The following is a 57,671-nucleotide window of genomic DNA, read 5'->3' on the forward strand; positions in this document are numbered from 1 at the left end:
GTGATGGACGGAGTGCAGGCAACTAAAACCATGAAAGAAGCCCATCCTGATAGGAAAATCATTTTGCTGACCACCTTTAAAGAGGATGAATACATTAAAGAAGCCATCGGCTATGGGGCGGAGGGTTATATTTTAAAAAGTCAGTCCTCGGACAGCATTATTGAAAGCATCCGTTCGGTGTTTAAAGGAAACACGGTTTATCAAAAAGAGGTGATGACCTCTTTGACGGATTTGATGAAAAAACCCCCGGAGCCTTTACCCATGGAGGAAGACCTCACTCCTCGGGAAATGGAAATATTAAAAGGGGTGGGCGAGGGGAAATCCAACAGAGAAATTTCTCAAGCCTTGTTTTTAGGGGAAGGTACCGTTCGAAATTACATTACCAAGCTACTGGACAAACTGGAACTACGAGACCGGACCCAATTGGCGATTTACTACTTAAAGCATGGGAAAGAAGAATAAACAGGGGGAGTACTAGATGAAAAACACACTGAAAATCGTTATGACGATTTTAAGCACTTTTATGGTTTATATTGCAGCGAATGTTTTTGCGGGCATTCTGATGGGCGTTTATTACGGCGGACTTTACGGGGAGGAAGCAGACTTGGCGGGCATGGACACCTTTATCGCCGAAAATACCAATATTTTATTGATTGGGGCAAGTCTCATTGCCTTGGGTATTTTTTGGATTGCCTATAAAGTACAGAGAAAAAGCATTTCTAAGGCCCTGGGTATTAAGAAATTAAAAACCCGGGAAATCCCCGCTACTTTGTTCACCGGAGTTTTTTTCTCGCTGTTTCTCTTTGCATTGATGTCTCTGACCAATATTCACCGTCTGTTCCCCAGCCACGGGGAGGTTATGGAAGCTATTGTCCCCGTCGAAGGGAACTTTTTGTTGATTTTTTTGTCCGTAGCCATTGTGGTGCCCTTGTTTGAAGAAGTGATGCACCGGGGGATTATCTATCAGCAGTTGAAAAAAGGTTTTTCTGTGCCCATGGCCATTATTTTTCAGGCCCTGATTTTCGGGGTCTTTCATTTTAACTGGCTGCAGGGGATCTACGCTTTTATCGGGGGCATTGTTCTGGCCCTGCTTTATGAATACACCAAATCCCTGTGGGCTCCGATCTTGATGCATATGGGATGGAACGCCACCTCCCTGTTTATTCCCCCGATTTATTCAAACCTGGTGTTGGCCGGGGTACTGGTTCTTTCCTTGGGAATGCTGATATTTTTCCTGAAAAAATTAAAGGGGGAACAAAAAGTGTTTTCAAGGAACAGCGAGGCTTATGAAAATTATTAGTAGGCAGGAGGAAGTCCAATGGAAAACGTATTGACCATAAAAAATGTGACCAAAGCCTTTGGTGGAGTCGAGGTGGTGAAGAATGTATCCTTTGAGGTGGAAAAAGGAGATATTATGGGAACTCTGGGTCCGAACGGAGCGGGGAAATCCACCTTGATTCGAAATATTATGGGAATGATTTATCCCGATAAGGGGGAAGTGAGTTTTTTTCTCGGCGGAAAAAAACAGCGCCTGCCCCTGGATAAAATCGGATATCTTCCCGAAGAGCGGGGCCTTTATAAAGACGTTACCATTCAGGATATTATCTTCTATCTTGCGGGACTGAAGGGTTACCCCAAGGGAAAAGCCAAGGACCGCTTATCAAAATACCTGGAAATGTTTGATCTTGGAGGCATGGAAAAGCGGAAAATCGAGGAGCTCTCCAAAGGGATGGCCCAAAAAGTCCAATTTATCGGAGCGATTATCCATGAACCGGAGTTTTTGATACTGGATGAGCCCTTTTCCGGACTGGATCCGGTAAGCCAGGATCTTTTCCGGGAGGAGATACGCAGTCTTTCTCGGGGAGGGGTCAGCATCCTGCTGTCCTCCCATCAAATGAATTTGGTGGAGGCCCTGTGCAACCGGATTTTTTTAATCAACAAGGGGGAAAAGGTAATTTACGGAACCTTGGATGAAGTCAAGGAGCAGTTTTCCGATTTTAAATGTACCCTGTACGGAGAGAATTCCAGGGAGATCTTTGAACAGCTTCCAGGGGTTGAAAGAGTCCAGTGGGAAGAGGGAAAATCCGTAATCTACCTGATGAAGGATACCACCCCTCAGAAGTTTTTGCGTCAACTTCCCCAGGACCTTCATATCAAGGAACTGCATATGGACCGGATTTCTCTTCATGACATTTTCGTAAACATTGCCAGGGGAGGTGTAAGCCATGGGGCAAACCTTTAAAGTAGCTCTATGGGAGCTGAAGAAGAACTTAACCAACAAAACTTTTTTAATCTCCATGGCCCTAACCCCTCTAATTATGATTGTTTTCGGGGCACTGCCCACGGTGCTGGAATCTTTGGAGAGAAACCAAATGGATTATATTTACGTGGTGGACGAAATAGGGGTTTATGAAGCCCTGGAAGGCAAGGTAGACCAAGAACAGTATCAATTGGAAAACTTTGAAGGGGACGTGGATGCCTTGGAGGAAAAGGCCATTGAGGAGGACCGAACCTCTTATATTATCATCGATGAGGAAGGTTTTCAGTCCCATCAGTTTACCCTGCATTCGGGAGATGATTCAATGATTCCCTTAAGTGGTTTTCAGTCAGCCCTAACCGAGACATTACAGGAACGAAAAATCGATGAAGCAGGGATTGACCGGGAAGTGGCAACGTATATCACCACGGATTTTTCCATCCAACAGACTTCTTTGCTGGAAGAGGACCTGGATTTTCTCAATCGACTGATTCCTGGAGTATTCGCAGGAATGATTCTGATTTCCGTTTTTATTTCCGGAACCATGACCTTCCAGAGCGCCACCCAGGAAAAACGGGATAAAATGACGGAGGTGTTGCTCTCTTCCGTAAGTGCCCGGGATCTAATGCAGGGGAAAATTATCGGATATTTTTTTCTGGGATTAATTCAGGTGGGGGTTTGGGCAGGGGTAGGGCTGCTGGTGGCCACCTACTACTTTGATGTGCCGGTACTGGAGTATTTATTTGTATCGGAACTGCCCTTAATGCTTCTGTATGCCCTGATCGGTTATTTGATGTTCTCTGCTCTGTTTGTCAGTATGGGGGCCACGATCAACGATATTTATTCTGCGGGAAACTTTCAAGGAGTGCTGTTTATTATTCCCATGCTCCCCATATTTTTCATCGGGGCCATTATACAAAATCCCCATGGGATTGTGGCTCAAGTGGGTTCCTACTTCCCACTGTCCACCCCGGGGGTAATGCTTTTTCGACTGGTGATTGCCTCTAGGGTACCGCCGGGGGAAATTATTCTGAGCCTGGGAATTTTAGTGATTACCACAATTTTCATAATGCGTTTGGCCGGTAAAATATTTAAAACCGCGCTGCTGATGTACGGAAAAAATGCCACACCGGCGGAAATTTTCCGATGGGCTCGGCAAAAATAAGGAGGACCGATTATGGATCGAAAATGGTTAGGACTGTTGTTGATAATTATCGGGGGAATTTTTTCCCTCAGCAATTTAGGGTATTATCCCGGAGAGTTTACCTTGATGATTGTAGGGATATTGTTAGTTGTGACCTATTATCGGTCGGGAGATTCGGTATACCGACGGAAACAGGGATTGTTGATTACCGGGGCCATTGTTACCATGGTGGGACTCTTTGCCGTTATTGAGCAAAACCTCCCTGTGGGAAATCGGGACGGTTATCTGTTCTTTGTTTTTCTTGGGATTGCTTTTCTTGCGGTTTTTCTGATTCATACCCGGCATTTGAAAACTCTTCCTTTAGGGAAAAGACGGTGGCCGCTGTATCCCGCCGCCGCCCTTGGAGGATTCGCTTTGTTTGTATTTGTCGTCGAATTTATGGATCAGGATTTGATCGAACCGGTTCTAAACAATGCTTTTCCCGTGGGATTAATAGTGGTAGGGGTTATTTTGATTGTAAAAGCCTTTAGAAAAGGAAAATAAAACATTGTGAACGAAACAATTTATAAAAACTTAACAGCAAAAAATGCAAATAAACAGCAAAATAAGCAAATAAACAGCAAAAAAAAAGAATAAAAAAAGACTTCCGGTTCAGAAACAACTTGAACGGGAGGTCTTTTTTCAGTTTGTTTACTGCTCTGCAATTTCCCGGAAGATCAGCAAAGCCTCCATCATTCTAGGAAAGCCCACGCTTGGGGCGAGGAGCAGCAAGGTGTGTTGAATTTCCTCGGGGCTGCATCCCGCGGCCATGGCTTTGGTGATGTGGGTTTTCAGTGCGAAGGGATAGCCTTCCGTGGCAGAGACGGAAATTTTAATCAGCCATCGGGTTTTTTCATCCAGGGGCCCTCCCTGTTCGTGGATTTTTTTGCCGTAGGTTTCGTAAGCCTGGTAGATGTCGGGATAGTGTTTTTGGAAATAACTGAAGTGATCTTGAATTTTGTTGTCCATGGTTGTACTCCTTTCTTAAGTTTTTTACTGTACATATTTTTTATTGTACATACTTAATGTATACTCAAAAAAATGATATTTATTCAGAATCTTGGGAATCAATAGGATGTAGAGTTTTTTTAAATATGAAAGGGGCGATGGAAAAATGAAATTTGGTATTCGAAAACCCAGTATGAAAAAGCGTGTTTCTGCAAGAATCAGTCCGAAGCGGCAGATTGTTCACCGGGCGGGGATTAAAATGCCCAGAGGCAAGGGCTGGGCCAGAAATCCCAAAAAGTACGCCTACAATAAAGTCTACCGCCGAACTTCCTTTGACATTTTCAAACTGTTTAAAAAGCTGTTTAAGTAAAACCTTTAATAAAGGATTCCATGAGGTTGAAGGGAGGTTGAAGGGATGACAATCAATACTGCGAATTCCGCCGGTCTTAAGGGTTCCATGGAGCTTGGGACAAGGGTCTACATCGCCCAGGGAACCGTGATAAGAGGCGGTGAAGAACCGGGGAGTCTTAGCCTGGGAAATCACACTTGGGCTCTGGAAAATTCGGTTTTAGTGGGTTCGAAGGAAATGCCCACAACGGTAGGCAGCAAAACCGTTTTCGGCCATAAATGCGTGGTGCTGAACAGTACCATTGGCCACTTATGCGAAGTAGGCAACGGGACAATATTTATGCCCGGGTCCAAAGTGGGGAACTACTGTATTTTCGGAGAAGGAACCCTGGTCCCCGAAGGAATGGAGATTCCCGAGAAGTCTGTGGTTGTGGGACGTCCCGCTCGGGTCCTTCGAAAACTCACCGGGGAGGATGAAAAGAGAATTAAACAGATGAGAGGCGGAGACATTACACTCTCCCCCTTTGAAGGGACCCGGATCGAAGAGAAGCTAAAGGAGGAAGGGGATATGGGAAAGACCTATGAGATTCAAGGAAAGCAGCCGGTGATCGGAAAGAACAGTTATCTTGCCCCCGGGGCGGAAATAAACGGGGACGTGATCATTGGGGATAACACCGTTATCGCCGACGGGGTAAGGATTATCGGAAACTCTCACGGTCCGGTGCGGATCGGCAATCATGTGCAGATTTTAGAGAACTGCGTGCTCCATTTACTTCCGGATAATCAGCTGATTATTGAGGACCGGGTAGTGGTCGGTCCCGGATCCATTATCCACGGCACCACTCTTAAGGAGGGAACCATCGTGGAATCGGGAAGCAACGTCTGTGACTACAGTGAGCTGGGCAGCAACTGTCTGGTGAAAGCGGGAACCCTGATAAAGCAGCGGAGCAAATTTGAGGATGACTCCATTATTGAAGGATTCCCGGGAAAAACCGTGGGAAAGCTTCAAATAAAACAGCCTCACCCTCCCTGGGCCTATCCGAAGGAAGCCAGAAAATGATGGAGGGGTTATGGGACAAGGCGGCGCGAAAAGAACTGCAACAGTTACTGGGTCACACTCAAAAGCTTTATCAGGAAGTGCTGAACTGGGAAGAGAGGGAAAAGAATAAGGACTTGAAAAAAATCTTTCATATACAACAGGTGATCCGGGAGTTGGAGGAACGAAGAAAATGCTTTGAAATCAAGGGCTACGTTCCTAAGATGAAACCAGTTTGTGAGGGGCTGAAACCCCAGGGGAAAAAGGAAATCTCCGGGGCTTCAGAGGAAGGAGAGGGAATCCTTGAATTTTTGAGAAACCACCAGGGGAAACTCTGCTGGCAGTACGGTTATGAAAATCTACCCAGGGCATTGGAAAAGGATTTTGCCTTCGGAGAAGTGCTGGGGGCCGAGGCACCGATTCTTCCGAAGAAAATTACTTTGGGTTTTGTGTTGTTATCCCCGAGTACCGATTACCCCAAACACGTCCATGAAGGGGTGGACGAGCTTTATATCAATTTGGGAGGCCCCTGTGAAATAAACGGTGTAACGGTGCCTAAGGGAGAGAGTTATCATGTGATCTCCGGTAAGCCCCACGCTATTCAAGCATCGAAAGAAGCTATGGGAATTCTTCTGTACACCTGGACCTTTCCTTCCGGGACCCCGGAGAAATACGAAATGCGCTTTGTGGAATGAAAACCGTCAAAAAAAGCACCTTGGAGATATAAAAAAAACATTATGAAAAAATTAATAAATATGCATTGACAGTGGCCGGAGGATTCTATATACTATTTTCAATCAATCATTAGTTTGAAATATTATGACAAATTCATAATGCAGCTACGTTGAAGGAAAATAGTAGAGAAAAATGTTATTAAGCGAACAGGGAAACAGTGAAAGCCCTGGGAACCTCTTTTTTTCGAACCCGTTCCGAAGTAGATCCCGGCGAAAAACCGTTAACGTAACAAGGTGGGCCGAAATCGGTCAACTAGGGTGGTACCGCGAGCATACTCTCGTCCCTTTGGGGATGGGAGTTTTTTTATATTTATTTAACATTATTGATATTTATTAAACAAAAGGGCCGAAGGAAATGAATCACCGATAGCAGGAACGTTAGAAACCAATAATCGAAAGGAAGGGTTGTTATGAAAAGTTATGATCAAAATCTGGCAAGCATGGTGCAAGAGCTTAAAAAAGAGGCAAAAGTCTTAGGAAGTTTAACGGGAGAAGAAAAAAACAGAGGATTACAGCGGGTAATTGAAGCCCTGGAATCAGAAGAGGAAACCATACTCCAGGCAAACAAGGAGGATTTGGAAAAAGCTCGAAGGGCAGGAGTCCGAGAGAGCCTGGTGGACCGATTGGCTCTGGATTCGGATCGACTGACAGCAATGAAGGAAGCCCTTCGAGAAGTGATCGCCTTAAAAGATCCCGTCTGGAGCAGCGGGAAAACCTGGACCCTGGAAAACGGTCTTACGCTGTCAAAAATGACGGTTCCCTTAGGGGTGGTGGGAATAATTTATGAGTCCCGACCCAATGTCACCGTGGACGCCTTCGCCCTGGGCTTTAAAAGCGGGAACGGCGTCCTCCTTCGAGGAAGCTCCAGTGCCTTGAATTCCAATCGGGCCCTGGTGGGGGCCATTCACCGGGGGCTGAAAGCGGCGGGGATTTCCCCGAAGGTTCTGGGATTTATCGATGATGATCGCCGGGAACTGGTATTGGAAATGCTTCATATGAAAGGGAAGATCGATTTGATTATTCCCCGGGGAGGCAAAGGTCTGATCGATTTCGTAGTGGAAAACGCCAAGGTCCCCACGGTGGAAACCGGGGTGGGGAACTGCCATTTATATGTGGACGCTGAGGGAGATCTGTCCATGGCTATGGAAATACTGAAAAACGGAAAAATGCAACGGCCGGGAGTATGTAATGCCTTAGAAACCCTGTTGGTCCATGAAGCGGTGGCAGAGGCCTTTATCAAAAAACTTTCCCAAGAACTGGAGGGGGTGACCCTTCATGGCTGCGAATTGACCGAAAAGTATATTTCCGTGGAAAAAGCTACGGAGGCGGATTGGAAAGAGGAGTTCCTGGATCTGATTTTAGCGGTTCGGGTGGTGAAGGATCTCCCAGAGGCCATTGAACACATCGATCAGTACGGAACGGGACATTCGGAAGCCATCGTAACCAATAATTATCAGCATGCCCAGGCATTCCAGCGGAAAGTGGATGCAGCGGCGGTTTATGTGAATGCCTCCACCCGGTTTACCGACGGAGGGGCCTTCGGGTTTGGGGGAGAAATGGGGATCAGCACCCAAAAAGTTCATGCCCGGGGGCCTATGGGATTAGAGGAATTGGTAACGACGAAGTACATTGCCCGGGGAGAGGGACAGATTCGGTAGTTGAAACTTAGAAACAGGAAAAACAATATAACCGGCAGCTAAAAATTCGAAGATAAGTGCTTGTGTGGAATAAGAGCACTGGAAAGAAGGGAAAACCATGATTCGGCAATTAATGGAAAATAGCAGAAAAATCGTAATAAAAATCGGAAGCAACACTTTAGCGAAGGACGATGGAACCATCTCCAGAGCATTTCTGGAGAATCTGGGTGAGGACGTGCACCAGCTGATGAGGGAAGGAAAGCAGGTGGTGATCGTATCCTCGGGGGCGAGAATCGCCGGGGTATCCACCATCGGAAAATGGATGCGAAAAGAGGACATTAACTATAAACAGGCCCTCTGTGCCATTGGACAGGTGGAATTGATGGATGCCTACCGAAGGGTCTTCGAAAAACACGGAATTCATATCGGACAGATTCTTTATACCCGGGAGGACTTTTTGGAAGGGAGCCGTTCCCTGAATATTCGAAACACCCTGTTTACCCTGGCGGAGGAAGGGGTTGTTCCCATCATTAATGAAAATGACAGCGTTTGTGTGGATGAAATAAAAATCGGAGACAATGATACCTTGGCGGCCTATACCGCAAATATCTGGAACGCTGATCTTTTGATTATGCTTAGTGATATTGACGGGATTTACTCGAAAAATCCCAAAACCTGTGAGGATGCCAAACTGGTGGAGTTAGTGGAAAGCATCGATGAACTTCGAAAAAGCATTGAAATCGGTTGCGGAAACCTTTTCGGTACCGGGGGCATCGAGACGAAAATTGAAGCTGCAAGAAAGGTGGGGGACTATAAAATTCCCATGATATTAAGCAACGGAAAGGTGCCTCATATCATTGAAAAATTGAAAAAAGGTGAAGCTAAGGGAACCTTATTTGACTTAGGAGGAAAATAATATGGAAGAAAAAGTATTGAAAAAGAAAAAAATCGGTTGGGTCGGTGGAGGAAACATGGCCTATGCCATGGTCTCAGGGATTCTTCAGGTGGATCCGGGTCTTCGTAAAAACTTAATGGTCAGCGATCCCAATGAAGATAAACGATGGACCTTTGAGAAGGATTTTAACGTCCAGGCCACCCAAAGCAACAAAGCGGTAATTGAGCATTCGGATATATTGATTTTAGCGGTGAAACCCCATAAATGCGGGGAAGTGCTCAATGAAATCAAGGCCCTGGAAAAGGAAGAGCTGTTGGTGGTCTCCATTGCCGCAGGGGTATCCCTGGAGTATTTACAGGAGCATCTGGGACCCAAGGGGAAAATTGTTCGAACCATGCCGAATACGCCGGTACTGGTTCAGGCGGGGATGACGCTGATTACCCCGAATGCCAATGTGGAACCCAGGGAATTAATAGAAGTCCGGGCCATCTTTGAGAGCATCGGAAAAGTGGATGAGATAGAAGAAAAGTTTTTAGACGCAGTGGCCGCCATCAGTGCCAGTGGTCCCGCCTATGTGTATATGTTTATTGAAGCCCTGGGAGATGGCGGGGTACTGAAGGGTTTGCCGAGGAAGCAGTCCTATGAGATTGCGGCCCAGGCGGTGTTGGGCGCGGCAAAAATGATACTGGAAACCGGAAAACACCCCGGAGATTTAAAGGATATGGTGTGTTCTCCCGGAGGCATGACCATCGAGGCGGTTTATGCCTTGGAAAGAAATCACTTTCGGGCATCGATTATTGAAGCGGTGGAAATTTGCACGGATAAATCGAAAAAACTGGTGGAGGGCTAGATCCTAGGGGTTATATGCATAAGAAGAAATATTTCTTGAGAAATTTGCGAAAAAGTATTGTTATAATAAGAAATATATGGTATTCTTAACAAGAAGTTGTTAATAACGATAAAGTATTAACAAACAATACTTTTCAATTCACAAAAACACTTAAGGAGGAAGATTAATGAAAAAGATTTTAATTTTACTAATGGTATTAGCCATGTCTTTATTCGTGTTCATCGGTTGCGGAGAAGATGCAGCGGGAGATGAAGGTGAAAGCGGAGAAGCAGTTGAAAATGGTGAAGAAGTAGATGAAGAGGAAGAAGCGGACGAAGAGGAAGCTTCAGACAATATGTACCAAGACGGTACCTATACCGCTTATAGTGATACCGACGAAAGAGGTTTCGGTAAAGTGACCATCACCATTGAAAGCGATGAGATCGTTGATGTGGAGTTAGCGGAATTTCGAGGAACCGGCGTTGAGAAGGATGAAGATTACGGATATGATGATTTCCATGACGCTTTAGCGGAAATGCCCGGTCGATTCCTAGAGGCCAACAGTGCTGACGTTGAAGTGTTCACCGGAGCAACCAGCTCTAGCGAACAGTGGATGCAAGGGGTTGAAAGAGCCTTAGAAATGGCTCTAGTAGACGCTGAAGATGACAGCATGTACTTTGACGGAACTTTCTTCGGAGCCAGTGATTTAGGTGAAAGAGGACGATCGGTTGCCTTTGTAACCATCGAAAATGATGAAATCGTTGATGTAGTGCTTCATGACACTCAATTAGATGAAGAAGACGGAGAAGATTTCAAAGATGAAGATTATGGATACGAAGAGTACCATGAAGCTCGAGAAGAACTAGCAGAAGAGTTTGTAGCAGCCAATAGTGCCGATGTGGACGTGTTCACGGGAGCAACCGGCTCAAGCGAAAACTGGATGACGGCTGTAGAACGAGCTTTAGAAAACGCAGAGCGATAATTTAAGCGAAGAATCCTCGCGAAAATTACTCATAAAAAAAGATGTCCCAATGGGGGGCATCTTTTTTTGTTTAAAGGATTGCCAAGTATCGGATTTAATTGACAGTAAGGGGCTAAAAGAGTAGAATTAGAGCATATATATAACCTTCAAAGAAAACACATTGGAGCAAAAAAATGTTAAAATATATGCAAAGGGGTGTTGATAATGGAATATATTATTCTTATCGGTGTCATCGCAGTGATCATTTTGCTTTTTGCGGGGAAATACAATCGGCTGGTCACCTTACGGAATCGAGTCAAAAATGCCTGGTCCCAAATTGATGTACGGCTCCAGCAACGAAACGACCTGATTCCCAATCTGGTCAATACGGTGAAGGGCTATGCGAAGCATGAATCCGAAACCCTGGAACGGGTTATTCAGGCAAGGAATCAACTGATGGCGGCCCAAAGCGAGGAAAATGTAAAAGAAGCGGCGAAAGCGGAAAATCAACTGCAGTCCACATTGAAATCCTTATTTGCCCTTCGGGAAAGTTATCCGGATCTTAAAGCCAATACCAATTTTTTAGACCTCCAGGAAAAACTGAAGGGCATGGAAGATAAACTGGCCTCGGTCCGCCAGTATTATTCCGACAGTGTTACCCGGTACAATACGGAAATTGAAAAATTTCCCGCAAACCTGATTGCCTCCATGTTCGGCTTTAAAGCCATGGAACTCTTCGAGGTGGAAAACGAAGAAGTGCGAAAAGCCCCGAAGGTGAAGTTTGACTAAAACCATCGCCTTTTCCCATGGAAAGAGTTGGGAGAGGCTCACGGGAAGGATTTGTGAATAACGAAATTAAAGGAGAAAAACCATGGATATAAATCAAAAACTGGATATGTTTGATGCAGTGGATTCCAACAAACGAAAAACCTGGCTGTTGCTGTTTCTTTTTTCCGCCTTTGTTTTTGTGGTGGGCTATGCCGCAGGATTTCTCCTGGGAAGCGGCACGGCGGGTCTGATGATTGCCGGGTTCATTCTTACGGTACAGTTAATCATCCTGTTTACCAAAGGGGAGGAACTGATTTTACGAATGAACAACGCCAAGGAACTTCCAAAGGATGATACGAACTATATCTACAATCTTGTGGAATCTGTCAGCCTGGCCGCGGGGATGAGTAAACCTCCGAAAGTCTACATTATTGAGGATGAGTCCTTAAATGCCTTCGCCACGGGGCGAAAACCGGAAAAATCCGCCATCGCTCTTACCCGGGGGCTGGTCAACAAACTGGACCGGGAAGAACTGGAAGGGGTGATTGCCCATGAAATCAGCCATGTGGTCAATTATGATATTTTAATATCCACCACCGCCATTATGCTGGTGGGGGTGATTTCTCTATTGGCAGGTTTCTTACAGAGAAGACTTTTTTGGTCCTCCATGAGAGGGGGAAGAAGACACAGTCGGCAAAGTCAGGGACGGGGAGGCGGTCGGTCCCAGGCCCTGATCCTGTTGGGCTCAATTGTGGTGATTATTTTAGCCCCTCTGTTTGCCCAGATTTTAAACTTTGCGATTTCCAGAAAAAGAGAGTATCTTGCGGATGCCAACGGCGCCATTCTTACCAGGAACCCTAAAGCCCTGGCGGGAGCCCTTCGAAAAATCTCCGGAGATACGGAGGTGTTCCGATCCGCCAATGAGGCCACGGAAAATCTATACATTTCAAAACCATTAAAGAAGGATTCACAGGTTTCAAAGAAAGGGCGGCAAAATCAGAAGAGCAATCTGTTCTCTACCCATCCTCCTATTACGGACCGCATTAAGAGACTGGAGTCAATGTAAAACCTATCCCCGGAGGATGGATTTTATTAGCTGGGGAAAAGAGGGGAGGGATGAAACTTTAGGTTGGATTAAAACCATTGAATGAGAAAACATAGGATTGGAAACCCTTGGTTTTATCGTAGAATGAATGGGGTGGTGAAGCTTATGAAGCGCTGTAATTGGTGTTGGGGAAATGAAATTTATGAAAAATATCACGATGAGGAGTGGGGAGTTCCCGTGTACGATGACGGGATTCACTTCGAATTTTTAGTATTGGAGTCGGCCCAGGCGGGACTGAACTGGTTGACGATCCTGAAAAAAAGAGGGAATTACCGAAGGGCCTATGAAAATTTTGATGTGGAAAAAGTAGCGGATTTTTCCGAGGAAAAAATAGAAGAATTATTACAGGATCCGGGGATTATTCGAAATTGTAAAAAAGTAGAAGCTTCCGTGAATAATGCCAACCGATTTAGGGAGGTGCAAAGGGAGTTCGGCTCCTTCAGCAGATATATCTGGAGTTTTGTGGACCATACCCCGGTGGTAAACCGCTGGGAAACAGAAGAGGAGGTTCCGGCGAAGACCCCGGTATCCGATGCCTTGGCTAAGGATATGAAAAAACGGGGATTTAAATTTGTGGGCTCCACCATTCTTTATGCCCATATGCAGGCCACGGGCCTTGTCAACGATCATATAACCGGTTGTTTTCGTCATGGGGAGGTGCAAGGGGAAAGAATGGAAGCTTTTGCTCCCATACTGGAAAAGGATACCCGGGTTTTGGTTCTGGGTTCCATGCCGGGAGTAAAATCCCTGGGAAAGCAGGAGTATTATGGAAATCCCCGCAATCAATTCTGGATGTTGCTCGGGGAAATTTTCAAAGAGGAAGTGCCCGAGGATTACACCGGAAAAATTCGAATGATCAAAAGAAACCGGGTAGGATTATGGGACGTAATCAAACACTGTCGCCGGAAGGGCAGTCTGGATGCGGACATCAAAGAAGAAGGGGTAAATGATTTAAAGGACTTGCTGGAAAACCACGAATCCATTGAAAAAGTCTGTTTTAACGGGGGAAAGGCCTACGAGCTTTTTAAAAAGCATATCGGTTTTGAAGGTTTTTCCCAGGAGTTTATTAAGCTGCCTTCCACCAGCCCTGCCAATACCCAGGCCTTTGAGAAGAAACTCAGAGAATGGGAAAAAATTAGAAATGGAGAAGATTAATCGGGATTTGGACTGTGGGAAAGGGAAAATTGTGATATAATATTTTAAAATCTTTTTTACAGTCTTTTAAAGACTTAACCTACATAAAATTAGAGCCTAGGAGGAATGAAAATGACAGAAAGACAATACGTAATCTTTACATTGGAACAGGAACAGTACGGGGTGGATATTATGCATGTAAAAGAAATCAGCGAATTTAAAAAATGCAATAAAATCCCCCACACCCCAAGCTTTATTGAAGGAATCATCAACTACCGGGGGGCGGTTACTCCGATTATCAACCTGAGAAAGAAGTTTGAGCTGTCCGAGGGAGACATTGACAGTCAAACCCGAATTATCATCATCAATTTAAACAATAAGCAAGTGGGCTTTTTAGTGGATGAAGCTTCCCAAGTACTAACCATAGACCAGGAAATGGTGGACCCTGCTCCGAAAATCGTAACGGATATTCAGGAGGAGTTTATTGAGGGAATTGCGAAACTGGAAGACCGAATGGTCATTTTATTGGACCTTGAAAACGTCCTAAGTGAAAGGGAAAAGGAAACCGTATTGGAAATCCAATAAGGGTTGGCAAGCGGCCTTCGAGGCCCCGATTTTGGCGGGGCCGATGGAGGCTTTTTTATACACCGAAACCATAGTCTAGGAGGGGAAAATATGGAAATTAAACGGCTGTCTCAATGCCGGGAGTACGAAGACCAAGTGGTCCGTTGGCTTTGGAAGGAATTTGGAAATGAGGAGAACTACAAACGCTACGAAATGATTATTCATCATAGCATGGACCCCGATAATCTGCCCCAAACCTTTGTAGCCTTCGAGGAGGGCAAAGCCGTGGCCACCGTGGGACTGTGGCGGTGTGACTTGATGAGCCGACAGGATTTATTTCCCTGGTTGGCCTCTCTTTACGTGGACCCGGCCTACCGCCGTCGTGGCATCGGGAAAAAGCTCCAGGGGTTTATTTTGGATTATTGCAGAAAACAGGATTATTCCAAGGTTTATCTCTATACGGACCTGGTGAATTACTATGAAAAAACCGGCTGGGAACAGATGGGCTACGGATGGACGGAAGACATGGAAAAAGTTCGGATCTACCAATACAAATTATAAGCAGGGAGAGGGAAAATGGAAGACGTTTATATTACCCAAAGCATATTACACATTTTAGACAGCCAGGTGGGAATGCCTGTATTATCGGAGAAGGAGCACCCTAAAAGTGCGGAGACGGAGTTATTTTTAGGAGAGCACTTAAAGCGTTTACTAGAGGATCCGGAAATCAAGGAATGTGAGTTTTTAGAGGATCGGGAAAATCCGGTTAAAGGGATTTTACAAGGGTATCAGCAGGATACCGGCACCTTTGTCTCCATGAGCAAGGCACTGGCCAAAAGTTTATATGAGTTTATGATGAAAAACCCGGAGGTGCCTTCTTCGGATCTGGCGGTGGTAGCCTTTCGTCAAAAAGACCGGCCCTATTTAGGGGTGCTGAAGTTTAATTACAAACAAACCTTTACCCATGAGGTGGACCATCAGGAGGATGGGAACATTAATTCCATTATTCAATACCAGCGGACCATTGCCAATATCAATCAGCGGATCGAAGAAGGGTTTGTTTTGGATCTGGAGGAGGGAAACCTACTGCTGAAGGAAAAAAAAGCAAGGATCAATGATGAAAAGATTTTTTATCTGTCGGAAAAATTTCTCCTGTGCAAGGGGAAACCCTCGGATAAGGAAAAGCTCTCCATCATCAACAAGACCAATAAAGAGGTGCTTAAAAAGCACTACGACAACGACTTTAAAAAGACCACGGATTTGAAACGGGCCATGGCGGAAAATATTGCAGAATCCGAAGAGTTGGAGATAGAAGAGATCACTGAGAAGGTTTTTCGGGATAATCCCGAGGCCCAAAAAGAATATCGGGAATCCATTGAAAAGCAGGGTTTAATGGAATCCACGGTGAAGCTGGCCCCTAAAACCTCGGAGAAAGTGATGAAAAAACAAAAAATTGTAACCGAGGAGGGGATTGAACTTCATGTACCCGGAGAATACCTGGATGATCGGAAGGTGAAGTTTGTCAATAACGGAGACGGAACCATCAAAATTGAAATCAATGACATCGCCTCGATTTTAAATAAATAAAACGAATACTTAGGGACAGGATGTGATGTGTTCATGGAAGAGGAATACTATGGGAAAGCGTTTCGAGGTTTTTTCTTTAAGGGGTTGGCCCAATTTCTGGGTTTAACCTTAGTGCTGTATTTTATTATGATGGCAATTACCGGAGGAGATTTTCACTTCTCCTTTATTTCCATCGCCGTATTTTCCTATGCAATCATCTATTTAATGACCCATAAAGTGCGAAGACGAACCGTAGTGATTGACAGCAAAGAGGAGTTTATTCGGAATTTGAAAGATGCGGTGGCGTATTTACACTATGATATTATTGAAGAAAGGGAAGACTTAATTATTATTAAGCCTCAGTGGCATGAAAAAGCCTATACTGCGAAACTGTTTATCGAGGTGAAAGAAGAAGAAGTAAAATTCATCGGAGTTACCCAACATATATATAAAATTCTAGAGGCTTATGAAGAACAGCGGCAAAGAAAGGATCGTTAAGGAAAATGAGGGAGAAAATCAGTATTCGATGGGCTTTTATAATCGGCATTTTATTTATCTCCACGGTAATTACCGCCATGGTTCTGCAGCGGTCTTTGGTGTGGGGAATCTATTTGACCCTTCTTTTTTCTCTGCTGGTTCTCTACAGTGCCGGGATCTCCCCTAAAATAAGCCTGGGGTGGATTTTACAGGGGGTTTATGATGCCAAGGAAGTATACGGGTTAATTATTTTGATCGGATTGAACGTCTCTATGTGGATCGCCTCGGGGATTGTGCCAACCTTGCTGTATTTTGGTTTCGATATGATCCACGGGGTGAATTTTTTGCCCTTTGCCTTTATCATCAGCGGGGTGCTGGCTTTTTTTCTCGGCACAGGCCTGGGAACCATAAGCACCATCGGTATTGTTCTCTTTACCCTGGGGGTCAGCATCAATATACCCGGCGGGTTACTGCTGGGCACCCTGGTCTCCGGAGCCTATATTGCGGATCGGATGTCGCCGATTTCCGCCTTGGCCAATTTCACCATGAAAGTCCTGAAAATTTCTTTTCGGGTCTATTTTGTAAAAATGCTGAAGGTCATGGTGCCCACAACCCTGTTGTCCTTGGCGGTCTATTACTTCATCGGTCTGAACTATCAAGGGGAGATTCAACCGGGGGATGTTGCTTATTATCAAGGTCTTTTAGGAGAGGTGTTTATCCTGTCGCCCCTACTATTGTTGATCCCCTTAGGTGTATTGTGGTTGAGCTTTAAAAAGCTTTCCTCGAGCTATGTGCTTCTTTTCGGAATCCTTACGGGTTTTATGGCAGGGGTGGGTCTTCAGGGGATGAGCCTTTATCAGGGGCTCCGGTTTCTCATTTTAGGATTTGAATCCCCGGTGAGCAGCGAGTTCATGGGCTCTCTGGAAATTGGAGGGGCGCTGCAAATGCTGGAAGTGGTCTTGGTGGTTATGGGAGGAATTGCCATCAGCAAGATTTACGAAGGTTGCGGCTGGATTGCCCCGGTGATTGAAAGGGTAAAAAAGAAAAGCAAAACTCGAGGACAGCTTCTTCTGAACACCGGGCTTCTCTCCATCGTTCTGAATGCCCTGACCTGTGATCAGACCGTTGGCATCTTAGTCCCGGGGACGCAATTGCCGAAAATCTACCAAGAACAGGGGTTGAGTCGGGAAGACTTAGGGGTCATGGTTGCCAACAGCGGCACGGCCCTGGCTCCGTTGATGCCATGGAATGTCAATGCGATTATTATTTATACCATCACCGGAGTCTCCGCTCTATCCTATGGAAAATTTGCTGTTTTAAACTGGTTGGCTTTTCCCGCGGCCCTCTTTACAGCAAGGGAAATTTGTCGAATACTATCGAATTTTAAGCCGATTACCTATAAAAACTAATTTTTTCATGGTATACTTTTATTATTACAATGGTATTATTTTATAATATTCGTTATAATTCAGAGGGATTTTAGATCAGTTCGTAAAATCCCGGGAAAAGGAGTTTTTCTATGGAGGGAAATTGCACAATTATCGCAAAAGAAGACTATGAAAAGCATACGGTTACCCCGGAAGGGACGGCGGAAATCATCAACAAATATAAGGACCCTGTAATGGAGGTCAATGTTTATATTCTAAAAAAAGATGGGAATTTTCATCTCAGTCCTCCGAAAAACCCCCAGGGAATGAAATCCTATTTTATCGAAGAAGGTCGCCTCTATAGTATGGAGACTAAGGCTTATCATGATATGGGAAGCATGATTATTTTAAACCCCAAGGATGAGCTGTTTAATGTGACAGCAATCAAAGATACATACCTGTTGGTGCACTCCCTGCAGGATGATTCCTACGAAGCGACAGAAAAGAATTTTAAACATATTCATGATATCCTTGTGCAGATCCAAAGGAAAGATGCCTATACCCATGACCATTCCCAAAGGGTATATAAGCTTAGCCGAAGCATGGCGGAAAAGTTGGATTTTAGAGGCGCGGCCCTGCAAAATCTTCTTTGGGCGGCAAAATACCATGATATCGGGAAAGTGTTTGTTCCTGACGAGATATTGAATAAGCCCGGGGCCTTAACAAAAGAAGAGTTTGAAACCATGCAGGAGCACACCACCATGGGGCGGGATCTGATTTTACAGTACTTCAACCAAGAGACCTATGAAATCATCTGTCAGCACCATGAACGGCTGGACGGCAGCGGCTATCCCCAAAATTTACGAAATGAAGAAATCCGTAAAGAGGCGAAGATTTTAGCGATCTGTGACAGCTTTGATGCTATGACCACGGACCGGGTGTATAAAAAAGGAAAGACCAAAAGGGAAGCCATAGAGGAACTAAAGTCTTTAAAGAACAGGAAATACGATGAAGAGCTGTTGAAGCTTTTTATTGAAGTCCTTAAGCTAGAGGAAGAGGAAGAGGAAGTCTAGAAAAAGCTTTTATTCCTGGGTAATATTCAGTATAATGCTAGTAGAAGGAAAGATTAAGGAATCTATTTTAGGAGGATGCTTGATGGGAAAAGAAGAATTTGATCATATAGAAGAAAAGGAACAATCCAGTTTTTTGCAAAGAATTGTGGAAAAGGATTTGGAAGAAGGGGTGTACAGTCGGGAAGTCTGTACCCGTTTCCCTCCGGAGCCTAACGGGTATTTGCACATCGGAAGTGCCTATGCCATTAATATCAGTTATAATATCGCTAAAAAGTTTGGTGGAAAATTCAATCTGCGCTTTGACGATACTAATCCCCTGAAGGAGGATAAGGAGTACGTGGAGGCTATTATTGAAGATATGAAGTGGGCGGGATTTGATCCCGGAGACCGGATCTTTTATGGTTCCGATTATTTCCAGCAGCTGTATGATTATGCTCTACAGCTCATTGAAAAAGGAAAAGCTTACGTCTGTGATCTTACCCCGGAGGAAATTCGAAGCTACCGGGGAACCTTAACGGAGACCGGAAAGAACAGTCCTTATCGGGATCGAAGCGTGGAGGAGAACTTAGACCTCTTTAATCGAATGAAAGCTGGAGAATTTAACAACGGAGAGAAGGTTTTGCGGGCCAAGATTGATATGCAGTCCCCGAACATCAATCTTCGGGATCCGATAATTTACCGGATTTTGCATGAGGACCATTATCGTCAAGGAAATCAGTGGTGCATCTATCCCATGTATGATTATGCTCATCCCCTGCAGGATGCCATAGAAGGGGTAACCCATTCCATGTGCTCCATTGAATTTAAAGACCATCGGCCCCTCTATAACTGGACATTGGAAGAGTTGGAACTGACCGAACCCCCGAAACAGCGGGAATTTGGCCGTATGAACTTAACCGGGGTGGTGACCAGTAAGCGTTTTTTACGGGAACTGGTTGCAGAGGGATATGTGGACGGTTGGGACGATCCGAGGCTTCCCACCCTTCGGGGAATGCGAAGACGGGGGTATACCCCGGAAAGCATCAAACACTTCCTAGGCGAAATCGGAATATCCAAGGATGAGAGTACCGTGGATGTTTCCATGTTGGAACACAGTGTACGGGAAGACTTACGGGACCGGGCCCCTTCCATGATGGCGGTGATGAACCCCTTGAAAGTAGTGATTGAAAACTATCCCCAGGATGAAAATGAATTTTTGGAAGTACAGAATCATCCCAAGGACCCTTCCATGGGCACAAGGCAGATCACCTTTTCCCGGGAAGTCTATATTGAAAGAGAAGACTTTATGGAAAATCCGGTAAAGGGCTTTAAACGCTTTGCCCCGGAACATGAAGTCCGACTACGGGGAGCCTACTTTATCAAACTGGTGAAGGTGGTAAAGGATGAACAGGGGGAGATTAAAGAGCTTCGCTGCACCTATGATCCCGAGACAAAGAGCGGCTCCGGTTTTACCGGCAGAAAGCCCAAGGCAACCATCCATTGGGTGGACGGCAAAAACTGCAAAAGTGCGGAGGCCCGGCTTTATGAAAAGCTTATAGAGGACGAAGAGCTTCTAAAGGATAAAACTCTAAGCTGGGATAAGCGGATCAATACCGACTCCTTAAAGATTTTAAAGGATATCAAAATCGAAAAAGCCCTGGGGGAAGCAAAGAAAGAAGAAAAATTCCAGTTCATCCGCCAAGGGTTCTACACCGTGGACAACAAACATACCACGGAGGAAAAATTAATTTTTAACCGAATTGTCCCCTTAAAGGACTCCTGGAAAAAAGGCAAGAAATAACATTGCTTTTTATCTCCCCAGGTATTATCATAGAAGGTAAGACTAAGGATAAGAAAACTTCATAACGATTTTTTTCGGTTGTAGAACTTACATGAAAAGGGAAGCAGGTGTAATACCTGCGCGGTCCTCGCCGCCGTAATGCATGAAAAAGATATTTATAAAGCCACTGGGAAACCGGGAAGGCAAATATCGAAAATGCTAAGCCGGAAGACCTGCCGAAAAAAATACCATTACACTTCACGAGGGATTGAAGGGAGGGAGATCTGCAAATAATGCAGGAAGTCTGAAGCTGGACAAGTACGCAGCAAAGGATAAACAGTCTACCCCTTTCAACTACCGTTGGAAGGGGTTTTTTAAATTAAATAACAGGAGGTAGGGACATGAACAAAAAAGCATTATCAATTATCGGTGTTATTGCAGCAGTGATCATTTTAGGAGCCTTATACAATAATTTCTTAGCACCGGAAGGCGTAGAAGGAGAAAAGGAAGTAGGTCTTCAAGTAATCGTTGATCAGGAGGATATCAATGAGGAATTTGTGTTTGAAACCGATCATGAGTTTTTAGGAGAGCTTCTAGAGGAAGAGCAGGAGACCTTGGAGCTAACCTATGATGAGAACAGCACCATGGGCATGATGATTACCGGAATGTTAGGTTACGAAGTGGACGGCACTTCGGAGTATTTCCACATTTTAGTGAACGGTGAAGATGCGGAGTACGGCGCATCAAGCATTCCTTTAATGGACGGGGATGAATATGTCTTAGAAATAAGAGATTTTTCCGATTATGACGGGAGTGATGCTGAAGAAGCCGAGGAGGAAGAAAAGGAAGTAAGCCTTCAAGTAATCCTTGACCAGGAAGACATCGATGAGACCTTTGCTTTTCAAACCAATCATGAATTTTTAGGAGAACTGATTGAAGAGGAATCCGAAACCCTGGAAGTGGAATACGAGATGGGGGACTTTGGGTTGGACATCCTGGAAATTCTGGGCTATGAATTAGATAAGGATTCAGAATACCTTCATATCTTAGTGAATGGAGAAGACGCGGAGACCGGACTTTCCGGCATCGAAGTGATGGATGGGGATGCGTATCAACTTGAGCTTCGAAGCTTTGAACCTATGGAAGAAGAGGAAGCAGCCGCAATGGATCTACAGGAGGTAAGTCTTAAAGTTTCCATTGATACCGAGGATCTGGAAGAGACCTTCACCTTCGAAACAGAACAGGAATACCTATCAGGACTGATAGAAGATGAAGTGGAAGTCCTGGAGGTGGAATACGAGATGGGAGACTTTGGATTGGACATCCTGGAAATTCTAGGCTATGAATTGGATAAGGATTCAGAATACCTTCATATTTTAGTGAATGGAGAAGACGCGGAGACCGGGCTTTCCGGAATCGAAATAAAGGATGGAGATGAATATGAACTCCAACGTCGAGATTTCTAGCAAAATGAAAGTTCATGATTTAGTACTGATCAGTATTCTCAGCGCATCGATAACCGCAGGGAAACTGGCCCTTAGTTTCGTGCCCAACGTGGAAGTGGTCAGCCTGTTGTTTATGGTTTATGCCGTAGCCCTGGGCGTAAAGAGAACCTTGATGATCTCTGTGATATTTGCAACCACGGAAATCTTCTTATACGGCTTTTCCACTTGGGTACTGGGCTACTATTTTGTGTGGCCGATTTTAATTCTGGCCACAGGACTTTTGAAGGGGAGTGTCAAAAGCGAATACGGTTTTGCCATGATTGCAGGAATTTTTGGACTGTCCTTCGGATTTCTCTTTGCGATGTTCGAGTCGTTATTTTATGGCATTGCCTATGGAATGGCCTATTGGGTGCGGGGCATTCCCTTAGACATCGTTCACGGAGCTTCGAATTATGTTTTGGCGATTATCCTATTCAATCCTTTAGTAAAAGTCTTTAAAAAACAGCTGAATCAATATTTTTCCCCTTAAACATTTTTCTTATGACTTTTTCCGGGAAAAAAAATGGCAACAGAGGGACTCTGTTGTTTTTCTTTTTTGTAAAATACCCCCCCTTCGATTGAAAGCAAAGGAATCGGGTATAGAAATAGGAATAGGAATAGGCAAAAGATAAGGAGGGGAATTATGGAGGTAAAAGATTTTTATATTACGGGTTACGGGGATAAGGAAATTCACTGCAAGAAATGGACAAAGGGAGATCCATCCCAGGTAAAAGCCGTAATTCAAATTGCCCATGGTATGGGGGAACATATTGGCCGTTATGATGATTTTGCCCGGTTTATGGTTCAACAGGGCTACGGAGTGTTTGGGAACGATCACCGGGGACATGGGAAAACCCCCGAAAAATCCGGTATTTACGGGCATCTTTCCGATGAAGACGGATGGAGAACCACCGTGATGGACTTGAATTATTTACGGGAGGAAATTGAAAAACAGTATCCCGATAAACTGGTGATTCTAATAGGACACAGCATGGGTTCCTTTTTAGCCCGGGACTATGTCCAGGAGTTTGGGGATCACGTCCAAGGACTTATCTTAAGCGGGACCGGAGGGAGTTTAGGTCTGGAAGGGAATGCGGGTTTACTCCTTGCAAGAGTGGAAAAGTTATTGAGAGGGAAGCGGAAGAAAAGCCCTCTGTTGAATCGATTGATTTTCGGAAACTATAATAAAAAATTTGAACCGGTGAAAACCCCCTTTGACTGGTTAAGCGCCAATGAATGGGAAGTAAGAGCCTATGTGGAGGACCCCCTGTGCGGAAACATTATGACCACCGGTTTTTATGTGGATTTGTTGCAGGGCGTTAAAAGAGTCCATCAACGGGGGAATATGGAGAAGATGCCCAAGGATCTTCCGATCCTTTTATTTTCCGGTGCCAAGGACCCTGTGGGAAAAGAAGGAAAAGGAGTTCGGGAAGTGGAAAAGCTATTTAAGGATTACGGTATTGAGGATGTAACCACGAAACTTTATCCCGAGGGGAGACATGAAATGCTCCATGAAAATAATAAGGAGGAAGTCTATTCGGACGTACTCCGTTGGATTGAAGTAAAAGTGGCCGAGGAAATTGTAAAAAGAGACCCGAAATTGAAAACATAAGGGAGGTTTATATTATGAGAGGAAAAGTCGGTGCATTGATAACCATCTTAGCCTTAGCCTTGGTGCTAACGATGAACTATTTGGCGAATGCCCTGCCGATCAACGATATTACCGCCGGGGAGGTGTCGGATCGCTTCGGGGTTTATTTTACACCCGCAGGCTATGTTTTTGCCATCTGGGGGGTGATTTATTTAGGGCTGATCGCCTTCGGCATCTATCAGTTGCTGCCCGGCTCTCGAAGAAGCGGGAACATTGAAAAAATCATCCCGTGGTTTGTGGCCTCCTGTATTTTAAACAGTGCATGGATTATCGCATGGCATTATTTATACATCGGGGTAGCCCTGGGAATTATTGTTTTACTGTTGCTGAATTTAGCTGTGATTTACAAGTTATTAAACAAAAAAAGACAAGGGGTTCCTCAGGAGGAAAGAATCTTTGTCAAAACTCCCTTCTCCATTTACTTAGCCTGGATAACCGTCGCCACCATTGCAAATATTTTTATCTTCATCGATTACATGAACTGGGATTATCGGCTGTTCAGTGAAGGGGTTTGGACCGGACTGTTAATTGGTGTCGGGGCGATACTGGCCTTAACCTTTGTAAAATACTACAGGGACCTTCTTTTTGCCGGGGTGTTTGTCTGGGCCTTTATCGGGATCAGTGTTGAAAACAACAGCGAAACTTTGATCTTACAAATCATACCCCTTGGGGCTACGGCCCTGATTCTTATAGGGAGCGTTATTCTCATATTCTCGAGAAAAAAACCCGGGTATTAAGTAACGGGGATTATTTTCGAGGGGACTTAAGGAATTTTCGGGTAGCCCCTTGATTCTTTTTCTAAAAAGATTGCAAGGGAATATATAAACGTGATATAATGCGTTTTTGACAAGAGGAATTCGGAGCCTTGGTAATAATATTCGGTTTTGATCGGTACTTAAAATTACAGATAGGAGAGTGATGTTAAAAATTATGAATGAACAACGGGAAAAAGAAATTGCTTCCAAACGGGCTTTAGCCAAGAAGCTGAAGAAGGCAGAAGTGGAAGCACGGAAAAAAGCTATTAAAGAACGACCGCCTTTTAAAGGACTACAGATTCGACCCACCGCCTCACTGTTTAATGACGCGGGGAAAAAAGAACCGGGGGAAGATAACTGGACGGGCTATGGATTTGATATTCATCCCCAGGTTACCTTTATTTCCTCCTGTATTCTTATCGTTTTTATTTTTTTAACCTTAATGTTTCAAGATCGAGCGGCCTTATTATTTGATGACGCCTTGGGAGCTATTACCACCCAGGCGGGATGGTTTTTCATTCTGGTGGCAAACATCTTTATTGTAGCCGCCGTGTACTTTGCTTTCGGTAAATTTAGCAATATTCGAATCGGAGGTGCCGACGCCCAACCGGAGTTTAGTAAGTTGGGATGGTATGCCATGCTCCTGAGTGCGGGGATGGGAATCGGTTTGCTTTTCTGGAGTATTGCAGAGCCGATCTCGCACTTTGGAAGCCCCTCGCCGATGTTCGGCATTCCTGCGGGGGATCCCGGCGCTGCGGAAGCAGCAATGACCACGACCTTTTTTCATTGGGGCATCCACCCCTGGGCGATTTATTCGATTGTAGGTCTCGGCTTGGCTTTTTTTGCCTTTAATCGAGGGCTGCCTTTGACGATTCGGTCAATTTTTTATCCGATTCTCGGGAATCGAATTTACGGATTCTGGGGAAACTTGATTGATGTTTTATCGGTTCTGGCTACCTTAACCGGATTGGCTACCTCTTTGGGACTGGGTGTGCAGCAGATTAATGCAGGATTGAATTTCCTGTTCGACTTTCAGATCAACACCACCACCCAGGTGATTTTGATCGCTGTAATCACCGGATTTGCTACGATTTCTGTAATGGCAGGGCTGGATGGGGGCGTTAAACGCCTCAGTGAACTTAATATGGGCCTTGCAGGGATCTTTATGCTTTTGATATTAATCTTAGGCCCCACGGTATACATTCTTAGCGGTTTTACCCAGAATCTGGGACACTACATTACCAGCCTTCCCCAAATGAGTTTGTGGACGGAGACCTTTAAAGACAGCAACTGGCAGGGAGGATGGACTATTTTTTATTGGGCTTGGTGGATCTCCTGGTCTCCCTTTGTGGGGATGTTTATTGCCCGGATATCCAAGGGACGGACGGTTCGAGAGTTTATCCTTGGCGTAATGCTGTTTCCAACGCTGTTATCCTTTTTATGGATGGCGGTATTCGGAAATACGGCCTTGTTTATGCAAACCAACGGCATTGCGGATATTGCTTCCGCAGTAGCCATTGATGAGTCTATCGCCTTATTTGCCATGGTGGAAAATCTGCCCTTTACTGCACTGTTATCCGGTGTGGGCATTGTCCTGGTTACCGTGTTTTTTGTCACATCTTCGGACTCCGGTTCCTTGGTGGTGGATCACTTAACCTCTGGAGGAAAACTGGATTCTCCTGTGCCTCAACGGGTATTTTGGGCTATTATGGAAGGGGTTGTCGCCGCCACTTTACTGATCGGAGGGGGCTTAACCACCTTACAAACCGCCTCCATTACTACGGGACTTCCCTTTGCCGTGATTCTGCTACTTATTGTGTACTCTCTAAGGGCAGGTCTTTCCCAGGAGTATGAAGTGGAAGAAACGGTACGAAAGCAGTTGGAATCCGTAGAGGAAAGTCATCTTCTCAATGAAGCGATTACCTCCGCGGTACAGGATGAAGCCTTAGTGGATGCTCCCAGCAGCCCTAAGGATCAAAAGTAGTTTGTTAATCGGTTTATAGAATCCGTTTTTTATGCCCTTTCCTCTGGATGTACAGAGGAAGGGGTTTTATATTTTGTTAGGATTGCCTAACATTTTGGGTATATACTTGGATATAGCCTAAAAAAGAATTTTGTGTTTTCCCCGGGAACATGTTAAACTAAGGCTTATTCCTTAATCAAAGCCGAAGAATTAAATCAATCAATTCTAACATATACCTGTACAAAAACACCTCAGGAAGGGAGTCCGCTAATGAAATTTAAAAATACCTTTACAAATTACTTGATTTTTATCAATGCTCTGGTTTTTTTATTGATGTTTCTGATCGGAGGCATGAACGTTTTTGGAGACATCCGTTGGTTATTGGTTTTCGGTGCCCATTTCGGGCCCTTGATGATTGAGGAGGGACAATGGTTTCGCCTGGTTACCTCTATGTTTATCCATGGAGGATTGATGCATATTTTTTTCAATATGTATATTCTCTATATCTTTGGAAACTTAGCGGAAAAGGTTTACGGCTCCTATAAATTCTTAACCATTTACGTAAGCACCGGAATTATTGCCGGTATCACCACACTGATTGTCAATCCGGAAACCATTTCCGTAGGGGCCTCGGGAGCAATCTTCGGCTTGATCGGCCTTCTTTTCGGTACCGGTTTTCGAAAGGATACGCCCAGTTTACTGAAATCCATAACGGGCACCACCTTACTGCCGATGATACTCATTAATGTGTTTTTAGGGTTCACCGTTCCCTCCATTAATAATGCGGCCCATCTCGGCGGGCTGTTCAGCGGTTTTGCCTTCGGACTGTTAACCCCGGTCTTGAAGCATTATTCCCGATACAGCATTTGGAAGCTTTCCTATGGGGCCTCTCTTTTAGTGCTGGTGGGAAGTTTTGCCTCCCTGCTGGCCTTCATTCTCTTGTAGAATATCAGGAAATAGCTGGTCTACAACGATGAAAAAAACTGCTCTTATGGAGCAGTTTTTTTTAGATTTCCCGTACCTCCCACGAAAATGCTTTGCATTAGTTTCGGTTCCAACTCCAGCTGAAACCCTAGGGATTGTAAATGTTCTTCGGTTTTTCGGTTCAAATGGCAACCCTTGGCCAATCTTTTCCATAGGGGGGTGAGGATGTCAAAGGTCTTTCCCAGAGGCTCTGTTTCCGGCCGGATGTGTTCGATGAAGATGATTTTTCCATCTTTTTTCAGCACCCGCTTTATTTCCTTGAAGCCCTTGGTTGCATCGGCTACCGTACAGAAAACCAACGTAAATATTACGGTATCGAAGCTTGCCTCGGGATAGGGTAAAGCCGTTACGTTTTCCTCCCTTAAATCCGGGTTTAAGGCCGGATAGCCCTGGAGTTTTTTTTCTAAAACCCGACGGTTTAACTCCCGGTCCATCAGTACCAGGGAGGATATTTTTTCAGGGTCGTAATAGGGGAGGTTCAGCCCTGTCCCGGGACCGATCTCCAAAACCGACCCCCGGGCCTTGGGGATCAGCTTTTTTCTTAACCCCTTGAGGCCCTTTTCTTCGAAGGGTTTCATAAAAAGATCATACATGGCCATGTTTTTTCCTCCTTAGGGTAAGGGGGGCTGGAATTTTATTCATGGGAAGAACTTCTTTGGTTATTGAGGATCAATTTCATCCACCTTCGCCGCAAAGACAAAATCACTTTCACTGAGTCCGTCGATTTTATGGGTTAGAACCTTAAGTTCCACTTTCCCCCAGGAAAGGAAAATATCCGGATGATGGCCTTCCTCTTCGGCGATTTCTCCTACTTTGTTGGTAAAATCCAGGGCTTCCTTGAAATTTTTAAACTTTAATTTTTTTTCCAAGTGATGATCATCCACCACTTTCCAGTCATCTTTTAATTCTTTTTCATACTTTTGGATTTCCTCTCTTTCCATAGGGGGAGTCCCTACACTGCAGGGGATACATTTTTGTTCGGACAATTTACTCATAATATGGCCTCCTTTATTCATAATATTCACGGTAACAACTATACCGGGGCCCGGGTCAAATCCCGAATGGCCCTCTTATAATACCTTTTATCCTATTTTTTCACTTTTAAACATTGCCCACTGAGGGGAGTTTTGAAAGTTCTGTTTGCTTTGATTTTTTCCCCGTGCTACAATAATGTTGATAAATGATCCTTACTACTTAATTAAAGGAGGTATTTGATGAATAAATTTACCCTAAACCCCAAAGAAACATCCCTGTTGGTTATTGATTTCCAGGAAAAATTAGTACCCGCCATGTATCGATCCGAGGACACGGTGAAAAATGCCGGGATTTTAATGGAAATTGCGAAGGCTCTGGATTTACCCACCATGGTTACAGAACAGTATCCTAAGGGGATTGGCCATACGGTAAAGCCTTTATCTGATTTGTTTGGCGATCTAACGCCGGTAGAAAAGATGTCCTTCAGTGCCTGCACCACGGAAGTGGAAGGGACGCTTTCCAAAGAACCCCGACAAAAGATACTTATTGCGGGGATTGAAGCTCATGTATGCGTTTTTCAGACCGTGCGCACCCTTCTTGAAAAAGGTTACCAGGTTTATGTGGTGTCCGACGCCGTTTCTTCCCGAAGGGAAGAGAACTACTATAACGGATTATCTTTAATGCAGGAAATGGGAGCGGTAATTACCAACACGGAAACGGTACTGTTTGATCTGTTAAAAGAATCCACCCATCCGAAATTTAAAGAATTATCCAAACTGATTCGTTAGACCCTTTTACAGAGATTGACTTACATGGAGGCAAAGCATATGAATTACCAGGAAGCGTTAAATTATATTCATGGTACCTATAAATTCGGCAAGAAAATCGGACTTACCAATATTCGAGAGCTTCTTCACCGTCTGGGAAACCCGGAAAAAGAGTTGAAAATTATTCATGTTGCGGGAACCAATGGAAAAGGGTCGGTCTCCTCCTTTATTCACGGAGGGCTAAAGGCGGCGGGGTATCAAGTGGGACTTTTCACCTCCCCCTATTTGGAAACCTTTCGGGAGCGAATGCAGATCAACGGAGAAAAAATTTCCGAGGAGCACTTAGTCCGGTCTACGGAGAAGGTAAAAGAGAAAATTCAGGAAATGGTTCAAGAGGGAAAACATCATCCTTCGGAATTTGAAGTGGTCACGGCCATCGCCCTGGACTATTTTCATCGGCAATCCGTAGATTTCCTCGTTCTTGAGGTAGGTCTCGGCGGACGGTTTGATGCCACCAATGGGGTGGAGCGGCCCATCCTTTCCATTATTACAAACATCGGTTACGATCATACCGAGTACCTTGGGGATACCTTGGCAAAAATCGCCTATGAAAAGGCGGGAATCATCAAGGAAAAGATCCCGGTAATTCTTTATCCCCAGGAACAAGAGGCCATGGAACAAATCCGGGAGATTGCAAATGCCAAGGAGGCCCCCATTCTTCCCGTGGATTTTTCTTCCTTAATCCTGGAAGGGGCATCCCTGGGAGAACAGCACTTTTCCATAAAAGTCGGGAGACAGGAGTATAACGCCTTAAGTATTCGGCTATTAGGTTCCTATCAAATCTATAACAGCATTACTGCGTTAACTGCTTTGGAGTACTTAAAATCCACGGGTCAAGTTTCCTATGATCCCTCGATGATCCGGGAGGGGTTTTACCATACCCGGTGGCCGGGAAGGTTTGAAATCCTAAGAAAAAAGCCCCTTACCATTATTGACGGGGCCCATAATCCCCAGGCGGCCAAGGCCCTGACGGAAACCCTGAAACAGCATCTGCCCAAGGCGTCCATCACCTTTGTGATCGGTATGCTCTTAGATAAGGATATCCAAAGTTTCCTTGAAGAAATCGCTCCCTTGGGAGCCCGGTTTGTATTAACGAAGCCCTTCGGGCCCCGGGCGGCAGAGGCTGAAGATTTGCAGGAGATGCTTAGGGCCTATGAAAAACCCATGTATCCGGAACCCCGGGTATCCGAGGCCATCGATAAGGCCTATGCCATTACCGGAGAGGAAGAAGTCATCGTTTTGGTGGGCTCCTTATATATGATTGGAGAAGCCCGGACTTATATTCGTAAAAATTACAGTGACGTCCACAGTATTTAGGTTTGGATGGAAACCATTAGCAAACACCGGCTCCGGTTCATAAAAGGAAAGAGCGCCGGTGTTTTTTATGGTATAATAAATACCGGTGATGGAAAAATCATCGACTACAGAAATTCAGAAACGGAGAATCCCCATGAGAAAAATACTTTTTGTTATTAACCCCGCGGCGGGGAAAGGGAAAGGTTTAAAAGCCATCCCAAAGATCCGGCAGCGGTTTGAGAAATTCGACTACGAAATTATCATATCCAAGGAAGTCAACGGCATCACCGCCCTTGTGCAGGAAGAGCTTCATAAAAATTACACCGATGTAATTGCTGTGGGAGGGGACGGCACCCTGGGCGAAGTGATCAACGGAATCATAGGTAAAGATATAAAAGTAGGGGCGATTCCCCTGGGGTCGGGAAATGATTTTATTAAAACCCTGGGCCTTTCGGAAGACTTTGAAACACGACTCACAGCCATTGAAAAAGGACGAACGGAAGAGCTCTATGTCCCCTCGGTAAATGAACATTATTTTATAAATGTTTTGGGCTGGGGTGTGGATGCGGAAATTATTAAAGAAAAAAATAAAAATATTATTCGAGAAGGAAAGCTGAATTATTTATTCAGCACCTTAAAAATGCTGTGGATTTATCAGCCCAAGGAAGCAACCGTCTACATAGATGATAAAAAGTTTACAAAGGAAGTTTACCTTGTGGCCGTGGGCAACGGTCAGTTTATCGGTAACGGCATGAAGGTTTGCCCCGGAGGGAATCCCAGGGAGAAGGCCTTTGAAATATGCGTGGTAGAGAAGATGCCCCTAAGAACCCTGCTGCGCCATTTTCCCAAGATCTTTAAGGGCACCCACGGCACCGTTCAAGGGATTCATTTATTAAAGGGACACAGTATCCGGGTGCGGTTCCCTGAAAAAACCGTGATACAGGAAGACGGGACATTACGTCAAGCAACGGAAATTCTCTTGAAAAAAGAGAAGAAAATTGAAATGATTATTTAAGAGAGGTGCTGTAAATGTTAAAAATCGGTTGTCATATATCTATCGGTAAGGGATTTTATCATGCGGGGAAGGAGGCACTTTCCCTGGGAGCCAACACCTTTCAGTTTTTTACCCGGAATCCCCGGGGAGGAAAGGCCAAGGCCTTAAACCCCGAGGATCTTCAAAACCTTCACCGGTTGATGAAAGAAGAGGAGTTTGCTCCGATATTCGCCCACGGTTCCTACACCATGAATCTGGCTTCGAATAAAAAAGATACCCGGGATTTTTCCAAGGGCTTGTTAAAGGAGGATTTAGAGCGGGTGGAGGAAATCTCCAACTGTTATTATATTTTTCATCCCGGATCCCACGTTAAACAGGGGGTGGATGCCGGCATTCAACAAATTATTGAAGCACTGAACGAAGCTATAGGCGAAAGTCAATCCACGCCGATTTTGCTGGAAGGAATGTCGGGGAAGGGGACGGAAATCGGCGGAGATTTGAGAGAATTGAAAAAAATCATTGATGGGGTGGAGGATTCCCGGAGGCTGGGGATCTGTATAGATACCTGTCACTTGTATTCGGCGGGATATGATATTGTGGATCGCCTGGAAGAAGTTTTGGAAGAAATCGATCGACTGGTGGGGTTGGAACGGTTAAAAGCAGTGCATTTAAATGACAGCAAAACCGCCTTTCACTCGAAGAAAGATCGACACGAGGTTTTAGGCAAGGGCACCATTGGCGAAGAGGCCTTAGAAAGAATCATCCGTCATCCCAGCCTTCGCCATCTCCCTTTCAATCTAGAGACCCCTAATGATCTTTCTGGATATGAAAAGGAAATCAAAAGACTACGGAAGGCATGGTTGAAAGATGTTTAAGATGGAAAAGGAGAACTTGAAATTCCTTAAAAAGTGGTTGAAACATGAATATGCCCCGATGGTTGTGGCCGGAGCGGCGATCCTCGGGGTTCTAGTGGCGGTTTATTTGTTTTTTGCCCATGAGGGCGGGCCGGAGGCCTCGGTGGAAGGGCAGACTCACGGAAGTGCCTATAGCGAGAACATTAAAATTAGCAGTAGCGGTCCCGCAGGCCGCGGGCGGGTGAAGATGAGTTACTATTTAAGAAGCGAGGAAGCCTTTGAAGAGGCCATGGCCACAAAGGAGTATGTGATTCGGGACTTAACCATTGAAACCCTTCTATCATGGGACGAAGAATCTTTAAGCACCCGGGAAGGCATGGAAAACTTTAAAGAGGAGTTGCTTAATTTGATTTATGCAGAAACCGGCATTCCCGTAGATGGGATTTATTTTCATGAGTTCATACTAAACTAGAATATCATATTAAATTAGGATAAAGGGATTAAAGATTTCGCCTCTCCAATAGCCGAAAGGTTCCTACCGAAGCAAGATAACCAAGGACAAAGGTAAGGATGGTGGGGACAATTACCAGCACAGGATGACTCAAGGCTTCCCCGGAAACTCCGCCGATGGTGTAGGCGGCCATGTAAAAGGTAAGGGGAAGTTGTACTGCGGGGAAAAAAGCAGAAGAAAGAATAATGCTTCTTTTGCTTTTGTATCCTCTGAAAACCAGGAAAGAAAAAAGATCGGTTAAGATGCCTCCAAAAAAAGCGATGAAAAACATCCCGATAAAAAATCCGCTTAGAAGGACCCCGATTAATAGACCTAAGAGAGAGGGAATACCGATTTTCGGTATTTTTTTTGTTAAAAAAGTCACACCCCCTGCATAGATAGGAGAAACGATGATGGCCTTATAGGCGGGAAGAGGCATAAACTGCATGACGGGTATTAAAATGTAACCCAAAACAAAGACTGCGGACACGGTTAAGGCAATTAATACCAGATCTTTAAGTTGAAGTTCAAGTAATTTCATAGGGCACCTCTTTTTATTATTTCTGATTTCAATTAGACTATCATTATATAATGGAATTTTTGAATCATCAAGAGATTTCAAAAGTGTGAGTTTCATCACGGAACCGAAGAGAAGGGTATTATATGATGGTTTTAAGCAAGAAATAAACCATTAAAGGAGAGATCAGTTCATGAGTAATGAAATGTTTTGTCATCAATGTCAAGAAGCTGCAGGGAATGTCGGTTGTAGTGCTAAAGCAGGAGCCTGTGGAAAGCCCAGCGACGTTTCCAACCTTCAGGATTTATTAATTTATACGTTAAAAGGGGTAGCGGAGCTAAACCTTCAAGCCAGAAAAGCGGGACTGAACCGGGATAAAACCGACCGTTTAATGATGGACGGATTATTTTCCACCATCACCAATGCAAACTTTGACGGTGAAGCCATTAAAGACCGTATTGAAAAAGCCTTAGAGAAAAGAGAAGAACTAAAGGCCTTGTTAAAAGAAGAAGGAAAGCTGGAAAACAAAGATTACAAAGGATTTGTCACCTGGACAGGGGAAAGAAAGAACTTCGAAGAGAAATCCGAAGATAAAGAAGTGGGAATACTTGCAACGGAAAATGAAGACGTTCGAAGTCTTAGATCCTTAGTCATCTTTGGACTAAAGGGTATGGCGGCCTACGGAGAGCACGCCCTGAACCTGAATATGCATAAAACGGAAATTTCCGAGTTTATGGAACGAGCTCTGGTTTCAACGGAAGATGACACGCTTACCGCCGATGACCTGGTAGCCTTGGTATTGGAAACCGGTAAATACGGGGTGGACGTAATGGCCCTTCTCGATGAAGCCCATACTTCCAATTACGGAAATCCGGAAATTACAGAAGTGGAAATCGGTGTTCGAAATAATCCCGGAATTCTAGTCAGCGGACATGATTTAAAAGACTTTGAGGAACTGCTGGAACAAACCGCAGGAACCGGTGTGGATGTATACACTCACTCGGAAATGCTTCCGGCAAACTACTACCCGGCCTTTAAAAAACATGATCACTTCGTAGGAAACTATGGAAATGCCTGGTGGAAGCAAAAAGAAGAGTTTGAAAGCTTTAACGGACCCGTACTGTTTACCACAAATTGTATCGTACCTCCGAAAGCAAGCTACAGTGACCGGATTTATACCACGGGAGCTTCCGGATACCCCGGATTCAAGCATATCCCTAATCGAGCCGAGGGCGGAAAAAAAGACTTCTCTGAAGTAATTGAACATGCCAAAAACACGAAAGCCCCTACAGGAATTGAAGAAGGTAAAATTGTCGGAGGATTTGCCCATAACCAAGTTCTAGAGCTTGCGGATAAAGTAGTGGACGCCGTGAAATCCGGAGCCATTAAGCAGTTCTTTGTAATGGCCGGTTGCGACGGAAGAATGAAAGATCGAAATTACTATACGGATTTTGCTCAGGAACTGCCGAAGGATACTGTGATTTTAACCGCCGGTTGTGCAAAATACCGATACAATAAATTAGACTTAGGAGACATCGGTGGCATTCCAAGAGTATTGGATGCAGGACAGTGTAACGACTCCTACTCTCTAGCAGTGATTGCCATGAAGCTTAAAGAAGTATTCGAGTTAAACGATATCAATGAATTACCGATCTCCTATAACATTGCCTGGTATGAGCAAAAAGCGGTAATCGTTCTATTAGCGTTACTACATCTAGGAGTAAAAAATATTAAACTTGGGCCGACTTTACCGGCATTCTTATCACCGAATGTAGCCAAGGTTCTAGTAGAAACCTTTGGAATTAACGGAATCCAGACCGTAGAAGAAGACATGGAGCAATTCCTGGGATAATTTCGTCAGAATAAACATGCTACAAAAATGTACCAGGGGGTCCGACCCCCTGGTACATTTTTGTGAAAGAAACCGATAAAATTGGATGTGTAAAATAGAGGGTATAGGGTATAAGAGTCCTAGAGTAAGAATAACAATGAAGGAGAGTGGAACATGAAAATTAAAAGCATATATGTACCGAAGGAGGACCTGACCATAGTCAAAAGCACGGATAGAGTTCAGGATGTGTTGAAACGATTTGAAGAAACCGGAATTTTCTCCCTACCCGTGGTTAAGGGCAATGATTTACTGGGAACCATTTATAAAGAAAAGCTTTACCGGGTACTGGCGGATATGGACAATAAAGAGGCTTATAAAAATCAGGAAATTGAGGATTCTCTGATTATTAAAAATGAACGGTTCACCACCTTAGAAGCGCCGGTGGAATTGGCAGCGAAGGAGTTTGTGGACAATCAGTTGACCTTTATTCCTGTAAATACGGAAGAGGGAGACTTTGCAGGCATTGTCACCCATAAAGCCATTTTTAAATACCTAGTGGATCTATTCGGGATCACTGAAGATAAGATTGTGGTCTACATAGAGAATATGTCGGGACAATTAGCAAAGGTGTTGGATGTGTTTACGAAGCTTAATGTAAACATTAAAAAAATCGTGGCGGAGGATGCGAAAGTGTTGAATCTCTATCGCTTAATCATTCAGCCAGAGAAGGATCTTACTAAGGTTCGGGAAGCTCTAAAAAAAGACGGATTGAGAGTGGAGGAGTAATTTAACATTCCATGAGGGAAGCGCCGGATTTTTTCAATGATAAAACAAAAAAACAACCCAACCTTTCTGATGAAAGGAAGGGTTGTTTTTTTGTTTTCGAAAAGATCTTTAGGTAAGAAGATTCTTAGGTAAGTCCTTGAATAAACACCACGAATATTGCAATTGGTGCTACGAATTTGATTAAAAAACTCCACACTCCTGCAAGCTTAAAGCTGATGGTTCCTTGATTGGTGGCTTCTTTAATGGCATTCTCAATGCCCCAAATCCATCCGATAAAGATGCAAAGGAAAAATCCTCCGATGGGCAGCAACAGATTGCTGGCAAAGAAATCGATGGAATCCATAATGTTCATACCCCGAATCAATTCCACATGGCTTAAAGCGCCCATTCCTAGGGAAGAGGGAAGACCCACAAGGAATACCAATGCCCCCATTAAAAAAGCGGCATTCTTTCTTCTGAAATTGAACTTATCTACAACGAAGGATACAGAAGCTTCCAACAGAGAAATTGACGAGGTTAGTGCTGCAAACAGTACCAATAGGAAGAACAAACCTCCAAAAAAGATTCCCATAGGCATTTCTGCAAATACTGCAGGAAGAGTAATAAACAGCAGTCCCGCACCGGTATCCGGTTCAAAACCTAAGGCAAATACTGCAGGCAGCACCGTAAGTCCGGCAACCAGAGCGATCATGGTATCCAGTAAAGGAATAAAAAATGAGTTTTGAGGTAGGTTTTCGCCTTTTGGAAGATAACTTCCATAAGTAATAATTACCCCCATCCCAAGACTTAGAGAGAAAAAAACCTGTCCCAGAGCGGAGAGGATCACATCTCCGGTGATCGCTGAGAAGTTCGGGGCTAAGAAAAACTGCACCCCTTCCATGGCACCATCTAAGGTCAAGGAACGAACCATGATAATCAGCATCATAACAAATAGTCCCGGCATTAAAATTTTACTGTATTTTTCAATTCCGCCGCTAATACCACCCATAACAATGCTAAGGGTGATAAGGGCAAAAATACCGTGGAAAAGCGCCGGTTGAAAGGAACTTCCCACAAAGTCCATAAAAATCCCTTCATAAGCTCCAGACTCGAAACCGCTGAGTCCGCCGCTTACGGTTTGAAACAGATAGTTAATAATCCATCCTCCGATAACACTGTAAAAAGAGAGAATTAAAAAGGATGCTAAAACACCGATGCCTCCCACCCAAGCCCATTTAGACCGGATTTTTTTATAGGCTCCGATGGCATTCAGCTGGGTATGCCGACCGATTACCAATTCTGCTAACATTAAGGTAAAACCTACTAATAATAAAATTGCAAAGTACACCATTAAAAATGCTCCACCGCCGTTACGGCCGGCTTCCACGGGAAAACGCCATAAATTTCCCAGTCCTACTGCGGATCCAGCGGCGGCAAGAATAAAACCGATTTTGGAATTCCATTGTCCTCTTTCCTGCTGTTTTTCTAAAGATGCCAAGTATAAAACCTCCTTAAATTTTTGAATATTGTAGCAAATCCTTAAAATTGCCCAACGAAATCTATTCTATATTCTTCAGAATATTATTGCAAGTGTTAAAAAATAAACAAGAGAAATAACTAGTATAAGCATTGAAAATAGAAATAAGAAGGATTTTCCTGGGTAATTGGTGCTAAATAGAGAAAGGATTTTATTTTTATGTTTGAACCTATCGGAAAATATAGTATAATGTAGGGAATAAAGAGGTTAAGACTATTTAGAAGGAGTGGATAGAGATGTTGGAGTTCGATATAAATGATGACAGCCATATTGCAAAAATCAAAGTGATCGGTACCGGGGGAGGCGGCAACAACGCCCTTAATCACATGGTGAACTCAGGACTGCAGGGGGTAGAATACATAGCGGTCAACACGGATAAACAGGCCTTGTTCAACTCCGTAGCGGACCACAAACTGCAGATCGGAAACAAAATTACCAAAGGACTGGGAGCGGGGGCCAATCCGGAAATCGGTAAAAAAGCCGCCAATGAAAGCGAAGGGGAAATCGAAGGTCTCTTGCAAGGGGCGGATATGGTCTTTATCACAGCGGGCATGGGCGGTGGAACCGGCACCGGTTCCGCACCGGTCATTGCGGAGGTAGCCAAACGCTTAGGAATTCTCACTGTGGGTGTGGTAACGGAACCCTTTAAGTTTGAAGGAAAAAGAAGAGCGAAGGCGGCGAAAGCCGGCGTGATGGATTTAAAACAGCATGTGGATACCTTAGTGATGGTGCCCAATGACAAACTGTTAGAAGTTGCGGAGAGCAACACCAGTATGCTGGATGCCTTTAAATTAGCAGACAACGTACTGCGCCAAGGGGTGCAGGGTATTTCTGATTTGATTACCATCCCGGGGCTTGTAAATCTGGACTTTGCCGATGTAAGCACCGTAATGCGGGAACAAGGCGTTGCCCACATGGGTGTGGGCGTGGCCGAAGGAGAAAACAAGGCGGTAAAGGCAGTAAACAAAGCCATTGACAGTCCTCTGCTTTCCACTTCTATTAAAGGTGCGAAAGGGGTTTTACTTAATATTACCGGAAATTCGGATATGAATCTTTTTGAAATCAATGAGGCTGCAGAAATCATCACCGATAAAGCGGACCCGGAAGCCAATATCATTTTTGGATCGGTCATTGACGAAAATATCGGAGACAAAATTAAAGTTACCATTATTGCTACGGGATTTGAAGAAGGGAAGACTCCTTCGGAAACTAAAAATTCCAGGGGAGAGAACCAAGAGGAGAAAAAGGAGACGGAAGCTTCTAAGGACTTTGATATCCCCGAGTTTCTGTATCGTCGGGACTAGGATCTTTAATCATCCATAAAAGCAGAGATTTTGAAATGAGGAAAGTTAAAAAGAAATAAAAAAGCACTGCAAGGGATCGATCCCTGCAGTGTTTTTTTTCGATTATTTCGGTTTAGAAACAAACCAGTAATCCTCCCGGACCGGCATGGGTACCGATTACAGGACCCATGGTGGTCAACAGAACTTCTTTGGGGGAAAATTTTTCTACGATTTCATCCTTCAGGGCCAGAGCATCCTCTAAACAATCACAATGGGTAATGCCGATGATTCGGTCCTGAAAGTCGATGTTTTTCTTTTCCATTTCCTCGATCAGGGTGCGAAGACCCTTCTTTTTTCCCCGGAGGGTTTTAAGTATTTTTACATAGCCTTCATCCACATGAACCACGGGCTTCAGGTTGAAAAGGTTGGCCACAAACTCTTTCGGTTTGCTGACCCGTCCTCCTTTAACTGCATTTTCCAAGGTTTCTAAGTAGACCACCACATTCATCTGTTGCCGGTATTCCCTTAACTTTTCCACAATGTCGGATTTAGAGATGCCCTCCGCAGCCAATTGAGAAGCTTTTAGTACCTGAAGGCCTACGCCGATAGATCCACTTAAGGTATCGAAGGTTTCGATATCTCCCTGAACCTTTTCCTTGGCCACATTGGCTGCATCAAAGGTGGCACTGAGTTTGGAAGACAAATGGATACTTAAGACTTCCTTGTAATTTTCCACCCCGGTTTTAAAGGAATCCAAAAAAGATTGGGGAGAGGGTTGAGAAGTTTTAGGCAAAGTGGGGGAAGCTTTCATTTTCTTGAAAAACTCTTCATGGCTGAGGTCCACTCCATCGGTAAAGTCGACGCCATCAATTTCAATTTTCAGGGGAATTACATCGATGTTATACTTTTCAATGAGATTTTTCGGTAAATCACAAGAACTATCAGTTACAATCTTCATAAAACATCACCTTTCTACTTGGTTTTGATTCTATAGTACTATTATAGCATGTTTTCCTCAATATTTCATATTTCAATAAGGAATCCTGCAAGAATTCAAACAATTCAAAGAAAACCGGTCCTTTTAAGAAAGATCTTCGGTTAAATGTGTATACTTTTTATAAACTGGGTATAATGATAATACACTTGACGGAAAGTACCCCGGGGTAAAAAAGAGGAAACTGCGGATGTGTACATCGGTACCATGGGGTATATAAAAAATAAAAGAGGAGGAATCATAGTGTTTACAAGAAATCAGTTGGATAAGTTATTAGAAAATCGGAAAAACGTAAACCTGTCGATTTTTTTAGCCACGGGAGTAAAGGAAGGAAATCCCCAGCAGGGTAAAATTCGATTTAAAAACCTGATTAAAGATGGGGCAGCCCAACTGGCAAAACAGGGGTTAAAAGAACCTGAAATCAAAAAATTCACCGCCCCTATGGAAGAGCTGGTGGACTATACCAAGTTTTGGAGCACCCTGGATCGGGGATTTGCCATCTTTGCCACAGAGGATCAGATGTTTTATTACAATATGCCTGTAGAATTTGAAGATACCGCAGTGGTGAAGGACCACTTTTACATTAAGCCTTTGTTTCCCGTATTCCAACGAAACGGTCAGTTTTACATCCTGGCCATCAGTCAAAACGATGTCCGACTGCTGCATTGTACGAGAGACGAAGTATCGGAAGTTGAACTGGAGGGGGTTCCAAAGAATTTTAAAGATGCCCTGCAATATGACACCCCTGCTCCTACCCTGCAACACAGTGCAAGAACCCCCGGGGGGGCCGCGGTATTCCACGGACACGGATACGGTATGGAAGACGAAAAAGTAGACATCGGAAAATACTTTCAAGTGGTAAGCCAGAGCCTATACAAGGCTTTAGGAGATAAAGAAATTCCAATGATTTTAGCAGCGGTGGATTTCCTCCATCCTATATTTAAGGAAAATAACAAATACCCGAAACTTCTGGAAGAAGGCATCGTGGGAAATCCCGATAATAAAAAAGAATCGGAACTGCAAAATGAGGGTTGGGAAATTATTAAGCCCTATTTAGAAAAAGAGGAACAAGAAGCCTTGGATAAATATTATCAACTGATCGGATCGGGAAAAGCCTCCCATAATATTGAAGAGATCGTAAACGGCGCCTACAATCAGCGGATAGAATCCCTACTGATCAGAGAAAATACGCAGTTATGGGGAACCTATGATGCGAAAGCCCAGAAAGTGGAAATTCTTGATGATTCCCACAGCAACCGGGAGGAACTGCTGAATTTCGCCTCGGTTCATACCTTCCTGAACAGTGGAAACGTGTACATTCTCCAGGAAGACAAAATGCCGGACAGCCAACCAGTGGCGGCAGTATTCCGATATTAAACAGAAAGACAGCCATAGGGACGGGACGCCGGGGAGGTATTAATAACAGGGGATAATCAGTAAATAATAAGCCCTAAAAACTTTGGAATCTAAAAAAAGATTCCAAAGTTTTTTTATGTATTTTTCGGGCTTTTAGAAAAAAAACTCGAAAAATGCAGGGAATTTGCTGAATCATCTAGAATAGTATAAAGGACTTTAAAGAAATTCCATAAAGGAGGTAGGAAAATGTTTGGGTTACATAATAAAAAAATTCAAGCCCTGGAAGAAAAAGTGGAGCAGGTGGCGAATGGAGATTTAACCTTGCGCTTTGATCAGAGGGAAACTAAGGAGCTGGGAAAACTTCAGGCCTCCCTGGGAAAACTCCTGAGCAGTGTAAAAAAACTTGTGGGGAATATCAACGGTGCCAATGAAAAAAACATGATTTTCACCGGAGAAATCGAAAGCAACACCAAACAGATTTTTGATGCATCCCAGGAGATCTCCCAGGGGGTTATGGACATTGCTACGGAAGCCACGGAACAAAACGAAGCCCTGGGTAATATGAAAAGAATTTCCGAGACCATGTCCAAGGATATGGAAGGGGTGCTGCGTCATAGTGAAAAAACCGAAGCCATGGCAAAAAACACTCTAAAGGTTGTACATACCAGTACCCGGCTTTTGGAAAAAATCATCACCAGTTATAAGGAAAACGGACAGTGGAGCGAGGATTTAGGAAAGAAAATGAAAAGTCTGGAATCCCAGGCCAACAATATTCAAAGAATCACCGGTCTGGTGGCGGGGATCAGCGATAATACCAATTTATTGGCCTTAAATGCTTCCATTGAAGCCGCAAGGGCCGGGGAAATGGGGAAAGGGTTTTCCGTTGTGGCAGGGGAAGTAAAAAAATTAGCCACGGAATCCGCGGAGCATTCCGGGGATATAGAAAAAATCATTTCTGAGATGGTGGAAAACACGAGAAAAATCTCGGAAGAAATTGAAGGACAGAATAAAAAAATTACCGGAGAGTTAACCTTAGTCAATCAGAGCAAAGAGGAACTGGATTTGATTGTGCAATCCACGGAAGAGACTGCAAAGGCCATCGGAAACATTCGTAGCCTTGCGAAAAATCAGTTTGACTTGGTGGAAAGGGTAAAGACTTCCATCGACACCATCGCCCGGGCCATGGAAAAAACCTCGGTATACTCGCAGGAGGCCGCTTCCTCCTCCCAGGAGCAGACCGCTTCTCTGGAACTGATCTTCGAAGATATTCAAAAACTGGGGACCATGACCAAGGAAGTGGACCAATTGGTGGAAGGTTTTGTTCAGGACTATAAAATTACGGAAGAAACCCGAAGGGTTATGGAAGGGGGAAGAAAGGAAATCAACCGTATTGCACAGCATTCCGATGTAAAAAAGATGAAGCCGGGGGCCCTTCGGGGACTTCTCATGGAGGCGGTTGAAAAAAACTCCTTGTTTCAATTGATCAGTATCATGGACAAAGAGGGAGACTTACAGGGTATTGCTATTAAAGGTACCCGGGAACAGTTACAGGGGAATTTCAAACACCGGCCGTATTTTAAGGAAAGCATCCGGGGAAAGGCCTTTACTTCAAAACCCTATATTTCCGATTACAGCTATCAGTACTGTGTGACCATAGCCCTACCGATATACGATCTTGATGAAAAAATAATAGGAATTGTAATGGGAGATTTACTTTTGGAGTAATTCCTGTGGACAAACGAGCAAGAAATCTATAGAATGGTGTAGGTAACAATTAATTTGAAAAGGTTTTTTTAGGAGGAAATAGGATGTCAGGAAAACTAAACACCTATGGAAATCATAGCTTATCTACATTATCGGAAAAGAACAAGGTGCGCCTACGACCGGGAGTGATTTTCGGATCCGACGGGCTGGAAGGCTGTCAGCATACCTTAAGTGAAATTGTGGGAAATTCCAGGGATGAAGCCAATGCTGGCTATGGAGACAAAATCATGGTCAATCGTTATCGGGACCATTCCATTGAAGTTATCGATTTCGGACGAGGAATCCCCATAGAGTTTAACGAAATAGAAAGAAAATATAACTGGGAAATCGTATTTACGATTTTATACGGTGGTGGAAAGTACCATAACAATCAAGCGGGGAGCAGTTACAAGTTCAGTGTGGGCTTAAATGGCCTCGGGACTGCGGCAACCCAATTTGCTTCCGAATTCATGGATGTGGAAGTGATCCGGGACGGTTATCAGTACACCCTGAATTTCCAACAGGGAGAGAATGTCACCGGAACCCCTGAGGGATACCGGAAAGAAAAAAATCCATCGGACCCTCCGGGGACAAGAATTCGCTGGAAGCCGGACTATCAGGTTTTCAATGAAATCAAAATTCCCCTGGAATATTTTCAAAAGGTTTTAAAGCGTCAGGCCATTGTGAATAAAGGAATCACCTTTGAACTTTATGATGAATTCTCAGGGGAGACCTATACCTATCTGTATCCCCGGGGAATCGTGGATTATGTGAAGGAACACAGTGAAGAGGCGGATTTAACCGATGTGAAGTATTATGAGGCGGAAACCAAAGGTCGGGACCGTCCGGATAAACCGGAATACCATGTAAAAATGGAAGTGGCCTTTGTCTTTAATAACGAGGAACCGGTTTTGGAATATTTTCATAACTCCAGCTTTTTAGAACATGGCGGGGCCCCGGATAAAGCGGTGAAAAATGCTTTCATTGCCTCGGTGGACCAGAATTTAAAAGATCGGAACCTGTATAAAAAGGGAGAAAAAAAGATTACCTTTGCGGATATTGAAGACAGTCTGATTTTGGTAAGCAATACCTTTTCCACGGAAACCAGTTATGAGAACCAGACCAAAAAAGCCATAACCAACGGCTTTATTCAACAGGCTATGACGGCTTTTCTGAAAGAAAAGCTTGAAATTTATTTTATCGAAAATGCCAAGGATACCAAAGTGATTCTTGAGCAGGTGCTGATTAATAAACGAAGTCGGGAAAAGGCGGAAAAGACCCGGATCGACATTAAAAAAAAGCTGAACAAAAAAGTCGATAACATCACCAATAAGCCTAAGAAGTTTGTGGATTGCAGAAGCAAGGATAAGGACCTCCGGGAGCTCTTTATTGTGGAGGGAGACTCGGCTCTGGGAAGCACGAAGATGGGTAGGAACTCCGATTTTCAGGGAATTATGCCTGTACGGGGAAAAATACTGAATTGCTTAAAATCCGATTACGACAAAATTTTTAAAAATGATATTATTGTGGATCTGTTAAAGGTTTTAGAGTGCGGGGTGGAACTAAATACCAAGCAAAGAGATTTAAACACTTTTGACATAGATCGACTGAACTGGAATAAAATTATTATTTGTACCGATGCGGATGTAGACGGATTTCAAATTCGAACCCTGATTTTGACGATGCTCTATGTATTAACCCCCACCTTAATAGAAAAGGGGTTTGTTTATATTGTGGAATCTCCCTTGTATGAAATTACCGATAAGAAAAATACCTATTTTGCCTTTGATGAAGGAGAAAAACGGGAAATCGTTAAAAAAATCAAGGGAAAATACAGTCTGCAGCGATCCAAGGGTCTAGGAGAGAATGAGGCGGACATGATGTGGGAGACCACCATGAATCCCGAAACCCGTCGATTGATTCAAGTGACTCCGGCGGATATCCGTCAGACCAAGGATGCCTTTGATCTGTTTTTAGGAGACAACTTGGAGGGCCGTAAAGAATACATTGAAGCCCACGGCTCTAAGTACATTGACGAAGTTGATGTTATTTAGAGGATGAATATTGATCAGGGAAGAATTAGGAGGCGTGAATTTTGCAAGGAAATGTGAATCAGAACAATATTATTGACACCTTAAAAGTTAATTATATGCCCTATTCAATGAGCGTTATTGTATCCAGGGCTTTACCGGAAATCGACGGGTTTAAACCCTCCCATCGAAAGCTTCTATATACCATGTTTAAAATGGGTTTGATCAAAGGGGCGAAAACCAAAAGCGCCAACATAGTAGGACAAACCATGCGCTTAAACCCCCATGGGGACGGAGCCATATATGAAACCATGGTCCGTCTGACCCGGGGAAATGAAGCCCTCCTTCATCCCTTCGTGGACAGTAAGGGAAACTTCGGAAAACGCTATTCCAGGGATATGACCTACGCCGCCCACCGATATACCGAGGCAAAACTGGAGAAATTGACCGAGGAGTTTTTTAACGACATCCATAAAAATACCGTGGATTTTATCGCGAATTATGATAATACCACAAAGGAGCCCAGATTACTGCCCACCAGCTATCCGAATATTTTAACCACGCCGAATTTAGGAATTGCCGTGGGTATGGCCAGTAACATCCCCAGCTTCAATCTAAAGGAAATCTGCCAAACCACCATAGAGTATCTGAAGGATGAAAATGTGAATATAGAAGAACATCTACTGGCCCCGGATTTTCCCAGCGGCGGAGAAATTGTTTACGCCAAAGAGAAAATGAAAGAAATCTATGATAAAGGCAGGGGGAGCTTCAAGGTCCGGGGAAAATACCGTTATGACGAGAAAAACAACTGCATCGATATTTATGAAATCCCCTATACCACCACGGTGGAAGCCATTATGGAAAAAATGATTGAATTCATTAAGAGTGGAAAGATAAAGGAGATTTCCGATCTTCGGGATGAAACCGATAAGAACGGACTGAAAATCACTTTAGACTTAAAGCGAGGCGTGGATCAGGAGAAACTGATGACTAAGATCTTTCGTTTAACCGCCCTTGAGGATTCCTTCAGCTGCAATTTCAATGTGCTGATTGACAGTGCCCCCAGGGTGTTAGGCGTTCGGGAGATCCTGAGGGAATGGACAAATTTTCGAATGGACTGTATCCGAAGAAAGCTGCGCTACGATATTAATGATAAAACCAAGGAACTACATTTGCTTATGGGTATGGAAAAGATCCTGCTGGATATTGATAAAGCGGTGAAAATCGTAAAAGATACCAAGGTGGACCGTCAAGTGGTACCTAATTTAATGGAAGGATTCACCATCGATCAGGTCCAGGCGGATTTTATCGCGGAAATCAAACTGCGAAATTTCAATCAGGAATATATCTTAAAGAAAACCAAGGATATCAAGCGTTTGGAAAAAGAAATTCAAAGCCTGGAAAATACCTTGAACAGTGAGAAGAAAATGAAGCGGCTGATTAGTAAGGATCTTGAACGGGTGATGGATCAGTATGGACAGGAGCGACGCACCACTTTGATTCACCACGAAAAAGTCCGGGAATTCAAGGAGGAAATCTTCGTCAGTGAATACAATGTGAAGTTTTTCATCACCAGGGATCAGTATTTTAAAAAGATCCCCTTAACCTCTCTTAGAGTAAGCAATGATCACAAACTGAAGGATTATGACGAAGTTGTGCAAGAGGTGGAGGGCAGTAATAAAGAAGATCTGCTGTTCTTTTCCAATCAGCACAGGGTCTATAAGGTAAAGGCCTATGAATTGGAAGATGCCAAGGCCAGCGTGTTAGGAGATTACCTTCCCAATCTTCTGGGACTGGAAGAGGGAGAAGAAATCATTTATATGACTTCGACGATGGACTATTCCGGGTGGATGCTGTTTTTCTATAAAACGGGGAAAGCCGCAAGAATTCCACTTTCCAGCTATGAGACAAAAACCAATCGAAAAAAACTTGCAAAGGCCTATAATGAAGAGTTTCCCTTAGTCCATCTGGAATTTATTAAAGAGGACAAAGAACTGGTGGCCATCAGCAGCATTGAGAAAGTCCTGATTTTCAACACAAAAAAAATCAGTGAAAAGAATACCCGGCATTCCCGGGGGCTGCAGGTTTTGAAACCGAAAAAAGATAGTTTCTTAAAAGAAATCAAGCAATTGGAAGAAGTGGACTTTGAAAATCCGGATTATTACCGGGGTAGCATTGCCACCATTGGCACCTATTTAAAGAAAACCGATCGAAAGGATCTGGGAGAACAGTTGCAGCTGTTGTAAAAGGATGGGACCCCCTTAACAAAGGCTTGAAAAATTGAGTTAACTCTCCCAAAAAACCCTGTGGCGAACCCCGGGGTTTTTTGTATAGGTATTCCATGGGGAAAGCTCTTTGGAACCGGGAAGAAAAAGGAGCAAATTGTTAAGTGTAGGGAAAAAAAGGGTATATGAATCAAAAGCATAAAAAAGGAGGGTGAAAGATGAAGATTTCAGCCTTGATTATGGGGTCAATTACCAGTCTCCGACAAAGTATTAAATATGCACTAGCCTCCCTGCCGGTGGACTTTTATGAGTACCGGGGGGTTGCCGAACTTCTAGAGCATGTAGAAAATCCCGGGAAAGAGGAGTCGATTATCGTTTTAATGGATATGGACTCCCGGGAGGAAGACCGGTTTCAGCAACTGAAAAAGATCCGGCTAAAAAATCCTTATGTACCGGTATTAGCCCTGACCGGGGATACGGAAAAAGAACATATCCTGGCCCTGATTATGGGCGGTGCTTCGGAGATTGTAGCAAAACCCTTTTCTGAAGGAATTTTAATCGAGAAGACGAAAAAGCTGATCGAGAAAAAAGAGGGATTTGCCACCGAGGAAATCCATACAGATTTCCCCGCACTGCTGAGAAAAGAACTGTTCAAGGCTCAAAAGGGAAACTACCGGGTTTCCATGATGATCGCCTCCTTTTTCAAGGTAGGAGCCCGTCAAAATAAAACCATTGAAAATGAATATTACCGCTTTTCCTTTTCCTTCAAAGAGGAAATTGAAAAACTTTTATTTGAAACCGATCACTTTCTTCAATACGGCAATCAGACCTTTGTGGGGATCTTGCCATTTTGTGATCAGCAAAAGCGAGAAATCGTAGAAAAAAAGATTCGAAAGGGATTTGATGAATTAAAGGAAAAGCACCCTGAACTTAAGGATTACCAATTTGCTCTATACTTTACCACCTATCCCGAGGAGGGGGAAGAAGCAAAAACCCTTACGGAAAAACTCACCGGAGGATTGCAAAGAAGTATCGATGATCTAAAGGACACTGTTTGATAAATAAAAGAAGATATAAAGATATATCCTGTGGATTTTTTTCGAGAAAACAGTAATTTGAAAAAGCAGAAAAAAGGAGGAAGGAAAATGGTAGTGGTAATAGGCTGGGTAAATATCGCATTGATTGTAATAATGGGCAGCATCTATCCCATAAAACAGGTATACTTAAAAAAATTCAAGGAGCAGGGAAAGGAAAAAGCCCAAAATTGGGGAAGACTCTACCAGTTTGCCCGGAAAGCGCATCCCGCCACGGGTTTGATTATTCTTGCTATAGGCTTTTACCATGGATATCAGGCTTTCAGTTTAACCGTCTGGCATACCGGGACCCTGCTTTTGTATACGTTGTTGCTGATGGCGGTTGTGGCTTTGGCGGGACCCAGGATTAAAGCCTTTAAAAAGCACTGGCGAAAGGTTCATCGTAGTCTTGGGGGTGTAGTGTATGTTCTGGCAATTCTGCACATTTTTTGGCGGAATCTACTGTAACGGGAACAAATGAAAATAAGAAACATTGAATAGTAACCTGAAGAATAGGGAGGCGTAAAAGTGAAATACGGATACCGGATAGCGAAATCAAATAAGACCAAAAAGATCGCTCTGATCGCCCATGATAATCGAAAACAGGAATTGATCGCCTGGGTTAAAAAGCATAAAACCCTTCTTCAGCCCCACGAGTTGGTTGGCACAGGAACCACGGCCAAACTGTTGGAAAAGCATACATCACTTTCCGTTGAAGGATATAAAAGCGGCCCCTTAGGGGGAGATCAGCAGGTAGGCGCCGCCATTGCCGAGGAGGAAATCGATATGCTGATTTTCTTTTGGGATCCCTTAGAGGCTCAGCCCCATGACCCGGATGTCAAGGCGCTTTTGCGAATTGCCGCCCTATATGATATTCCCGTGGCACCGAATAAGGCCACGGCGGATTTTATTTTAAGTTCCCGTTTGTTCAACGAAGTTTTTGAACGAAAGATTGTCACAAAGGAAAGATCCTAGAAAGGGGGAGTCAACATGACAAAGGTGAGTATGGAAGTAATTCTGAAAAATATTGAAGAAATGCCGTCATGGCCTGTAGCACTGCAAAATGTCATTCGGCTAACGGAGGATCCCCAATCGGATATTAAGGACCTGGAAAGGGAAATCCTAAAGGATCAAAGTCTGACCACCCGGGTATTGAAGCTTTCAAATTCTTTGCACTACGGATACCCCAGCAAGATCAGCACCGTATCCCAGGCAGTGATTCTACTCGGTTTTAATACGATCAAAAACATCGTTTTGGCCAGCACCGTAAATACGATGTATATCAAGGATCTCGAGTCCTACGGCCTTAAAAAGGAGGACCTGTGGCGACAGTCCCAGTCCGGGGCTATTATTGCCCGGTACTTGGCAAAGAAAATCAAGTATAAAAAAGTGGAGGAGGCTTATATCGCCGGGCTCTTAAGGGATATCGGTAAGGTTATTTTGGATTATCACATAAAAGAGGATTATCAGGTGATTTTAGAGAAGGTTGAAAAGGAAAACATCAGCTTTTTACAAGGGGAAGAAGCGGTTTTAGGGTTTAATCATGCGGAGGTGGGATACCGGATAGCAACAAAGTGGAATCTGCCGGAGGGTTTGCGGGAGGCCATCGCCTATCATCATCGGCCCCAAGATGCCCTAGAATATAGGGAACTGGTGTCTATCGTTCACGTGGCTGATGCCATTACCATGATGCTGATTGAAAATGTAGGGGTAGAAGGATTGAACTACCGGTTTAACTCCCAAGCTCTGGATAACCTTGGAATTACAGAGAAAGCTTTGGAAGAGATGATCGTGGAGGTTTCTGATCTCCTGGTAAACGAACAGAGGGAGGTTTTCTAAGGGCGGGGAAGCGCCCAAGAGTAGGTTGGTTAGGTCGTTTCATCCAATTCATTGAAATATTTTGAAAAATCTAAGAAATTCATTGTAATTGACAGAATAAATGGTATAATAGTACTAGTAAATGTTTTATGCAGAGTCTTCAATAATCGAGGAGACCTGCGGTAAACATCCGATAAAGGGATAATTAGAATTGAATAGGCAAATTTGCCGAAAGGCAAAGACGCAAAGCTAACAGGGCCTAAAGTGTGTTCACTATGGTAGCCAGCTGCGAACTTATTTGCCTCGTTGTTGTGTATAAGGAGGTTTTTTTATGGTTTCAGGAGGAGGGAAGAGATGCAGGGAGCGTTGAAAACAAAGGAAGAACAGAGAACCGTAAACCGAAAAACCAAAGTGGGAAATCTGTTAGAGGAGGCCAAACTCAAGGAACGAAGTCATCCGGAAGAGGCTTTGGTAATGGCAAGAGAAGCCCTGAAAATTGCGGAGATGAATTTCTACAAACAAGAGAAAGCCGAAGCCCTAACCCGGATCGGTCGCTGCTTATGGATAACGGGGAAACTGAACGAAGCCATTGAAGCCTTAAATCTGTCTCTGGAAACCTCGAAACTCCTTCCAAAGGGCGGTATTGAAGCCGAAGCCCTGAACGCTTTGGGCAATGTCTATCTTTATATGAAAACCTATGATCATGCTATGGATTACTACGGAAAGGCCTTGGAAATGTCCCGGAGCGAAGAACTACCGGAGTTGGAAGCAGGGATTCTAAACAATTTAGGAGGCCTTCATAAAGAGCTCCATGACTTGGACACCGCCTTAGGCTATTATCGGGACAGCCTTGAAAAATACGAAATAAATCGGGACAATTACGGGCAAGCCATACCTCTTTTTAATTCCGCGGAAGTCTATATGGAGCAGAAGAATTGGAGGGAGTCGAAAGAGAACATCGACAAGGTTCTGGAAATTTGCAAGGAAAAAGAAGCAAAAGTCATGTATTCCTATAGTTTACATCTGCTTGGGAAAATGTATAAAAATCAGGGAAGCCCGGAAGCCGCTCTTAAGGAATTTTATAAGAGTCTGAATCTTGCCCAAGAGACCAAGGATTACCATCACCAAGTGGTGGTTTACAAAGATCTTTATGAGATCATGCTGGAGAAAAACAATCTAAAGGAAGCCATCGGACATGTAAATAATGCTCTTGAAATTGCAAAAAGCATCGATGGAGAAGCGTTGATTTCCGATCTTTATGCATCCATGGCTCAGGTATATGAACAAATGGGCGAGGAATTCTTAGCCTATAAGTACTACAAAGCCTTTTATGAAACCACGACAAAATCCGAGGCCCGAAGAAGAGAAGAGAAACTCCGAAGTGTTTCCTTTCAACTGCAATTGGAAAAATCTCAAAAAGAGACGAAAACCTATCGCCATCTGGTAAAGGAACTGGAAAAAATGACCCAGGAGCTTCGCTATACTTACAAGCAGATGGAAGTGGTGGGGAAAATCGGACAGAATATAACCGCCACCTTGGATTTAGAACAAATTTTTGATCTGTTATATGAAAACTTGAATCAACTGATGGAGGCCATGGTCTTAGGAATTGGTTTGTTGGATAATAATAATCAAAAAATCCGCTACGAGCTCTTCATTGAAAAGGGTGAAAAACAGCCTACTTTTGAAGTGCCCGTGGACAGTAAGAATAGTTGGGCAGTATGGTGTTTGGAAAATAAGAGGGATGTACTGATCAATGATGTGGACTTGGAGTACAGCAATTACTTAGAAGGGACTTCCCATACCGTAGGGGAGCCCATGCAATCGGTCCTCTTCTGTCCCTTGATGGTGGAGGATCAGGCCATCGGCGTGGTGACCGTACAGAGTTTAAAGAAAAACGTCTACAGCAAACATCAGCTGGAAACGTTAAAAACCCTGTCCTCCTATTTGGCCATTGCCATTAATAACGCTCAAAAATCCAAAGCGTTGAAAAAGGAAATAAAGACCCGAAAAAAAGCGGAGGAGGAGTTAAAGATTGTGAACTCAAAACTCCAGAAACTCTCGGAGTTAGATGGACTGACCAACATTCCCAACCGGCGATGTTTTGATAAAAACTTTGAATACGTCTGGAATAATGCCCATCGGGGAGGAGAAAAAGTATCCCTGTTGCTGCTGGATGTTGATTTTTTCAAAGAATATAACGATCATTACGGACATTTAGATGGAGATAAAGTCCTTCAACGGATTGCCAAAACCATTGAAGGAAATTTAAAGCGTTCAACGGATTTAGTGGCCCGATACGGAGGGGATGAATTTGTAGTGCTTCTTCCCAACACCGATCAGGAGGGGGCGCTAATGGTGGCGAAAATCCTTCAGCAAAGGATCCGGGAGTTGAAGCTCTCCCATGGATATTCCCAGGTTTCACCATACATCACCCTATCCATAGGAGCGGCCACCCTCCAACCAATAAAAGGAATCCAGGGAAAACAGCTCATCGACCGGGCGGATAAAGCCCTTTATGAGTCGAAGGAAAAGGGAAGAAATGAAATTTCCCTTTACTCCCGGGAACAATGATGAATAAAACGGAGAAGCCTTGAAACTGTATGATAGCCCTTAAGAGTCGTGTTCCCGACTCTTAAGGTTTTTTTACGGAATGAGTCCGGGGGGGCTGTTTTTTTTGATGTTCAACAGGCATTTACTATTGAAAAAATCCTTTGACAAAAGACCGGATTAATCTTATAATGAATAATACCGCCCCCCTACGGGGTGGGAATAACATGGAGGTGATTGTTTGGCAACATATTATATTAAAACGAATCGTGTATTTACCACCCTTAGAAAATACGGATGGATTTTTACAGTGCTGGTGGCCCTGGGAGGCACTTTTGTAGAACCGAAGCTGGGCTTGGCGGTGATCGGTATTATGGCGGGACTTATTGGAACATCCTTTTTCAAAGGGCGATACTGGTGTGGAAATATCTGTCCCCATGGAAGTTTATTTGACTCTTTGATCCATCCCATCAGTTTGAATAAGAATATCCCCGGGTTTTTAAAATCGAAGCCCATGGTATTCGGATTTTTCCTATTCTTTATGTACAATTTCGGAGGAAATACCTTAAATGCCCTGGAGCATTGGGGAGACGCTTCTTTTTGGGATCGTTTGGGAATGGTGTTTTCCAGAACCTATTTAATGGTATTTGTAGTGGGGGGGTTACTGGGTCTTGTGAAAAATCCTCGCACATGGTGTCAATTCTGTCCTATGGGTACTCTGGAAAAGGGAAGCTATGCCCTGGGAACCAAATTGAATGCCAATAAGCATACGGATAAAAAGCTGACCATTGAGTCCAAGGAAAAATGTCATGCCTGCGGTAAATGTGCCAGGGTTTGTCCTTTCCAACTGGAACCCTATACGAATTTTTCCGAGAACAATCAATTTGAAGATGTCAACTGCATACGCTGCGGAACCTGTGTGGAAAATTGTCCTGCAGGAATCCTCTCCTTTGAAACTGAAAGGGATGCCATGGAGTTGAAACTAAACAGGGATTTGGAAGGCTATGAACAGCGACAGAAGATCCTGTCAAACCTAAGTGAAATTCGGGATTTAGGAGAGAATATTAAGGAATTCACCTTTGAATTTAAAAATCCTGACCGGGTAGCCTACAAAGCCGGACAGTTTATTTTAGTGAAATTGAAAGGCCATGAAAGCATGTATCGCGCCTATTCCATTGCATCCTATAATGAAGATGACCAAAGGGTCAGTGTAATCATTAAAAAAATTCCCGGAGGATATGGTACGGAAAATATTTTTGATCAGTTTAACCTGGGAGACACCGTAGAGTTGGAAGGCCCCATGGGTGAAGAGCTGGTGGTAGGGGAGAGCGTCAAAAAAGCATTGTTTGTAGGAAACGGCATTGGAATGACACCCTTTATTGCCTTAACCAAGGACACCTTGAAGCATCGGGAGGATATTGAGGAAGTGACCTTTGTTCATGGGCAGCGAAAAGAAAAGGATTTTTATTATCATGATTACTTTCTGGATCTGGAAAACAGTTATGATCAGTTCCATTACCGGCCCATTGCTTCAAGACCGGATAAACCTTCGACAGCCAAGGGCTATGTGATGGATGAAATCAAAACCCTTGATTTGACCGATCATCATGTGTTTATGTGCGGATCTCCTCGGATGATTACCGATACCATGAATCTTTTACTGGATAAAGGGGTCCCGAAGGAACGGATTTTCTATGAAAGCGAAGAAAAAATCAAGGAAGCGGATAACATGGAAAATAGTAAGAAACAGAAAAAAACCGCTTAGGAGAATTGCTAAGAAGAATAGATAACCATCGTGTTTTATGAAAGAATCGATAGTTAAAAGTGATAAAACTTTGCTGTGTTTTCAGCAAAGTTTTATTTTGGATAAATTAAGATAAAGGTCAGCGATTTTTTTTAATCTTATGGAAGCGGCGAATAAAAAAGGAGAAAGAAGGGTAACAATACATCATCATAGGAAACAGGAAGGAGTTTGAGTATGAATTATTATCAGGAATTCATCAAGCACTTGGAAAAGGAAGATAAGGAAAACAGTGTTAGCTATGTGATGCAGTTGATCTCGGAAAAAGAACTGGATATTGTGACTTTATACAACGAAATGCTTCGTCCCGCCCTTTATCAGATTGCCTCGAATGAAAAGGAGCAAACCATTACCATCGGTCAGGAACATATTCGAACCGCAATAGTGCGAACCATTGTAGAGTGTTGTTATCCCTTCGTGATTGAGGAGCGGAATTTGAAATTTGAAGGCCGGCCTGTGAATCAGGAAAAAGTGATAATCTTTTGTCCCGAAGATGAATACCATGAAATCGGGCCTAGGATGGTGGAGGACTATTTTGCCTTAAATGGCTTTGAGACTCTGTTTTTGGGAGGCAACACCCCTAGGGAGAATCTAATCGAATTGATGGAGGATCTGAAGCCGGACTATGTGGCCATTAGTATATCGAATTATTACAATATCGTGCCGGCAAAAAGAAGCATCGAATTCCTACGGAACAAACTGGAGAAGGTTCCGAAAGTTATTGTGGGGGGCTATGCCTTACAGAATAAAAGCAATGTCGCCGAGGAACTGGGGGCGGACTTACACCTGAAAACCTTTGAGGATATTGAAGGTTTAAGGAAGGAGGAGACCGATGAAGTTTCCACTTAAGATTGCCTGGCGGTTTTTAAAGGCCGGAAAGGGACAAACCCTGCTGATTTTGGCGGGGATCGCCATCGGGATTTCCGTACAGGTGTTTATCGGATTACTGATTCAAGGATTACAGATCAGCTTGGTGGACTCCACCATTGGAAATTCCTCTCAGGTCACCATCGAAGCGAAAGAGAATAACGGAGAAATTTTCGGTTATGAAGAAAAGGAAGAAGATATTCGAAGGGAGATCGACGGGCTGGAGGAAATATCCCCCACCCTTACCTTACCGGCCTTTATCAGTCTCGAGGAAGAGCAGGAGTCCGCAGTGGTTCGGGGGTTTGACTTTGAAAAAGCCGAGGGAATTTACGGATTTGAGGAAAAAATCACCGAAGGAAGTTTACCCCTGCAATCCGGGGAAGTGATGGTGGGTGTGGGTTTAGCGGAAAACCTGGACCTGGCCATCGGAGATTCTCTGGAGGTGTTTAACTTCCAGGGGGACCAGGGAGAGGTAAAGATCACCGGTTTATTTGACATCGGGGTAACGGATCTGAACGACTCCTGGCTGGTCAGCGGATTGGGCACCGCCCAGGAATTGTTCCAACGACCGGATTCCATTACCGGGATAGAAATTCAGGTGGAGGAGGTATTTGATGCGGATATCATCGGAGAAGATATTCAAGCATTGCTGGGTGAGGATGTACAGGTAAGCAACTGGAAAGATGCGAATCAGGATCTTTTGAGCGGTTTGCAGGGACAGGATATTTCCAGCATTATGATTCAGATTTTCGTTGTGATTGCGGTGGTATTGGGGATTTCCAGTGTGCTGGCAATTTCCGTGCTGCAGCGTTCGAAACAAATCGGAATATTAAAAGCCATGGGGGTCAATGACCGCAGCGCCAGTTTGATTTTCTTGTTTCAAGGTCTGATTTTAGGAATTATGGGAGGGCTAATTGGAATCGGTCTGGGACTGGCACTTTCCTATAGCTTTATGATCTTTGCCACAAATCCCGATGGCAGTCCCGTGGTGGAGATTGTGATGAACTATAATTTCATTGCCCTATCCTTTGCCATCGCTGTTGTGGCTTCCACCCTTGCGGCACTGATTCCCGCGAAAAAATCTTCAAAACTTCAACCGATTGAGGTGATACGAAATGGATAGTATTTTAACGTTGAAAAATATTGATAAGGTTTACGGAAGGAAAATCCAAACCCAGGTGATCTTTGATCTAAACCTCAGTTTTGATCCCGGATCCTTTAACTCCATTATCGGTCAGTCCGGCAGCGGCAAAAGCACTTTGTTAAATATTATGGGTACTCTGGATAAACCCACGAAGGGAAAGGTGTTTGTGGACGGTCGGGATACCGGGGAATTGAAGAAGGATCAGCTGGCAAAACTAAGAAATGAAGCCATCGGATTTGTATTTCAGTTCCACTACCTCCTTCCGGAGTTTACCACCCTGGAAAACATTTTAATGCCCCAGTGGGTGAAAAACAAAAAAATCGATCCCGAGATTCAACGGCGGGCGGAGGAGTTAATAGAGGTGGTGGGTCTTGAAAAGGTGAAGAATAATCTGGCCACGGATATGTCGGGAGGACAGCAGCAGCGGGCGGCTATTGCCCGGGCGTTGATGAATCGGCCGAGGATCCTGCTGGCGGATGAACCCACGGGTAACTTGGATTCGGAAACCAGCAACAGCATCTACCGTCTGTTAAAGGAGATCAATAAGGAGTTTCAATCCACTTTTATCGTGATTACCCACGATAAGAAAATTGCGGAACGTACGGACCGTATTATTGAACTGAAAGACGGTCGGGTTTATACGGACCTCTCCCAGAAATAAAACCAATCGGGGCTTTACCCGGGAGGGGTGGGGTGTTATAATGGGAATAACATCTGAGACAAAGGAGAGAAGCATATGCCAAGCATTGAAGTAGGATTTCCTGAAGGAAAGAAAGTAAGCGCAAGTATGAAAGGTTTTACCATCGACACGGATCAACCGGTGGCGGAAGGCGGCGGAGGAGAGGAGCCCTCCCCCTTTGATCTTTTCTTAAGTTCAATTGCCACCTGTACCGGATTTTATGCCCTGCGTTTTTGTGAAAGTAAGAACATCAACATGCAGGGAATGAAACTGATTTTAGATACGGAAAAGAATCCGGAAACCGGGATGATCGGTAAAATGCAATTGAAACTGACCCTTCCCGAAGATTTTCCGGAGAAGTATAAAAAGGCCATTGTACGCTCCATGAATTTATGCAGCGTCAAAAAACATATGATGGATCCACCGGAGTTCAATATCATTGCAGAGTAAAAGCATAATGGGCAAACCGGAAAATAAAACACCGCCGAATATTTCGGCGGTGTTTTATTTGGATTCATCCTCTATCGGGGATGGCTCGGTTGAA

Annotated in this window: 57 protein-coding genes and 2 riboswitches (2 of these 59 cut by a window edge); of the genes, 50 read left to right on the forward strand and 7 right to left on the reverse strand. The window is 44.0% G+C overall.

From position 1 onward, the window contains the following. The 5 genes in view from ISALK_RS00265 to ISALK_RS00285 are tightly spaced (at most 18 nt apart) and all read left to right on the forward strand, a layout consistent with a single transcriptional unit that may run on beyond the window. Positions 1 to 462, forward strand: partial view of a response regulator transcription factor gene (locus tag ISALK_RS00265; protein ID WP_201756815.1) — the 3' portion only. Its footprint begins 174 nt before the window's first position; the window shows 462 of its 636 coding nt (coding positions 175-636); the start codon falls outside the window, past its left edge; its stop codon occupies positions 460 to 462. Positions 463 to 478: 16 nt separating this feature from the next. After that, positions 479 to 1,300, forward strand: coding sequence for a CPBP family intramembrane glutamic endopeptidase (locus ISALK_RS00270; protein WP_160718231.1), 822 nt, complete (start codon positions 479 to 481; stop codon positions 1,298 to 1,300). Between the two features lie 18 nt (positions 1,301 to 1,318). Then, positions 1,319 to 2,242 carry an ABC transporter ATP-binding protein gene (locus tag ISALK_RS00275; protein WP_160718232.1) on the forward strand — a complete coding sequence of 308 codons (924 nt, stop codon included), beginning with the start codon at positions 1,319 to 1,321 and terminating at the stop codon, positions 2,240 to 2,242. Beyond that, positions 2,226 to 3,422, forward strand: coding sequence for an ABC transporter permease (locus ISALK_RS00280; RefSeq protein WP_160718233.1), 1,197 nt, complete (start codon positions 2,226 to 2,228; stop codon positions 3,420 to 3,422). Before ISALK_RS00275 ends, ISALK_RS00280 begins: the two co-directional genes overlap by 17 nt. Before the next feature lie 12 nt (positions 3,423 to 3,434). Further along, on the forward strand, positions 3,435 to 3,944 hold the full coding sequence (locus tag ISALK_RS00285; RefSeq protein ID WP_160718234.1) for a hypothetical protein: 510 nt from the start codon (positions 3,435 to 3,437) through the stop codon (positions 3,942 to 3,944). A gap of 147 nt (positions 3,945 to 4,091) precedes the next feature. On the opposite strand, the gene ISALK_RS00290 is transcribed toward ISALK_RS00285, so the two are convergent. Further along, a complete protein-coding gene (locus tag ISALK_RS00290) occupies positions 4,092 to 4,409 on the reverse strand; it encodes a carboxymuconolactone decarboxylase family protein (RefSeq protein ID WP_160718235.1) in 318 nt (105 codons plus the stop codon). A 145-nt stretch (positions 4,410 to 4,554) separates the two neighbouring features. Here ISALK_RS00290 and ISALK_RS00295 point away from each other — a divergent pair, with 145 nt between their 5' ends. The 23 genes from ISALK_RS00295 (at position 4,555) to ISALK_RS00405 (ending at position 27,439) form a co-directional block, all read left to right on the forward strand. After that, positions 4,555 to 4,758, forward strand: a complete 204-nt coding sequence (locus ISALK_RS00295) for a hypothetical protein (protein ID WP_160718236.1) — start codon at positions 4,555 to 4,557, stop codon at positions 4,756 to 4,758. Positions 4,759 to 4,803: 45 nt separating this feature from the next. Then, positions 4,804 to 5,796 (forward strand): carbonic anhydrase/acetyltransferase, encoded by a 993-nt coding sequence (locus ISALK_RS00300; protein ID WP_160718237.1) that lies wholly within the window; start codon positions 4,804 to 4,806, stop codon positions 5,794 to 5,796. After that, entirely contained in the window at positions 5,793 to 6,467 is a 675-nt protein-coding gene (locus ISALK_RS00305; protein ID WP_160718238.1) for a dimethylsulfonioproprionate lyase family protein, read from the forward strand. The genes ISALK_RS00300 and ISALK_RS00305 overlap by 4 nt, the downstream gene beginning before the upstream one ends. Positions 6,468 to 6,916: 449 nt before the next feature. Further along, a complete protein-coding gene (locus ISALK_RS00310) occupies positions 6,917 to 8,164 on the forward strand; it encodes a glutamate-5-semialdehyde dehydrogenase (RefSeq protein ID WP_160718239.1) in 1,248 nt (415 codons plus the stop codon). A gap of 97 nt (positions 8,165 to 8,261) precedes the next feature. Further along, a complete protein-coding gene (gene proB / locus ISALK_RS00315) occupies positions 8,262 to 9,059 on the forward strand; it encodes a glutamate 5-kinase (protein ID WP_160718240.1) in 798 nt (265 codons plus the stop codon). A gap of 1 nt (position 9,060) precedes the next feature. After that, positions 9,061 to 9,888 carry a pyrroline-5-carboxylate reductase gene (gene proC, locus ISALK_RS00320; RefSeq protein WP_160718241.1) on the forward strand — a complete coding sequence of 276 codons (828 nt, stop codon included), beginning with the start codon at positions 9,061 to 9,063 and terminating at the stop codon, positions 9,886 to 9,888. A gap of 166 nt (positions 9,889 to 10,054) precedes the next feature. Then, positions 10,055 to 10,849, forward strand: coding sequence for an FMN-binding protein (locus ISALK_RS00325; protein ID WP_160718242.1), 795 nt, complete (start codon positions 10,055 to 10,057; stop codon positions 10,847 to 10,849). Between the two features lie 204 nt (positions 10,850 to 11,053). After that, a complete protein-coding gene (locus ISALK_RS00330) occupies positions 11,054 to 11,617 on the forward strand; it encodes a LemA family protein (protein ID WP_160718243.1) in 564 nt (187 codons plus the stop codon). 82 nt (positions 11,618 to 11,699) lie between these two features. Further along, positions 11,700 to 12,662, forward strand: a complete 963-nt coding sequence (locus ISALK_RS00335; RefSeq protein ID WP_160718244.1) for a M48 family metalloprotease — start codon at positions 11,700 to 11,702, stop codon at positions 12,660 to 12,662. 144 nt (positions 12,663 to 12,806) lie between these two features. Further along, positions 12,807 to 13,856 carry a DNA-deoxyinosine glycosylase gene (locus ISALK_RS15250; RefSeq protein ID WP_160718245.1) on the forward strand — a complete coding sequence of 350 codons (1,050 nt, stop codon included), beginning with the start codon at positions 12,807 to 12,809 and terminating at the stop codon, positions 13,854 to 13,856. A gap of 111 nt (positions 13,857 to 13,967) precedes the next feature. Then, positions 13,968 to 14,420: a chemotaxis protein CheW gene (locus ISALK_RS00345; RefSeq protein WP_160718246.1), complete on the forward strand. Its 453-nt coding sequence runs from the start codon at positions 13,968 to 13,970 to the stop codon at positions 14,418 to 14,420. A 90-nt stretch (positions 14,421 to 14,510) separates the two neighbouring features. Beyond that, positions 14,511 to 14,960, forward strand: a complete 450-nt coding sequence (locus ISALK_RS00350) for a GNAT family N-acetyltransferase (protein WP_160718247.1) — start codon at positions 14,511 to 14,513, stop codon at positions 14,958 to 14,960. A 15-nt stretch (positions 14,961 to 14,975) separates the two neighbouring features. Then, positions 14,976 to 15,986, forward strand: a complete 1,011-nt coding sequence (locus ISALK_RS00355; RefSeq protein WP_160718248.1) for a nucleoid-associated protein — start codon at positions 14,976 to 14,978, stop codon at positions 15,984 to 15,986. Positions 15,987 to 16,019: 33 nt separating this feature from the next. Further along, on the forward strand, positions 16,020 to 16,463 hold the full coding sequence (locus tag ISALK_RS00360; RefSeq protein ID WP_160718249.1) for a hypothetical protein: 444 nt from the start codon (positions 16,020 to 16,022) through the stop codon (positions 16,461 to 16,463). 5 nt (positions 16,464 to 16,468) lie between these two features. Continuing rightward, the gene (locus ISALK_RS00365; RefSeq protein ID WP_160718250.1) at positions 16,469 to 17,851 is read left to right on the forward strand and encodes a Na+/H+ antiporter NhaC family protein; all 1,383 of its coding nucleotides are present in this window, start codon (positions 16,469 to 16,471) and stop codon (positions 17,849 to 17,851) included. Between the two features lie 110 nt (positions 17,852 to 17,961). Next, complete coding sequence (locus tag ISALK_RS00370; protein WP_160718251.1) at positions 17,962 to 18,882, forward strand: HD-GYP domain-containing protein; 921 nt, start codon at positions 17,962 to 17,964, stop codon at positions 18,880 to 18,882. Positions 18,883 to 18,964: 82 nt separating this feature from the next. After that, positions 18,965 to 20,662, forward strand: coding sequence for a glutamine--tRNA ligase/YqeY domain fusion protein (locus tag ISALK_RS00375; RefSeq protein WP_160718252.1), 1,698 nt, complete (start codon positions 18,965 to 18,967; stop codon positions 20,660 to 20,662). A gap of 58 nt (positions 20,663 to 20,720) precedes the next feature. Beyond that, positions 20,721 to 20,896, forward strand: a riboswitch (cobalamin riboswitch). Positions 20,897 to 21,042: 146 nt separating this feature from the next. After that, positions 21,043 to 22,107: a DUF4430 domain-containing protein gene (locus ISALK_RS00380; RefSeq protein WP_160718253.1), complete on the forward strand. Its 1,065-nt coding sequence runs from the start codon at positions 21,043 to 21,045 to the stop codon at positions 22,105 to 22,107. Next, on the forward strand, positions 22,082 to 22,615 hold the full coding sequence (locus ISALK_RS00385) for a hypothetical protein (RefSeq protein ID WP_160718254.1): 534 nt from the start codon (positions 22,082 to 22,084) through the stop codon (positions 22,613 to 22,615). The genes ISALK_RS00380 and ISALK_RS00385 overlap by 26 nt, the downstream gene beginning before the upstream one ends. Positions 22,616 to 22,768: 153 nt before the next feature. After that, positions 22,769 to 23,737, forward strand: a complete 969-nt coding sequence (locus tag ISALK_RS00390; protein ID WP_160718255.1) for an alpha/beta hydrolase — start codon at positions 22,769 to 22,771, stop codon at positions 23,735 to 23,737. Between the two features lie 14 nt (positions 23,738 to 23,751). Then, a complete protein-coding gene (locus ISALK_RS00395; protein WP_160718256.1) occupies positions 23,752 to 24,513 on the forward strand; it encodes a TspO/MBR family protein in 762 nt (253 codons plus the stop codon). Positions 24,514 to 24,694: 181 nt separating this feature from the next. Continuing rightward, positions 24,695 to 26,515, forward strand: a complete 1,821-nt coding sequence (locus ISALK_RS00400) for a BCCT family transporter (RefSeq protein WP_236660212.1) — start codon at positions 24,695 to 24,697, stop codon at positions 26,513 to 26,515. Between the two features lie 249 nt (positions 26,516 to 26,764). After that, complete coding sequence (locus ISALK_RS00405) at positions 26,765 to 27,439, forward strand: rhomboid family intramembrane serine protease (RefSeq protein ID WP_160718257.1); 675 nt, start codon at positions 26,765 to 26,767, stop codon at positions 27,437 to 27,439. A gap of 44 nt (positions 27,440 to 27,483) precedes the next feature. Here the strand turns inward: ISALK_RS00405 and ISALK_RS00410 are convergent, their stop codons facing one another. Both ISALK_RS00410 and ISALK_RS00415 read right to left on the reverse strand, forming a co-directional pair. Then, on the reverse strand, positions 27,484 to 28,077 hold the full coding sequence (locus ISALK_RS00410; RefSeq protein ID WP_160718258.1) for a class I SAM-dependent methyltransferase: 594 nt from the start codon (positions 28,075 to 28,077) through the stop codon (positions 27,484 to 27,486). A gap of 60 nt (positions 28,078 to 28,137) precedes the next feature. Next, positions 28,138 to 28,473: a 4a-hydroxytetrahydrobiopterin dehydratase gene (locus tag ISALK_RS00415; protein ID WP_160718259.1), complete on the reverse strand. Its 336-nt coding sequence runs from the start codon at positions 28,471 to 28,473 to the stop codon at positions 28,138 to 28,140. A gap of 219 nt (positions 28,474 to 28,692) precedes the next feature. On the opposite strand from ISALK_RS00415, the gene ISALK_RS00420 reads away from it, so the two are divergent. The 5 genes from ISALK_RS00420 (at position 28,693) to ISALK_RS00440 (ending at position 32,896) form a co-directional block, all read left to right on the forward strand. Further along, entirely contained in the window at positions 28,693 to 29,241 is a 549-nt protein-coding gene (locus ISALK_RS00420) for an isochorismatase family protein (RefSeq protein WP_160718260.1), read from the forward strand. A gap of 39 nt (positions 29,242 to 29,280) precedes the next feature. Then, positions 29,281 to 30,597, forward strand: a complete 1,317-nt coding sequence (locus tag ISALK_RS00425; RefSeq protein ID WP_160718261.1) for a bifunctional folylpolyglutamate synthase/dihydrofolate synthase — start codon at positions 29,281 to 29,283, stop codon at positions 30,595 to 30,597. Between the two features lie 133 nt (positions 30,598 to 30,730). Then, a complete protein-coding gene (locus tag ISALK_RS00430) occupies positions 30,731 to 31,591 on the forward strand; it encodes a diacylglycerol/lipid kinase family protein (RefSeq protein WP_160718262.1) in 861 nt (286 codons plus the stop codon). A 14-nt stretch (positions 31,592 to 31,605) separates the two neighbouring features. Beyond that, positions 31,606 to 32,445 carry a deoxyribonuclease IV gene (locus tag ISALK_RS00435; protein ID WP_160718263.1) on the forward strand — a complete coding sequence of 280 codons (840 nt, stop codon included), beginning with the start codon at positions 31,606 to 31,608 and terminating at the stop codon, positions 32,443 to 32,445. A gap of 1 nt (position 32,446) precedes the next feature. Next, positions 32,447 to 32,896, forward strand: a complete 450-nt coding sequence (locus ISALK_RS00440) for a flagellar basal body-associated FliL family protein (RefSeq protein WP_160718264.1) — start codon at positions 32,447 to 32,449, stop codon at positions 32,894 to 32,896. Positions 32,897 to 32,924: 28 nt separating this feature from the next. Here the strand turns inward: ISALK_RS00440 and ISALK_RS00445 are convergent, their stop codons facing one another. Further along, positions 32,925 to 33,455, reverse strand: a complete 531-nt coding sequence (locus ISALK_RS00445) for a hypothetical protein (RefSeq protein ID WP_160718265.1) — start codon at positions 33,453 to 33,455, stop codon at positions 32,925 to 32,927. A gap of 169 nt (positions 33,456 to 33,624) precedes the next feature. Between ISALK_RS00445 and hcp the strand changes: the two genes are divergently transcribed. Both hcp and ISALK_RS00455 read left to right on the forward strand, forming a co-directional pair. Beyond that, positions 33,625 to 35,283, forward strand: coding sequence for a hydroxylamine reductase (gene hcp, locus ISALK_RS00450; RefSeq protein ID WP_160718266.1), 1,659 nt, complete (start codon positions 33,625 to 33,627; stop codon positions 35,281 to 35,283). 153 nt (positions 35,284 to 35,436) lie between these two features. Then, positions 35,437 to 36,048 (forward strand): CBS domain-containing protein, encoded by a 612-nt coding sequence (locus tag ISALK_RS00455; protein ID WP_160718267.1) that lies wholly within the window; start codon positions 35,437 to 35,439, stop codon positions 36,046 to 36,048. Between the two features lie 124 nt (positions 36,049 to 36,172). Here the strand turns inward: ISALK_RS00455 and ISALK_RS00460 are convergent, their stop codons facing one another. Beyond that, the gene (locus ISALK_RS00460) at positions 36,173 to 37,525 is read right to left on the reverse strand and encodes a sodium-dependent transporter (RefSeq protein WP_160718268.1); all 1,353 of its coding nucleotides are present in this window, start codon (positions 37,523 to 37,525) and stop codon (positions 36,173 to 36,175) included. Positions 37,526 to 37,800: 275 nt separating this feature from the next. Here ISALK_RS00460 and ftsZ point away from each other — a divergent pair, with 275 nt between their 5' ends. After that, entirely contained in the window at positions 37,801 to 38,868 is a 1,068-nt protein-coding gene (gene ftsZ / locus ISALK_RS00465) for a cell division protein FtsZ (RefSeq protein WP_160718269.1), read from the forward strand. 112 nt (positions 38,869 to 38,980) lie between these two features. Here the strand turns inward: ftsZ and ISALK_RS00470 are convergent, their stop codons facing one another. Next, positions 38,981 to 39,805: a DegV family protein gene (locus tag ISALK_RS00470; RefSeq protein WP_160718270.1), complete on the reverse strand. Its 825-nt coding sequence runs from the start codon at positions 39,803 to 39,805 to the stop codon at positions 38,981 to 38,983. A 279-nt stretch (positions 39,806 to 40,084) separates the two neighbouring features. Here ISALK_RS00470 and ISALK_RS00475 point away from each other — a divergent pair, with 279 nt between their 5' ends. From ISALK_RS00475 to ISALK_RS00540, 14 genes are all read left to right on the forward strand, one after another. Further along, positions 40,085 to 41,218 (forward strand): baeRF7 domain-containing protein, encoded by a 1,134-nt coding sequence (locus tag ISALK_RS00475; protein WP_160718271.1) that lies wholly within the window; start codon positions 40,085 to 40,087, stop codon positions 41,216 to 41,218. A 225-nt stretch (positions 41,219 to 41,443) separates the two neighbouring features. Continuing rightward, positions 41,444 to 42,922, forward strand: coding sequence for a methyl-accepting chemotaxis protein (locus tag ISALK_RS00480; protein WP_160718272.1), 1,479 nt, complete (start codon positions 41,444 to 41,446; stop codon positions 42,920 to 42,922). Positions 42,923 to 43,005: 83 nt separating this feature from the next. Further along, a complete protein-coding gene (locus ISALK_RS00485; protein ID WP_160718273.1) occupies positions 43,006 to 44,994 on the forward strand; it encodes a toprim domain-containing protein in 1,989 nt (662 codons plus the stop codon). 41 nt (positions 44,995 to 45,035) lie between these two features. After that, the gene (locus tag ISALK_RS00490) at positions 45,036 to 47,216 is read left to right on the forward strand and encodes a DNA gyrase subunit A (RefSeq protein ID WP_503466067.1); all 2,181 of its coding nucleotides are present in this window, start codon (positions 45,036 to 45,038) and stop codon (positions 47,214 to 47,216) included. Positions 47,217 to 47,413: 197 nt separating this feature from the next. After that, positions 47,414 to 48,253: a response regulator gene (locus ISALK_RS00495; protein ID WP_160718274.1), complete on the forward strand. Its 840-nt coding sequence runs from the start codon at positions 47,414 to 47,416 to the stop codon at positions 48,251 to 48,253. A gap of 87 nt (positions 48,254 to 48,340) precedes the next feature. Next, positions 48,341 to 48,736, forward strand: coding sequence for a hypothetical protein (locus tag ISALK_RS00500; protein ID WP_160718275.1), 396 nt, complete (start codon positions 48,341 to 48,343; stop codon positions 48,734 to 48,736). Positions 48,737 to 48,796: 60 nt separating this feature from the next. Further along, positions 48,797 to 49,243 (forward strand): methylglyoxal synthase, encoded by a 447-nt coding sequence (locus ISALK_RS00505; protein ID WP_160718276.1) that lies wholly within the window; start codon positions 48,797 to 48,799, stop codon positions 49,241 to 49,243. Positions 49,244 to 49,258: 15 nt separating this feature from the next. Beyond that, entirely contained in the window at positions 49,259 to 50,107 is an 849-nt protein-coding gene (locus tag ISALK_RS00510) for an HDOD domain-containing protein (RefSeq protein ID WP_160718277.1), read from the forward strand. 187 nt (positions 50,108 to 50,294) lie between these two features. Then, positions 50,295 to 50,380: riboswitch (cyclic di-GMP riboswitch) on the forward strand. A 60-nt stretch (positions 50,381 to 50,440) separates the two neighbouring features. Continuing rightward, positions 50,441 to 52,660: a diguanylate cyclase domain-containing protein gene (locus tag ISALK_RS00515; protein WP_160718278.1), complete on the forward strand. Its 2,220-nt coding sequence runs from the start codon at positions 50,441 to 50,443 to the stop codon at positions 52,658 to 52,660. A 217-nt stretch (positions 52,661 to 52,877) separates the two neighbouring features. Beyond that, positions 52,878 to 54,401, forward strand: coding sequence for an FAD-binding oxidoreductase (locus tag ISALK_RS00520; RefSeq protein WP_160718279.1), 1,524 nt, complete (start codon positions 52,878 to 52,880; stop codon positions 54,399 to 54,401). Between the two features lie 213 nt (positions 54,402 to 54,614). Then, positions 54,615 to 55,286 carry a cobalamin B12-binding domain-containing protein gene (locus tag ISALK_RS00525; RefSeq protein ID WP_160718280.1) on the forward strand — a complete coding sequence of 224 codons (672 nt, stop codon included), beginning with the start codon at positions 54,615 to 54,617 and terminating at the stop codon, positions 55,284 to 55,286. Continuing rightward, a complete protein-coding gene (locus tag ISALK_RS00530) occupies positions 55,270 to 56,427 on the forward strand; it encodes an ABC transporter permease (protein ID WP_160718281.1) in 1,158 nt (385 codons plus the stop codon). The genes ISALK_RS00525 and ISALK_RS00530 overlap by 17 nt, the downstream gene beginning before the upstream one ends. Then, entirely contained in the window at positions 56,420 to 57,109 is a 690-nt protein-coding gene (locus tag ISALK_RS00535; RefSeq protein ID WP_160718282.1) for an ABC transporter ATP-binding protein, read from the forward strand. Before ISALK_RS00530 ends, ISALK_RS00535 begins: the two co-directional genes overlap by 8 nt. Positions 57,110 to 57,184: 75 nt before the next feature. Continuing rightward, positions 57,185 to 57,577, forward strand: a complete 393-nt coding sequence (locus tag ISALK_RS00540) for an OsmC family protein (RefSeq protein ID WP_160718283.1) — start codon at positions 57,185 to 57,187, stop codon at positions 57,575 to 57,577. A 54-nt stretch (positions 57,578 to 57,631) separates the two neighbouring features. Here the strand turns inward: ISALK_RS00540 and ISALK_RS00545 are convergent, their stop codons facing one another. Further along, positions 57,632 to 57,671 carry the end of a YihY/virulence factor BrkB family protein gene (locus tag ISALK_RS00545; RefSeq protein WP_160718284.1) on the reverse strand. It continues 839 nt past the right edge of the window, so the window shows 40 of its 879 coding nt (coding positions 840-879); its start codon lies beyond the right edge, outside the window — the gene reads right to left on this strand; the stop codon is at positions 57,632 to 57,634.

It is taken from the genome of Isachenkonia alkalipeptolytica, from assembly GCF_009910325.1.
Lineage (GTDB): Bacteria > Bacillota > Clostridia > Peptostreptococcales > T1SED10-28 > Isachenkonia > Isachenkonia alkalipeptolytica.

Bases quoted from the DNA above. Each gene is read 5' to 3' on its own strand.
- ISALK_RS00540 (WP_160718283.1), top strand. From the start codon at position 57,185: ATGCCAAGCATTGAAGTAGGATTTCCTGAAGGAAAGAAAGTAAGCGCA.
- ISALK_RS00310 (WP_160718239.1), top strand. From the start codon at position 6,917: ATGAAAAGTTATGATCAAAATCTGGCAAGCATGGTGCAAGAGCTTAAA.
- ISALK_RS00335 (WP_160718244.1), top strand. From the start codon at position 11,700: ATGGATATAAATCAAAAACTGGATATGTTTGATGCAGTGGATTCCAAC.
- ISALK_RS00410 (WP_160718258.1), bottom strand. From the start codon at position 28,077: ATGGCCATGTATGATCTTTTTATGAAACCCTTCGAAGAAAAGGGCCTC.
- ISALK_RS00305 (WP_160718238.1), top strand. From the start codon at position 5,793: ATGATGGAGGGGTTATGGGACAAGGCGGCGCGAAAAGAACTGCAACAG.
- ISALK_RS00360 (WP_160718249.1), top strand. From the start codon at position 16,020: ATGGAAGAGGAATACTATGGGAAAGCGTTTCGAGGTTTTTTCTTTAAG.
- ISALK_RS00385 (WP_160718254.1), top strand. From the start codon at position 22,082: ATGAACTCCAACGTCGAGATTTCTAGCAAAATGAAAGTTCATGATTTA.
- ISALK_RS00430 (WP_160718262.1), top strand. From the start codon at position 30,731: ATGAGAAAAATACTTTTTGTTATTAACCCCGCGGCGGGGAAAGGGAAA.
- ISALK_RS00470 (WP_160718270.1), bottom strand. From the start codon at position 39,805: ATGAAGATTGTAACTGATAGTTCTTGTGATTTACCGAAAAATCTCATT.
- ISALK_RS00345 (WP_160718246.1), top strand. From the start codon at position 13,968: ATGACAGAAAGACAATACGTAATCTTTACATTGGAACAGGAACAGTAC.
- proC (WP_160718241.1), top strand. From the start codon at position 9,061: ATGGAAGAAAAAGTATTGAAAAAGAAAAAAATCGGTTGGGTCGGTGGA.
- ISALK_RS00415 (WP_160718259.1), bottom strand. From the start codon at position 28,473: ATGAGTAAATTGTCCGAACAAAAATGTATCCCCTGCAGTGTAGGGACT.
- ISALK_RS00300 (WP_160718237.1), top strand. From the start codon at position 4,804: ATGACAATCAATACTGCGAATTCCGCCGGTCTTAAGGGTTCCATGGAG.
- ISALK_RS00350 (WP_160718247.1), top strand. From the start codon at position 14,511: ATGGAAATTAAACGGCTGTCTCAATGCCGGGAGTACGAAGACCAAGTG.
- ISALK_RS00390 (WP_160718255.1), top strand. From the start codon at position 22,769: ATGGAGGTAAAAGATTTTTATATTACGGGTTACGGGGATAAGGAAATT.
- ISALK_RS00365 (WP_160718250.1), top strand. From the start codon at position 16,469: ATGAGGGAGAAAATCAGTATTCGATGGGCTTTTATAATCGGCATTTTA.
- ISALK_RS00330 (WP_160718243.1), top strand. From the start codon at position 11,054: ATGGAATATATTATTCTTATCGGTGTCATCGCAGTGATCATTTTGCTT.
- ISALK_RS00380 (WP_160718253.1), top strand. From the start codon at position 21,043: ATGAACAAAAAAGCATTATCAATTATCGGTGTTATTGCAGCAGTGATC.
- ISALK_RS00270 (WP_160718231.1), top strand. From the start codon at position 479: ATGAAAAACACACTGAAAATCGTTATGACGATTTTAAGCACTTTTATG.
- ISALK_RS00280 (WP_160718233.1), top strand. From the start codon at position 2,226: ATGGGGCAAACCTTTAAAGTAGCTCTATGGGAGCTGAAGAAGAACTTA.
- proB (WP_160718240.1), top strand. From the start codon at position 8,262: ATGATTCGGCAATTAATGGAAAATAGCAGAAAAATCGTAATAAAAATC.
- ISALK_RS00500 (WP_160718275.1), top strand. From the start codon at position 48,341: ATGGTAGTGGTAATAGGCTGGGTAAATATCGCATTGATTGTAATAATG.
- ISALK_RS00370 (WP_160718251.1), top strand. From the start codon at position 17,962: ATGGAGGGAAATTGCACAATTATCGCAAAAGAAGACTATGAAAAGCAT.
- ISALK_RS00295 (WP_160718236.1), top strand. From the start codon at position 4,555: ATGAAATTTGGTATTCGAAAACCCAGTATGAAAAAGCGTGTTTCTGCA.
- ISALK_RS00535 (WP_160718282.1), top strand. From the start codon at position 56,420: ATGGATAGTATTTTAACGTTGAAAAATATTGATAAGGTTTACGGAAGG.
- hcp (WP_160718266.1), top strand. From the start codon at position 33,625: ATGAGTAATGAAATGTTTTGTCATCAATGTCAAGAAGCTGCAGGGAAT.
- ISALK_RS00485 (WP_160718273.1), top strand. From the start codon at position 43,006: ATGTCAGGAAAACTAAACACCTATGGAAATCATAGCTTATCTACATTA.
- ISALK_RS00285 (WP_160718234.1), top strand. From the start codon at position 3,435: ATGGATCGAAAATGGTTAGGACTGTTGTTGATAATTATCGGGGGAATT.
- ISALK_RS00480 (WP_160718272.1), top strand. From the start codon at position 41,444: ATGTTTGGGTTACATAATAAAAAAATTCAAGCCCTGGAAGAAAAAGTG.
- ISALK_RS00445 (WP_160718265.1), bottom strand. From the start codon at position 33,455: ATGAAATTACTTGAACTTCAACTTAAAGATCTGGTATTAATTGCCTTA.
- ISALK_RS00525 (WP_160718280.1), top strand. From the start codon at position 54,615: ATGAATTATTATCAGGAATTCATCAAGCACTTGGAAAAGGAAGATAAG.
- ISALK_RS00325 (WP_160718242.1), top strand. From the start codon at position 10,055: ATGAAAAAGATTTTAATTTTACTAATGGTATTAGCCATGTCTTTATTC.
- ISALK_RS00425 (WP_160718261.1), top strand. From the start codon at position 29,281: ATGAATTACCAGGAAGCGTTAAATTATATTCATGGTACCTATAAATTC.
- ISALK_RS00420 (WP_160718260.1), top strand. From the start codon at position 28,693: ATGAATAAATTTACCCTAAACCCCAAAGAAACATCCCTGTTGGTTATT.
- ISALK_RS00455 (WP_160718267.1), top strand. From the start codon at position 35,437: ATGAAAATTAAAAGCATATATGTACCGAAGGAGGACCTGACCATAGTC.
- ISALK_RS00395 (WP_160718256.1), top strand. From the start codon at position 23,752: ATGAGAGGAAAAGTCGGTGCATTGATAACCATCTTAGCCTTAGCCTTG.
- ISALK_RS00510 (WP_160718277.1), top strand. From the start codon at position 49,259: ATGACAAAGGTGAGTATGGAAGTAATTCTGAAAAATATTGAAGAAATG.
- ISALK_RS00515 (WP_160718278.1), top strand. From the start codon at position 50,441: ATGCAGGGAGCGTTGAAAACAAAGGAAGAACAGAGAACCGTAAACCGA.
- ISALK_RS00495 (WP_160718274.1), top strand. From the start codon at position 47,414: ATGAAGATTTCAGCCTTGATTATGGGGTCAATTACCAGTCTCCGACAA.
- ftsZ (WP_160718269.1), top strand. From the start codon at position 37,801: ATGTTGGAGTTCGATATAAATGATGACAGCCATATTGCAAAAATCAAA.
- ISALK_RS00405 (WP_160718257.1), top strand. From the start codon at position 26,765: ATGAAATTTAAAAATACCTTTACAAATTACTTGATTTTTATCAATGCT.
- ISALK_RS15250 (WP_160718245.1), top strand. From the start codon at position 12,807: ATGAAGCGCTGTAATTGGTGTTGGGGAAATGAAATTTATGAAAAATAT.
- ISALK_RS00355 (WP_160718248.1), top strand. From the start codon at position 14,976: ATGGAAGACGTTTATATTACCCAAAGCATATTACACATTTTAGACAGC.
- ISALK_RS00375 (WP_160718252.1), top strand. From the start codon at position 18,965: ATGGGAAAAGAAGAATTTGATCATATAGAAGAAAAGGAACAATCCAGT.
- ISALK_RS00440 (WP_160718264.1), top strand. From the start codon at position 32,447: ATGGAAAAGGAGAACTTGAAATTCCTTAAAAAGTGGTTGAAACATGAA.
- ISALK_RS00435 (WP_160718263.1), top strand. From the start codon at position 31,606: ATGTTAAAAATCGGTTGTCATATATCTATCGGTAAGGGATTTTATCAT.
- ISALK_RS00290 (WP_160718235.1), bottom strand. From the start codon at position 4,409: ATGGACAACAAAATTCAAGATCACTTCAGTTATTTCCAAAAACACTAT.
- ISALK_RS00530 (WP_160718281.1), top strand. From the start codon at position 55,270: ATGAAGTTTCCACTTAAGATTGCCTGGCGGTTTTTAAAGGCCGGAAAG.
- ISALK_RS00400 (WP_236660212.1), top strand. From the start codon at position 24,695: ATGTTAAAAATTATGAATGAACAACGGGAAAAAGAAATTGCTTCCAAA.
- ISALK_RS00275 (WP_160718232.1), top strand. From the start codon at position 1,319: ATGGAAAACGTATTGACCATAAAAAATGTGACCAAAGCCTTTGGTGGA.